33 protein-coding genes, 2 tRNA genes and 2 rRNA genes are annotated in these 44,365 nt (G+C 57.3%); 26 read left to right on the forward strand and 11 right to left on the reverse strand.

The window, feature by feature from the left end; genetic code table 11:
* The 4 genes from Q0C28_RS03980 to Q0C28_RS03995 form a co-directional block, all read left to right on the forward strand.
* Positions 1-386 (forward strand): 23S ribosomal RNA (locus Q0C28_RS03980); the annotation flags it as partial.
* Positions 387-467: 81 nt separating this feature from the next.
* Positions 468-582 (forward strand): 5S ribosomal RNA (gene rrf / locus Q0C28_RS03985).
* Between the two features lie 42 nt (positions 583-624).
* Positions 625-701, forward strand: a tRNA-Met gene (locus tag Q0C28_RS03990).
* Between the two features lie 899 nt (positions 702-1,600).
* Positions 1,601-2,314 carry a trypsin-like serine protease gene (locus tag Q0C28_RS03995; RefSeq protein ID WP_293573360.1) on the forward strand — a complete coding sequence of 238 codons (714 nt, stop codon included), beginning with the start codon at positions 1,601-1,603 and terminating at the stop codon, positions 2,312-2,314.
* A 32-nt stretch (positions 2,315-2,346) separates the two neighbouring features.
* Here the strand turns inward: Q0C28_RS03995 and Q0C28_RS04000 are convergent, their stop codons facing one another.
* The 4 genes from Q0C28_RS04000 to Q0C28_RS04015 form a co-directional block, all read right to left on the reverse strand.
* Complete coding sequence (locus Q0C28_RS04000) at positions 2,347-3,516, reverse strand: HlyD family type I secretion periplasmic adaptor subunit (RefSeq protein ID WP_293573361.1); 1,170 nt, start codon at positions 3,514-3,516, stop codon at positions 2,347-2,349.
* Complete coding sequence (locus tag Q0C28_RS04005) at positions 3,513-5,831, reverse strand: ATP-binding cassette domain-containing protein (protein WP_293573362.1); 2,319 nt, start codon at positions 5,829-5,831, stop codon at positions 3,513-3,515. The genes Q0C28_RS04000 and Q0C28_RS04005 overlap by 4 nt, the downstream gene beginning before the upstream one ends.
* Positions 5,832-5,860: 29 nt before the next feature.
* Positions 5,861-7,165 (reverse strand): TolC family protein, encoded by a 1,305-nt coding sequence (locus tag Q0C28_RS04010; RefSeq protein ID WP_293573390.1) that lies wholly within the window; start codon positions 7,163-7,165, stop codon positions 5,861-5,863.
* An 87-nt stretch (positions 7,166-7,252) separates the two neighbouring features.
* Positions 7,253-10,960, reverse strand: coding sequence for an Ig-like domain-containing protein (locus tag Q0C28_RS04015; protein ID WP_293573363.1), 3,708 nt, complete (start codon positions 10,958-10,960; stop codon positions 7,253-7,255).
* Between the two features lie 691 nt (positions 10,961-11,651).
* On the opposite strand from Q0C28_RS04015, the gene Q0C28_RS04020 reads away from it, so the two are divergent.
* Genes Q0C28_RS04020 through Q0C28_RS04030 form a run of 3 tightly spaced genes read left to right on the forward strand, consistent with a single transcriptional unit; the run spans position 11,652 to position 16,442 of the window.
* Positions 11,652-13,586, forward strand: coding sequence for a PrkA family serine protein kinase (locus Q0C28_RS04020; protein WP_293573364.1), 1,935 nt, complete (start codon positions 11,652-11,654; stop codon positions 13,584-13,586).
* Positions 13,587-13,603: 17 nt separating this feature from the next.
* Positions 13,604-14,941 (forward strand): YeaH/YhbH family protein, encoded by a 1,338-nt coding sequence (locus Q0C28_RS04025; RefSeq protein WP_293573365.1) that lies wholly within the window; start codon positions 13,604-13,606, stop codon positions 14,939-14,941.
* Positions 14,928-16,442: a SpoVR family protein gene (locus Q0C28_RS04030; protein ID WP_293573366.1), complete on the forward strand. Its 1,515-nt coding sequence runs from the start codon at positions 14,928-14,930 to the stop codon at positions 16,440-16,442. The genes Q0C28_RS04025 and Q0C28_RS04030 overlap by 14 nt, the downstream gene beginning before the upstream one ends.
* Positions 16,443-16,483: 41 nt before the next feature.
* On the opposite strand, the gene Q0C28_RS04035 is transcribed toward Q0C28_RS04030, so the two are convergent.
* Positions 16,484-17,146: a GntR family transcriptional regulator gene (locus Q0C28_RS04035; protein ID WP_293573391.1), complete on the reverse strand. Its 663-nt coding sequence runs from the start codon at positions 17,144-17,146 to the stop codon at positions 16,484-16,486.
* A gap of 143 nt (positions 17,147-17,289) precedes the next feature.
* Positions 17,290-18,405, reverse strand: coding sequence for an S-(hydroxymethyl)glutathione dehydrogenase/class III alcohol dehydrogenase (locus Q0C28_RS04040; RefSeq protein ID WP_293573367.1), 1,116 nt, complete (start codon positions 18,403-18,405; stop codon positions 17,290-17,292).
* 347 nt (positions 18,406-18,752) lie between these two features.
* On the opposite strand from Q0C28_RS04040, the gene Q0C28_RS04045 reads away from it, so the two are divergent.
* A complete protein-coding gene (locus tag Q0C28_RS04045; protein WP_293573368.1) occupies positions 18,753-21,284 on the forward strand; it encodes a heavy metal translocating P-type ATPase in 2,532 nt (843 codons plus the stop codon).
* Entirely contained in the window at positions 21,281-21,685 is a 405-nt protein-coding gene (gene cueR, locus Q0C28_RS04050; RefSeq protein ID WP_293573369.1) for a Cu(I)-responsive transcriptional regulator, read from the forward strand. Before Q0C28_RS04045 ends, cueR begins: the two co-directional genes overlap by 4 nt.
* 276 nt (positions 21,686-21,961) lie before the next feature.
* On the opposite strand, the gene Q0C28_RS04055 is transcribed toward cueR, so the two are convergent.
* The 4 genes from Q0C28_RS04055 to pcaC are packed head-to-tail and all read right to left on the reverse strand — an operon-like array spanning position 21,962 to position 24,591.
* A complete protein-coding gene (locus tag Q0C28_RS04055; RefSeq protein ID WP_293573370.1) occupies positions 21,962-22,795 on the reverse strand; it encodes a 3-keto-5-aminohexanoate cleavage protein in 834 nt (277 codons plus the stop codon).
* 8 nt (positions 22,796-22,803) lie between these two features.
* On the reverse strand, positions 22,804-23,457 hold the full coding sequence (gene pcaG, locus Q0C28_RS04060; protein ID WP_293573371.1) for a protocatechuate 3,4-dioxygenase subunit alpha: 654 nt from the start codon (positions 23,455-23,457) through the stop codon (positions 22,804-22,806).
* On the reverse strand, positions 23,457-24,191 hold the full coding sequence (pcaH, locus tag Q0C28_RS04065) for a protocatechuate 3,4-dioxygenase subunit beta (protein ID WP_293573372.1): 735 nt from the start codon (positions 24,189-24,191) through the stop codon (positions 23,457-23,459). The genes pcaG and pcaH overlap by 1 nt, the downstream gene beginning before the upstream one ends.
* The gene (pcaC, locus tag Q0C28_RS04070; protein WP_293573373.1) at positions 24,178-24,591 is read right to left on the reverse strand and encodes a 4-carboxymuconolactone decarboxylase; all 414 of its coding nucleotides are present in this window, start codon (positions 24,589-24,591) and stop codon (positions 24,178-24,180) included. Before pcaC ends, pcaH begins: the two co-directional genes overlap by 14 nt.
* A gap of 86 nt (positions 24,592-24,677) precedes the next feature.
* On the opposite strand from pcaC, the gene pcaQ reads away from it, so the two are divergent.
* The 7 genes from pcaQ (at position 24,678) to Q0C28_RS04105 (ending at position 33,369) form a co-directional block, all read left to right on the forward strand.
* Positions 24,678-25,595 carry a pca operon transcription factor PcaQ gene (pcaQ, locus tag Q0C28_RS04075; RefSeq protein WP_293573374.1) on the forward strand — a complete coding sequence of 306 codons (918 nt, stop codon included), beginning with the start codon at positions 24,678-24,680 and terminating at the stop codon, positions 25,593-25,595.
* A 409-nt stretch (positions 25,596-26,004) separates the two neighbouring features.
* Positions 26,005-27,669 carry a tetratricopeptide repeat protein gene (locus Q0C28_RS04080; RefSeq protein WP_293573375.1) on the forward strand — a complete coding sequence of 555 codons (1,665 nt, stop codon included), beginning with the start codon at positions 26,005-26,007 and terminating at the stop codon, positions 27,667-27,669.
* Between the two features lie 173 nt (positions 27,670-27,842).
* Positions 27,843-28,832, forward strand: a complete 990-nt coding sequence (locus Q0C28_RS04085) for an NADPH:quinone reductase (RefSeq protein ID WP_293573376.1) — start codon at positions 27,843-27,845, stop codon at positions 28,830-28,832.
* Between the two features lie 154 nt (positions 28,833-28,986).
* Positions 28,987-29,061: transfer RNA gene (locus Q0C28_RS04090), tRNA-Gln, on the forward strand.
* A gap of 226 nt (positions 29,062-29,287) precedes the next feature.
* Positions 29,288-30,808: a 2,3-bisphosphoglycerate-independent phosphoglycerate mutase gene (gpmI, locus tag Q0C28_RS04095; RefSeq protein WP_293573377.1), complete on the forward strand. Its 1,521-nt coding sequence runs from the start codon at positions 29,288-29,290 to the stop codon at positions 30,806-30,808.
* A gap of 77 nt (positions 30,809-30,885) precedes the next feature.
* On the forward strand, positions 30,886-32,022 hold the full coding sequence (locus tag Q0C28_RS04100; RefSeq protein WP_293573392.1) for a peptidase M23: 1,137 nt from the start codon (positions 30,886-30,888) through the stop codon (positions 32,020-32,022).
* Between the two features lie 3 nt (positions 32,023-32,025).
* Complete coding sequence (locus Q0C28_RS04105; protein WP_293573378.1) at positions 32,026-33,369, forward strand: S41 family peptidase; 1,344 nt, start codon at positions 32,026-32,028, stop codon at positions 33,367-33,369.
* Between the two features lie 63 nt (positions 33,370-33,432).
* On the opposite strand, the gene Q0C28_RS04110 is transcribed toward Q0C28_RS04105, so the two are convergent.
* Positions 33,433-34,344 (reverse strand): helix-turn-helix domain-containing protein, encoded by a 912-nt coding sequence (locus Q0C28_RS04110; protein WP_293573379.1) that lies wholly within the window; start codon positions 34,342-34,344, stop codon positions 33,433-33,435.
* A 50-nt stretch (positions 34,345-34,394) separates the two neighbouring features.
* Here Q0C28_RS04110 and pobA point away from each other — a divergent pair, with 50 nt between their 5' ends.
* The 10 genes from pobA (at position 34,395) to Q0C28_RS04160 (ending at position 44,025) form a co-directional block, all read left to right on the forward strand.
* The gene (gene pobA, locus Q0C28_RS04115) at positions 34,395-35,576 is read left to right on the forward strand and encodes a 4-hydroxybenzoate 3-monooxygenase (RefSeq protein WP_293573380.1); all 1,182 of its coding nucleotides are present in this window, start codon (positions 34,395-34,397) and stop codon (positions 35,574-35,576) included.
* Between the two features lie 152 nt (positions 35,577-35,728).
* Positions 35,729-36,658 carry an ABC transporter ATP-binding protein gene (locus Q0C28_RS04120; RefSeq protein ID WP_293573381.1) on the forward strand — a complete coding sequence of 310 codons (930 nt, stop codon included), beginning with the start codon at positions 35,729-35,731 and terminating at the stop codon, positions 36,656-36,658.
* Positions 36,655-37,416 (forward strand): ABC transporter permease, encoded by a 762-nt coding sequence (locus Q0C28_RS04125; RefSeq protein WP_293573382.1) that lies wholly within the window; start codon positions 36,655-36,657, stop codon positions 37,414-37,416. Before Q0C28_RS04120 ends, Q0C28_RS04125 begins: the two co-directional genes overlap by 4 nt.
* Before the next feature lie 120 nt (positions 37,417-37,536).
* Positions 37,537-38,334 (forward strand): S49 family peptidase, encoded by a 798-nt coding sequence (locus Q0C28_RS04130; protein ID WP_293573383.1) that lies wholly within the window; start codon positions 37,537-37,539, stop codon positions 38,332-38,334.
* A 174-nt stretch (positions 38,335-38,508) separates the two neighbouring features.
* Positions 38,509-39,453, forward strand: a complete 945-nt coding sequence (locus Q0C28_RS04135; protein WP_293573384.1) for a calcium/sodium antiporter — start codon at positions 38,509-38,511, stop codon at positions 39,451-39,453.
* 35 nt (positions 39,454-39,488) lie between these two features.
* Positions 39,489-40,265, forward strand: coding sequence for an SDR family oxidoreductase (locus Q0C28_RS04140; protein ID WP_293573385.1), 777 nt, complete (start codon positions 39,489-39,491; stop codon positions 40,263-40,265).
* Positions 40,266-40,576: 311 nt separating this feature from the next.
* Positions 40,577-42,466 (forward strand): excinuclease ABC subunit UvrC, encoded by a 1,890-nt coding sequence (gene uvrC, locus Q0C28_RS04145; RefSeq protein WP_293573386.1) that lies wholly within the window; start codon positions 40,577-40,579, stop codon positions 42,464-42,466.
* A gap of 177 nt (positions 42,467-42,643) precedes the next feature.
* Positions 42,644-43,315, forward strand: a complete 672-nt coding sequence (pgsA, locus tag Q0C28_RS04150; protein WP_293573387.1) for a CDP-diacylglycerol--glycerol-3-phosphate 3-phosphatidyltransferase — start codon at positions 42,644-42,646, stop codon at positions 43,313-43,315.
* Positions 43,315-43,560, forward strand: coding sequence for a molybdopterin converting factor subunit 1 (moaD, locus tag Q0C28_RS04155; RefSeq protein WP_293573388.1), 246 nt, complete (start codon positions 43,315-43,317; stop codon positions 43,558-43,560). The genes pgsA and moaD overlap by 1 nt, the downstream gene beginning before the upstream one ends.
* Positions 43,561-43,563: 3 nt before the next feature.
* Positions 43,564-44,025, forward strand: a complete 462-nt coding sequence (locus tag Q0C28_RS04160; RefSeq protein WP_293573389.1) for a molybdenum cofactor biosynthesis protein MoaE — start codon at positions 43,564-43,566, stop codon at positions 44,023-44,025.
* Positions 44,026-44,365: the final 340 nt, after the last annotated feature.

Raw genomic sequence — 44,365 nt, forward strand, 5'->3', positions numbered from 1 at the left:
CGATGTCGGCTCATCTCATCCTGGGGCTGGAGCAGGTCCCAAGGGTACGGCTGTTCGCCGTTTAAAGAGGTACGTGAGCTGGGTTTAGAACGTCGTGAGACAGTTCGGTCCCTATCTGCCGTGGGTGTAGGATACTTGAGAGGAGTTGCCCCTAGTACGAGAGGACCGGGGTGAACGATCCACTGGTGGACCTGTTGTTGCGCCAGCAGCAGTGCAGGGTAGCTATGATCGGAAAGGATAACCGCTGAAGGCATCTAAGCGGGAAGCCCCCCTCAAAACAAGGTATCCCTGAGGGCCGTGGAAGACCACCACGTCAATAGGCCGGAGATGTAAGCGCAGCAATGCGTTCAGTTGACCGGTACTAATCGCCCGATAGGCTTGATCTGTTCCAGTAACAGACAGTGAAAACAAAAACGAACCAAAAGCAAAACTCGACTGAATTGTATCTCTAAGAGGATTTTCCTCGGTTTGGTGGTCATAGCGCAAGTGAAACACCCGGTCCCATCCCGAACCCGGAAGTTAAGCACTGTTGCGCCGATGGTACTGCGTCTTAAGGCGTGGGAGAGTAGGTCACCGCCAAACCTAGTAAAATCCTCAAACGATCAAACAAAACAAAAAAACCACCGCGGGATGGAGCAGCCAGGTAGCTCGTCAGGCTCATAACCTGAAGGTCGTAGGTTCAAATCCTACTCCCGCAACCAAATCACCCTATATCCATCAATGCACTAGCGTTAAAAGGGGCGCCTTTGGCGTTGCCTCCAGCACTGGAAAAACTGCAGAAATAAGTGGGGGCGGCACAACAGGCCAAGTCCTGATGTAGTCGTTCCAACCTTTGCCAGTCCGGTTTACGGCGCTGCAAGGCACTCATTGCCGCGGTAGATAGCTATATTCGCCGTCGCTTGATAAGCGCGGAATGGTCAGACCTGCATAACATCAGCGGCCTTAGTCCGCCGGAAGTGAGCTTAGACCAGTCTACCATCCAACAATACTGTTGACGTGTATTGTCTCGGCCGTTTGTCCTCGCCCTGCCGCAGGTAACGGCATGAGGTGATTTTACGAAAAGCTGGATGCGTTTGCTGGCCATTGTGGTGGGACATGCCAAGACCAGATAAAGAGCTCCATCGAGTCGCTGAGGCCTTTCAGTCGCTGACTTACCTCCAACTATCGGTGTCGGCGGCGGTGCAAATCACTCGATTGGTTAACGAAGCCGCCGGAAACTCACTGTTTCTTGAATCGTGAACCTTTCAAAAACCTAAAACTCTCGTCCAGCGCTCCGGTGTTTATCACAGGGCAGGAGTGAGATTTGAGGCACAATTTCGTCGCGCTGACCGCAGCTGATGATCGGCATCACTATGAACCCTGCGCGCGGATCAGTAAAAGGCGATTACTTTCAGGTGCTTGCTAAAAAGTTAACGGAATGGCGAAGAAACTGTGGGTTTCATCCGGTTTTTTTGCGAAGATATCCCCACAAACCCGGGGGGGTCTGAAATTGTTGGTGTGTCTTAATTTCCGCATGGTTTCGACCATGTTGCGCGATATTTCGTCTCATTCCAGCCCCAGCCTTAAACCAACGTAAAGGCGTGGGAAATTGGAGTGGGCGATGAAACGCTTGTTTGCTGCTATAGCCGCATGCCTCTTGCTGGGCATGCCGGTTCCTTCCGGTGCGCAGGACGCCACCACGGGGGCCAAAATGATCGTTGGATGGGAGGCTGTCGGACGCCTTAACATCTCTGGTCGATATATGTGCACCGGTGCCATGGTGGCGCCAGATCTGGTCGTCACAGCCGCGCATTGCGTCTATGATGCGCGAACGGGACAACGCATAGAGCCGTCCACGATCCGATTTGACGCGGGGCTAAACGGTAACCGTGCCAAGGCTGCGCGCTCCGTGACCAAAGTCGTGGTTCACCCAGAGTATCAGTTTCAGCACCAGGATGACGGCCAGATGGGGCGCGACATAGCCGTCCTACGCTTGGACCGGCCTATTTCCCGCCAGATGATCACGCCCTTTGAACTTGCCGCGCAACCCGCCAGAGGGGCGGCGGTGGATGTGATGTCTTATTCCCTGACGCAGAAAAACCGGCCAAATCTGGAAAAGAACTGCAGGGTTCTGGCCCGTCAGGCGCTCGCAGTTGTCATGACCTGTCAGGTTGATTTCGGCGCTTCAGGTGCGCCGGTTTTCGATGTCACGTCCGGCCAGGCGCCGCGACTGGTATCTGTGATCTCTTCGAAGGCCGCCATGGGCAACACGCCAGTTTCGATCGGAACATCCTTCGATCGGACACTGTTGGCGATGATGCGCTCCGCCAGCTGATATCCGGCAGGCGGAGTGCGGTGCCTGTGCTCTTATGGTTCGCGCAGCGCCTCGCGGGATTTGTAGAGCGGTTTAAGCATGTATTGGAGAATGGTCTTTTCGCCGGTTTGCAACTCAGCAGTGGCACGCATACCTGGCCGGATCTCAATCGCTTGCTGACGTTCCGTGAACTGGGTGCGGTCGACCTTCACAGTCACGCGGTAGTAGGGTTCCGCGCGCGGGTTACGTTCATCCTCGAAAGTATCGGCCGAGACAAAGTCTACGGTGCCGCGCAGCGACCCATAGATGGTGTAGTCATAGGCCGACAGCTTGATCGTCGCTGACTGTCCGGGCTGGACGCTGGCAATGTCTTCTGGTTTCACGCGTGCTTCGACGAACATCTCTTCGCCAAGCGGAATGATCTCGAGGATCTCCTCGCCCGGGCGGATCACCCCGCCAATTGTGGTGATCGACAGGCTGTTCACAATGCCGGCCATAGGGGATGTGATCACCGTCCTATTCAGCTGGTCTTCTGCCAGTCTCAGCTCCTGGCGATGAGAGGTGAGATCGCGCAGGGTTTGAGAATACTCCTCCGCCAGCTCAAGCTCTGACTGAGTGCCAATTTCATTGTATTTGGCCTGGGCATCACTGACGGCTTTTTGCGCGCGGTTCACCTCAATCAATGCCACGATCTCTTTCTTGTAGAGCCGTTTCATGTTGGCATGCTCGTCCTGCAGTTGGGTCAGGATTTCGCGCGCGCTGTCGCGACGGGTGGTGAAATCGGTTTGCCGTGCATTGAGCAGCGCGCGTTCTGATGCGTAGATGCCTTTGGAGCGTTCTGCGAGGTCCGCTGGAACCTGAAAATCAAATGCGCCTTCGAGCTCTGCCTCCAGCCGGAACTGCTTGATTTCGAGTGCATCGATACGATCTTGCAGATCATCGGCCGCGGTTCGGAACTTTGTATCTTGCAGGCGCGCCAGAATTTGACCCGCTGCAACCTCGTCCCCCTGGTTGACATGCAGCTCTGCGAGGATGCCGCCCTCAAGGTTCTGTACGATCTGGGAGCGCGAAGAGGATACGACCTCACCGTCGGCGCGAACGATTTCATCCACCCAGGCAAAACTCGCCCAGAGCAGAAACACGACCAGAGCCGCTGCAACGAGATAGATGATCCGGCTGGCGCCACGCGATCCGGAAGCAATGTCCAAATCGGCTGCGCTCATTTGCCTTCCCCTGCAGCGAGGTGGGCGAGAACCTGATCTCTTGGCCCATCCACGACCATCCGACCGGATTGCAGTATCAGCGTCCGGTTGGTCAGCGACAGGATCGGCATGCGGTGCGTGGCAATAACAGTTGTGCGTCCTTCCAGCCATGTTTCCAGACGGCTGACCAATGTCCGCTCCAATGTCTGGTCGAGCGCTGCTGTGGGTTCATCCAACAGTACGATAGAGGGGTTTTGAAGCCAGAGCCGGGCCCAGCCGATGGACTGTCTTTGCCCGATCGACAGACCGCCACCACCATCCTGGATCTCAAGATCCAGACCTTTGTGGTGATTGCGGACATGCGCGCCGAGACCCGCAAAATCAAGCGCAGTCATCAACCGGTCGTCGTCGCGCTCCAATTGGTTCAAGTTGAGGTTTTCGCGCAGCGTCCCGGCAAAAAGCCTGACGTCCTGGCTTAGATACCCAATGTGGCGGCGCAGATCCCTGGGGTCGATCTGGGTCATATCTGTGCCGTCGATCATCACGCGTCCGCGGTCAGGGGCATAAAGACCTGACATCAGCTTCAACAGTGTCGATTTACCAGAACCATTGACGCCCAGAACGGCCACGCGCTGACCGGGTGTTACCGCAACACCAGGGACGTCCAAAGTCGGCGCGCCGTCTTCGTCGTAGCGGAACATGACCTCACGGAGTTCAAAGCGACCCTGCAGGCTGTCACGCCGCAGGTAGGTCCGTTCGTCCTCTTTTTCTTGGGCCGAATTTGCGATGGCGTCCAATCCCTCCAGCGCGGCTTTGACGTTGCTCCAACGCGCCAGTGTTGCGGCAAATTGGGTTAGAGGTGCCAAAGTGCGGCTGGTCAGGATGCCTGTGGCAATGATCGTGCCGACCGTGAATTCCCCGGCAAAGACCATCAGCGTGCCCACAACGACGGAGCCGATATAGGTGGCTTGCTGGACGCCTTGGGACCAATGGGTGAGCGCGCTTGCCAGACGGCGTTGTTCGGTGGCAGCATGGGTGGAAAGCGTGTTCAGCTCGTCCCACAACCGCAACACGCGGTCCTCGCCCCGCTGGCTCTTGAGGGTATCCAGCTCATTGACCACCTCGTGTAGCAACCGGCCGGCTTTGGCGTTGGCGCCTTGGGTCTGCCGGGTCAGGGTGATCATGCGCTTTTGCATGAAATAGGCGGGCAGCAACATCAGCACGCCGCCCGCGATGATGATCCAGACAATCGGACCAGCGATGGAGGCAACCAACAGCAGGAAAACCGCGATGAACGGGATATCTGCCAAAGTGGAAATGGTGGTGGAGGTAAAGAACTCCCGGACCGAGCCGAAATCCCGCATGGCTGCAAACAGGCCGGATGGGGGGAGGGGCTTCTTGTCTGAGCGCATGCCGATCAGGCGTCGCATCAGGTTGTTTTGGACCGACAGCTCGATCTGCCGTCCGGCTGCATCGGTCAGACGCGCGCGCGCCAGTTTCAGCAAGGCCTCCAGCATGATCGCCAGGAAGGCGCCGACTGCCAGAACCCAAAGCGTTGCATGGGACTGGTGCGGCACAACGCGGTCGTACACCTGCAGCGAAAACAGCGCGACAGAGACGGCCAGAATATTGGCAACCAGAGAGCCCAGCATGATTTCGCCAACTTGGCGCCGGTACTTCGGGAATTCTCCCCAGAACCAATGCTCGCTTTCAAGCTGCGGGGTGTGGCGTGCAGCAATCTGCTTCAGAGAGTTGCGCGCGCCCAGAGTGGTCCCGGTGAAGTAGGGGCCAAACTCGGCAACCGGGACCTCTGCCTGATTGTCGTGGCAGGTTGTGTCATAGATGCTGACCGTATCGCGATGTTGCGACAGCACCAGCACACACTGGCCGTTGTTCATCATCGCAAGCGCGGGCCAACTGTCCGGTGTCAGCGCAACATTGTGATTGATCTGTGCCTGCATCCCAGTGGTCTGGAGCGCGCGGGCCAGTGAGTCGATGGACACATCGCTGGGGTCGTTGCGCCACATGAATTCAGCGATATCGCTCAGTTGAACCGTGGTGCCTTTCAACGATGCAAAGGTTGCGATCAGCGCAGCTCGATGTTGGATGCGCGCGGTGGCGTCTTCTATTAATGCGCTGACTTCGCCGACATTGTCGCTATCGAGCAGATTGCCCAGATCTAAATCAGCCGGTGGCTGCTGCTGCGGTGGCAGGGAGGTATCAACCGCAGCTGGTGCGGATGGCGGGTCGCTTTCCACCGCACGCAGGACAGGCTTGCCTGCCCCGCGCGCCGCCACATCCCCGTCGCGAGGAGCAGGCGGCACACTGCGCAACATGGTCTCATTTGTTGGACGGTCAGAGTCTCTCAAATCCGGTCCCCATCTGCCAAAACACCCATTTCGCGCGCAAGGGCCAGTTGCGTCAGCACAACTTCATATTTCGCGTCGATATGGGCTTGTTCGCGGCGTACCACCTCTTCGTAGATGGAAACCACATCAATAACCGAGCGTTGCCCGGCTTTAAACTGTGCTTGAAACAAGCGGTATGTTTCACGGCTGGTCTGAGCGAGGGCCGCAGCCTCGGCTTCTTGGCGCTTGAAAGACACCAGGCGTTGGATTTGGCGGCTGTAATCTCTGCGCGCGTCTTCCTGAACCTCGCCCACCTGCCGCTTGGCAATTTCCTTGGATGCTTCGATCGCCTGCAGCGCTGCTGGTGTGCCAAGACCAAAGGGCTGCGCCAGATCAAGGGTCAGTCCCGCGCCTGATCCGTCGCTTGTGACGTTCCCAGCCGCCGAGACCTGTGGCAACAGTCCCGCGCGTTCCATCTTGGCCTGCTCGACGCTCCGCGTGGCTTCGGCTTCTGCTTTGAGCACGGTCAGATACTGACTGTCCTCTGCAGGCGCCACCAGGGTCAGGTTCTGCGGCTTTTCGGCGAAGCTTTGCCCGGTCAGAGCCTGCAGCTCCGCATTGGCCGTCGCTGTTGCGTCCTTAGCTGTGGCAATGGCAGAGCGCATGCCGTTGATCTTGCTGCGCACCACATTGAGATCGGAGCGGTCCGAAACGCCACCCTCGACGCGTCCCATGACAATGCGCTCGAACTCATACATCCGCGACAGGGCGCGGGTTCCCACCTGCGCCTTTTCCTCTCCGCGCAAACCGGCAAGATAGAGCCCCAGCGCAGTTTCAACGCGGTTGTTCATATCGATAGAGAGGTTCACTGCGGCGACTTCCACATCGGCGGCCGCAAAAGCACGCTCCGCTTTGCGGCGTCCGTTGTCAAACAGGACCTGTTCGATCAGGATTCCCGCCACCAGATCACCAAGATCCGTTAGGCTGACGGATGGCCCCAAGGTCGGAAGCCAGTTTTTCGCCTTGGCCTCGGCGCGCAGTTTGGCACTGATCAGTTCTGCTTCTGCCGCGCGCGATGAGGCTGTGATCGCGGCAATGGCGATGGTGTCATAGACGCCGCCATCCGGCAGCATCGATTGCCGTTGCATCAGCGTTGAAATGACCGCGGAGGGGTTTTCAGCATCCGGTTGGGCGAAACTGCTGGCGCGACGGTTGACATCACTGTCGTTCCCGCCGCCGGGCTTGGCGAAGGGCAGGGATTGCATACACCCCGACAGGCAGCACAAAAGTGCCACTACGCCCATGGGTCGCGCCAATTGCATTCTGCCCCCTCGCATTATTTGCATCCTTACCCTGTTGCCGGGCATTTCAGCGGCAAAGGACCAGAGCTTGGCCCTCTGCCAGATGGATCAGATGACGCCCTGCACCTGGACGTCTGGGTCAACCAGCAACGTCGTGCCATCATTGCCGATGGTGTAGACATTGTAGTTCTCGTTGCCGACTTGTTGTGTGCCTGCGCTGACGGCTCCGGTTCCGGTGAGATCGATCCGGTCGTCGTCATTGCTGCCGCTATGGATCGTCAGTGTATTGGAATTGCCAGAAAGCGATTTGATATCCGCTTCCGTCAGGGTCAGGTTCACGTCCGTAGCGAACTGCAAATCAATGCTGTCGATATCGAATTGACCGATGGATGCATGGTCCAGCACCCCGGAATTGGTCGCATTGTCTTCGAACACCACAAGCGTGCTGGATGTGTTGCCCAAGGCATCGCTGCGCGACAGCACCAGATGTGTTCCGTCAGGAATTGGAGTGCCAAAGGTGAATTCAGTGCCATCCTGTGGATCAACGGTTCTGGTCGCGGCTGGGGCACCAACCGTTCCGTTCGGGTTCAGCGTGTTGACGGTATAATTGTCTGTGGCGTCCTGTGTTTCCAGTTCCAGGATGCCATCACCGTTGACCTTCAGGGCATAGATAGTGGCTTCATCCACCTCTGTGTCGACCGTGAACTGCTCCGAGATGCTCCGCTCGTTGCCAGCAGCGTCTGTCGCGGTGATGGTTGCCGTGACCTGGCGTTCACCACTTGGGATGGCGCTTTCTGGGACCACGACCGTCCAATTGCCTGCGCCATCGACGGTGGCGGGCACTTCTTGGCCCTCGATGACGACTTTGACGCTGGACCCGACTTCGACGGTACCGCTGAATGTGACGCCTGCCTGTTGCTCTGCTTTGGTGACAATATCGTCTGCCGTTTGGTTCGGCTGCACCGACAAAGGTGTCACCAAAGTGTCGAGCGCAACTGTGTCAGAAACGCTGGCGCTGTTGCCTGCATCATCTGTGATCGATGCAGTAATGGGCAGGGTCTGGGTTCCGGTCGGGATGGTGGCTGCCGGGAATGTTGTGCTCCAGTTGCCATCGTTTGCGGCGACCACTTGGCGTGTTGCTGTACCAAGACCAACCGTAACCGTCAGGCCAGGTGTTGCAGATCCGCTGATCTCGACCCCGTCAGCGCGTTCGACCGCGTTGATCACGTCGTCGATTTCGATCGGATCGGGTGATAGTGCCACAGTGCCTGCAACGGTATCGACCCGAAGGGACGAGGAGGCTGAAGCGGTGTTGCCCGCTGCATCCGTCGAAGACACTGTGACCGAGGTATTGTATTCCCCTGCTGCCAGGGATCCGGCCTCGAACGTCGCGCTCCAATCGCCGTTGGAGGCAACGCTTGCGGTGCGGGTGACGCCAGCCACGGTCACGAGCACGGTCGCACCTGGCTCAGCGGAGCCGGTCAAAGTGACGCCCGCCTGTGCCTCGGCCTGGTTGACGATGTTGTCACCGCCCGCCTGGTTGGCGTCGATGCTGACACTGGTCGAGGTATCCACCCGGATCACACCAGAGGTGGTTTCGGTGTTCCCAGCCGCATCTGTCGCGGTCACGCTCACCGGAGAGTCGTAGGCCACCGCAGATTGGGCGATTTCATTGGCTGCAAACGGCGCGCTCCAGCGGCCCTGTGCATCAGCTGTGACTGTGCGGGTGACCCCCTGGAAGGTCACGGCCACGGTGGCGGCCGCTTCTGCGGTGCCCGTCAGGGTCACCCCTGCCGCTGCCTCGGCCCCATTGACCATATCATCGCCGCCGGCTTGGCCTGCATCCAGGCCCACATTGATGGTGGTGTCGACGCTGATTGTGGTGCTGGTGGTTGCGGTGTTGCCATATGGATCGGTCGCCGCCGCGGTTACAGTGGTATCATAGGTGCCGTCGGCAATATCAGAACCGGCAAATGCCGCAGACCAGTTGCCTTGCGAATCTGCTGTGACCGTCCGACTGGCTGTGCCCAATGTGACGACCACGGTTGCGCCTGCTTCGGCGGTTCCGGTCAGGTTCAATCCGTTGGTCGCTTCTGCGCCGCTGATAAAGTTGTCACCTGCAAGCGGGTTCGAGAGTGTCACGGCCGTTGCAGTATCGACGCGAACGGTGCCGGTTGTTGTCGCGGTGTTGCCGACCACGTCAGTGGCTGTGACAGACACGTTGGCGTCATATTCACCGGCTGGGATCTCGTTGCTGGCGAAATCAGCGCTCCACACGCCCTGAGAGCTGGCGGTCACAGTGCGGCTGGTGCCTTCCAGGGTCACCACCACGGTTGCGCCTGCTTCTGCGGTGCCTGTCAATGTGACACCATTGGCGATTTCCGGTGCCGAGATCACACCATCCCCAGCCTGCACCGCATCCAGCGCTGCCTGAGTTTCGGTGTCGACCGGAATGGTCGTGGAGGTCGAGCTGACATTGCCGCTGGTGTCGGTTGCAACCGCAGAAACTGCTGCATCGTAGGTGCCGGTCGCAATTTCAGAGCTGAGATAGCTCGCGGACCAATTGCCCCCGGCATCTGCGGTGACAGTCCGAGAAACACCCTGCAGGGTGACCACGACAGAGGAGCCCGCCTCTGCGGTACCGGTCAGTGTGACGCCTGCGGCCTGTTCCGCACCGTTGATGACATGGTCGTCGCCAACCTGGGTGTTGATCGTCACGCGGGTTTCGGTGTCGACAGCAACGGTGTGCGACACAGTTGTGGTATTTCCGACTGCGTCGGCGCTGGTGATTTCAATGGTCGATGTGTAAATGCCGGTGGCGATTTCGCCGGTCGCATAATCCACAGACCAGGTGCCATCATCGCCAACAGTTGTTGTGCGGGTGATGCCTTGGAACAAGACGGACACGCTGGCACCAGCCTCGCCGGTGCCCGAGATTGTCACGCCATCTGCCACTTCGATGTAGTTGATATGATCGTCGCCTTCGACCACGTCCACGGCAACTGGCGGGGGAGTCGTGTCGATCAGAACCGACGGACCATCCAGGTTAAATTCGTTTCCGTCCGGATCTTTTACGTAGACAGTTGTCTCGTAAGAACCATCTGGGGGCAGGTTGGTGACGGGGAAGTTGGCGACCCAAATCCCGTCGTCGTTGACGACAACGGTTTCTGTGATGGTTCCAAACGTCACTTCAACAGTTGATCCAGGTGCCCCTGTCCCGCTTACAACCACATCTTCTGTTGTGGAGCCTGCCACTGTGTAGGTCGCGTCCGGATTGTCGACGGTTGGGGTGATGGGGCCACCGCCACCTCCTCCGCCGCCACCACCGCCACCACCAATGATTGCGGCAGCACCCACGACGCCTGCTGCGGCGCCTGCGCCGCCAAGACCACCAACAAGCGGCGCGACCAGAGGCGCCACAACGGGTTCGATGCGGTCCACATCGAGGAACACCATATCGTCATAGGCGCTCCACTTGCCGCCGAGATCCAGGGGCTCGTAGCTGGCATAGAGCATGCCATCAGTACGATCCTCCAGCACCACTTCGATGAAGTTACCCTCTTCACTCAGGAAGAGGTTTTTGCCGCCCGTGGCGCCCGTGTCGTAGAACCCATCCAGGATGATGACCTGACCATCCAGCAGCGTGATATGGAGATCCGACCCGCGGCGCGCGTAGCTTTCTACGTCGGCTGGCGACAGATTAAGGGAAATGTCCTTGGCCTGTGAGACTTCGATGACAGCCTGGCCTTCATCCGCAGAGGTGCCATGCTGTTTCGTGCCCGCCATATCGCGGACGATGTATCCAACCATGCTCATTCTATATACCGCTCGTCAATGGACCGATACGCCCGAAATATGGACGCAAAGGTTGCCTGTTTGTGTGCTCATTGACCGTCTCCGCGGCCATATTGGTGGTATACTGAGGCCATGTATTATGGCTTGTCTAGGCTGGCGTGCGTAAAAACGGCCCGAAAATATCAAGGTGTGGCCAAATTGTAGCCAGTATTGAACCTCGTTTGCGCAGGCTTGATGATTAACCAATCCGCGCGGCCCATCCGCGCAGACCACTGTTTTTGCGCGATTGGCTGTGTTGGGCGCACTTTGGGTGTGGTTTGCCCTGTTTTTCTGGTCTTTTCAGCTTTGGCGGCAGTTCATGTGCGGCCGGAATTGAGTGTAGATTTCACCGGTGCCTCGCCGATGTGTGAACGGATGTTCTATTAAAAGTGTCTGGCAATTAACCAAAAACATACCAGTTTAAGTTAGGAACAAAGGTAGAATTGGTGTAGACTTGGTACGAAGTTCACGACGCCGAATTCCGGGACCAGACCCGTACGCCACCACAGAACGTGGCGCGTTGGCCTTACTTACGCCTGTATCGGCGCCGAGCAGAATTCATACGACTTATACACGCGGACAATCTTTGGCCCTCGCGCTGGGCGTGCTCTGTCTGTGTGAACGATTGAACCCCAGGAGGAATGGCGCGCAGTAACTAGGAGGTTAGAGCCAGATGAAAGACATTGCCGAACTCTTTGCCGAGCAATACGGCGAAACGCGCGAGCAAGAGATGTCATTGCAGGACTATCTGAACGGATGTCGGGATGATCCTGGAATGTATGCAAATGTCGCCGAACGCATGCTGAAGGCGATTGGCAAAGAAGAACTGGTCGATACCTCTAAAGATGCGCGTTTGGGTCCGATTTTCCAAAACCGTACAATCAAACGATACGCTGCGTTCGAAGACTTCTATGGTATGGAAGACACGATTGAGCGGATTGTCGGATATTTCCGTCATGCGGCGCAGGGCCTGGAGGAGCGCAAGCAGATCCTTTACCTGCTCGGTCCGGTCGGGGGCGGAAAATCCTCTCTCGCCGAGCGTTTGAAGCGTTTGGTCGAGGATCAGCCAATTTATGTTCTGAAAGCTGGTGACCAACTGTCGCCGATTTTCGAAAGCCCGTTGGGGCTGTTTGATCCGGTGCGCATGGGCAAAATCCTGGCGGAGGAATATGGCATCGCGCAGCACCGTTTGCCAGGGCTTATGTCGCCTTGGGCGGTGCAGCGACTGGATGAATTTGGCGGCGATATCAACAAGTTCTCAGTTGTGCGCCTGTATCCATCGCGTCTGCGCCGAATCTGTGTGGCCAAGGTGGAGCCAGGCGATGAGAACAACCAGGATATTTCCACATTGGTTGGCAAAGTGGACATCCGCCAGTTGGAGCATTTCAGCCAGGACAACCCCGATGCCTATAGTTTCTCAGGCGGTTTGAATCGGGCAACGCAGGGCATCCTCGAATTTGTGGAGATGTTCAAAGCCCCGATCAAAATGCTGCACCCGTTGCTCACCGCAACGCAGGAAGGCAACTACATGGGGACCGAGAGCTTTGGCGCGATCCCTTACACCGGTCTTATCCTTGCCCATTCCAACGAATCTGAATGGCAGCAATTCAAGAATAACAAAAACAACGAAGCCTTCATTGACCGGGTTTCGATTGTGAAGGTGCCATATTGTCTTCGGGTTACTGAAGAGGCCAAAATCTATGACAAGTTGATTGAACATAGCGAACTTGGCTCGGCCCCATGTGCGCCAGAAACCCTAAAGATCTTGTCGCGCTTCTCGGTTTTGACTCGGTTGAAACCGCATGAAAATTCAAACCTTTACTCCAAGCTGCGTGTGTATGACGGGGAAAGCCTGAAGGATACGGATCCAAAAGCGAAAACCGTGCAGGAGTATCAGGACCGTGCCGGTGTCGATGAGGGTATGAACGGCATTTCGACGAGATTTGCCTTCAAGGTGCTGTCCACAACCTTCAACTTCGACACAGACGAGGTCGCCGCAGATCCGGTTCATTTGATGTATGTGCTGGAGCAGATGATCAAACGGGAACAGTTCCCGGCCGAAACCGAAGCAAAGTACCTCGCTTTCATCAAAACTGAGCTGGCGCCTCGGTATGAGGAGTTTATCGGCAACGAAATACAGAAGGCCTATCTGGAGAGTTACACAGAATACGGCCAGAACGTTTTTGACCGGTATATCTCCTATGCGGACGCCTGGATCGAAGAGCAGGACTACAAAGACCCCGACACTGGTCAGCTCTATGATCGTGATGTGTTGGATGCGGAGTTGTCGAAGATCGAAAAACCCGTCGGCATCGCCAATCCAAAAGACTTCCGCAATGAAGTGGTGAAATTTGCCCTGCGCCATAGGGCGAACACCGGCTCCAATCCGGCCTGGAATTCGTATGAAAAGCTGCGTGATGTGATCGAAAAACACATGTTCAGTCAGGTCGAAGAGTTACTGCCTGTGATTTCCTTTGGCTCCAAAAAGGACAGCAAAACCGAAGGCAAACACCAAGAGTTCGTGGAGCGTATGCGCAGCCATGGCTACACGGATCGGCAGGTTCGCCGTTTGGTGGAATGGTACATGCGGGTGAATAAGGCAGGCTAAGAGGAGGCGGATGCACCATGCATCACTTTATCGATCGGCGTGCCAATCCAAAGGGAAAGAGTTTGGGGAACCGGCAACGGTTCCTTGAACGCGCTCGCGAGAGTATCAAGGAACGCGTCGACAAATCGGTGCGCGACAAATCCATCAAAGATGGAGGAGGCGTGCCCGCAGATGGTGAAAAGGTCACCATCCCATCACGTGGTTTGAAAGAACCCCGGTTTCATCACGCCGCCAAAGGCGGGCGTCGCCGCCATGTCTTGCCCGGCAACAAAGAATTTGTTGTTGGCGACACCATTCAACGTCCGCAAGGTGGGGCTGGTCAGGGCAGCAAACAGGCCTCCGAAGATGGGGACGGGTCGGATGAGTTTTCCTTCACCCTCACACGGGATGAGTATCTCGAAATTCTGTTTGATGGGCTGGAACTGCCAGACCTGGTGCCCAAAGCAACAGTTGAAACCGAAACGGTCGGAACCCGGCGCGCCGGGCTGACCACGGCAGGAACGCCTAACAACCTCAATTTGATCCGAACCATGCGCAACTCTCTGGGGCGGAGGATCGCTTTGCAACGCCCGTCGCTCAACGCGATTGCAAAATTGCGCAAAGAGGTCGAAGAACTGGAGGCACGCGCCCCGCTCACTGAAGAGCAAAAGGCGTTGTTGCAGGACCTGCAAGACAAGCTGATTGCGCTGGAGCGCAAGCGTAAGGTCGTGGGCTATATCGATCCTCTTGATCTGCGATATGACACCAGTGTCCCTGAGAAAATCCGCAATTCTCGCGCGGTTGTGTTTTGCCTCATGGATGTGTCCGGCTCGATGCAGGAGCGTGAAAAGGATCTCGCCAAACGGTTTTTCTTGCTGCTGCATCTGTTCCTGACCCGCAGCTATGAACACACGGAACTGGTGTTCATCCGTCACACTCATCACGCCCAAGAGGTTGATGAGGAGACCTTCTTTTATGCCCGCGAAACCGGCGGCACCATCGTGTCCACCGCGCTCGACAAAATGCGAGAGATCATTTCAGAGCGGTATCCGCCCGACGAATGGAACATCTATGGGGCGCAGGCCTCCGATGGAGAGAACTTCGGCAATGACTCGGCGCGCTGTAAATCGCTGCTGACCGAGGATTTGCTGCCGGTTTGTCAATATTATGCCTATGTCGAAATCGTCGATGAGGGGGCTGATATGCTGTTGGAGAACCCGGAAGCGGGCGAGGACCTCTGGCAGAACTATCGCGAGGTGAAGGCAAAGGCGCGGCATTTCGAAATGCAACGTGTGTCGGACCCCTCGCATATCTATCCGATTTTCCGGGAGTTTTTCCTTCCAAAAGGCAAAGGGGCGCAGAATGCAGGCAGTTAAACCTGGGTCCAAGCCGCTGTTTACGGGACCGGAATGGACGTTTGAACTGTTGGAGACGGCGCGGGATGCGATCGAAGCCATCGCTTTGGAAGATCTCGGTCTGGATGTGTACCCAAACCAGATAGAAATTATCTCGGCCGAACAAATGCTGGATGCCTATTCCTGTGTTGGCTTGCCGCTGATGTACCAACATTGGTCTTTTGGCAAACATTTCGCACGAGATGAGGCGCTGTACCGAACGGGTCGACAAGGTCTGGCCTATGAGATCGTGATCAATTCCAACCCCTGCATCAGCTACAATATGGAAGAAAACACCATGGCGATGCAGACGCTTGTCATGGCGCATGCTGCCTTTGGCCACAATCATTTCTTTAAAAACAACTATTTGTTCCAGCAGTGGACCGATGCGGCTGGCATTCACGACTATCTGGCATTTGCAAAGAACTATATCGCGGCCTGCGAGGAGCGATACGGTTTGTCCGCGGTGGAAGAGGTGTTGGATGCAGCCCACGCTCTGCAGGCGCAGGGGGTCTTCCGGTATGGTCGGCCACCCAAACCCACCATCCAGGAACGCGAGGCCATGCAGCGGGTCCGCGAAGGCCACGAAAGTGCGATGAGCCTGCTGGATCTTTGGACCGATGCCACGTTGGGGCGTGACAAACGGGCAGCATCAGATTTCGACGCAGAAGCCAGCAGTCGGCGCAAACGGATGAATTTGCCGCAAGAGAACCTGCTGTATTTTCTAGAAAAACACAGCCCTGTTCTGGAGCCGTGGCAATGTGAAATCCTTCGGATTGTGCGGATGCTGGCGCAGTATCTCTATCCCCAAAAACAGACGAAAGTGATGAACGAAGGCTGCGCGACCTTTGTGCATTATTACATTATCAACAAGCTGTTTGAGCAGGGGCGCCTGACCGAAGGTGCCTATATGGAGATGATGCACAGCCACACCAATGTGGTTCTGCAGCCCGAGTTTGATGACCCACGGTATTCGGGCATCAACCCTTATGCGCTGGGCTTTGCCATGATGCAGGATATTCGCCGCATTTGCGAAACCCCAACGGAGGAAGATCGCGAATGGTTCCCGGATTTCGCCGGTGATCCGGACTGGCGGCGCGTGATGCGAGAGGCCTGGGCAAACTACCGCGACGAGAGCTTTATCCAGCAGTTTCTGTCGCCGCATTTGATCCGCAAATTCAAACTGTTCACCCTCGCTGATGACAGTGAGCAATCGCATTTGATTGTCAGCCAAATCCACAATCGTAGCGGTTACAAAGCCGTGCGGCGAGATCTGGCGAAGTCTTATGATCTTGCTTATTTAGAGCCTGATATCCAGGTCACGGACGCAGATCTGAAAGGGGACCGGAAGCTGAAGTTGACCCATCATGTGCGGGACGGCATTCATCTCGCAGAAGAAGACAGCGAAGAAGTCCTGCGGCATCTGCGTCGGCTGTGGGGGTACGATGTGAACATGGACGCGGTCGAAAACAGAACGATCTGATCCCCGTCGTTTAGGGTCAAACGTGGTTCAAAGCTGAGGGGCTAAAGATCGGCACTCAGCTGGTCGGCTAGCGCCGCCTTGGCCCCTAGAATGTGGGTGGCTGTCAATTCCGCTGCGAGATCAGCGTTTTGCTCTTTGCAGGCCTTCAGGATCGCACGGTGTTCAGCGTTGGTTTTTGATAGGCCGTCGCTCATCAGAAGCTGCGCTCGCAGATAGCGATCAATCCGGTCGATTAGACCGTCAACGATTTCCATGTGATAGGGCAGTCCGCTGGTGCTGTAGAGCGTGGTGTGAAACTGCCGATTGAGCGCTCCCCACTTCATGGGATCCGTGCAGCGCGCAAACGCTTCCAGATCGGACCGGGCTGTGTGTAGCGTTTCTGCGGTCATATTCGGGACGGCAGCGCGGATGATGTCTGCCTCGAGTTTGGCTCTGAGGTCAAAAATCTCTGCAGCGTCATGCATCGACAAGGTTGCAACAACGGCACCTTTGTAGCGCTGCGTGGTCACGAGCCCTTGCTGTTCCAATCGGGCAATGGCTTCGCGCACCGGAAACCGGGACGTTTTGAACGCTTTGGCGATTTCATCCTGGCGTAGTGGCGTGCGGTCTTTCAGGTCACCAGTGATGATGGCCTTGCGCAGGGCCCGAAATATGATCGTGGCCGCCGTTTCAGTTTGCGAGATATCCACGGCCTGAAAGTCCAAAATCCGATCCTCTGGTGGGGTGACGATGGCCACCACTATGCCGTTCGTGTTGCATCTGTTCCAGTCTGGAAACCACCGTTCAGCCCAACAAAAAACGCAGGCTCAGGAGCCTGCGTTTTGAGATATCGCCGTGGGGGCTGTGATCAGAATTCGACGACAGCGCGGATCGATTTGCCCTCGTGCATCAGATCAAAACCCTTGTTGATGTCATCGAGCGGCAGTTTGTGGGTGATCATCGGATCGATTTCGATTTTTCCATCCATGTACCAATCGACGATCTTGGGCACATCGGTCCGCCCGGAAGCACCACCAAATGCTGTGCCGCGCCAGCTGCGCCCGGTGACCAGCTGGAAGGGACGGGTGGAGATTTCCGCACCGGCTGGTGCCACGCCGATGATGATGGATTCGCCCCAACCTTTGTGTGCGGCCTCGAGTGCGGTGCGCATGACGTTGACGTTGCCTGTCGCATCAAAGGTGTAATCGGCGCCGCCGCCGGTCAGTTCCACCAGATGAGCAACCAGATCGCCGTCCACATCGGCCGGGTTTACAAAATCTGTCATGCCAAAATGTTTGGCCATGTCAACTTTGCCAGGGTTCAGGTCGACGCCAACAATCTGATCGGCACCTGCAAGGCGCAGACCCTGGATCACATTGAGACCAATACCACCGAGGCCAAACACGATGGCGCGCGATCCAATCTCAACCTTAGCGGTGTTGATCACCGCGCCAATGCCGGTGGTGACGCCACAGCCGATGTAGCAGATTTTATCAAATGGCGCGTCTTTGCGAACCTTTGCCAGGGCAATTTCGGGCACCACGGTGTGGTTCGCAAAGGTCGAGCAGCCCATGTAGTGGTGGATTGGCGTGCCATCCAGCATGGAAAACCGTGTCGAACCGTCGGGCAAAAGGCCTTGCCCCTGCGTGGAGCGGATGGCCTGGCAGAGGTTTGTTTTTGGATTCAGGCAGTATTCGCATTCGCGGCATTCGGGCGTGTAAAGCGGGATGACATGATCGCCCACTTCAAGCGTGGTGACACCTTCGCCGACTTCGACGACCACGCCTGCGCCTTCGTGCCCCAGGATAGCTGGGAAAATCCCTTCTGGGTCGTCGCCGGAACGGGTGAATTCATCAGTGTGGCACAGACCAGTTGCTTTGATTTCAACCAGAACTTCCCCTTTCTTGGGGCCTTCCAGATTGACCTCCATCACCTCAAGCGGTTTCCCTGGGGCGACAGCCACCGCGGCGCGGGTACGGATCATGGTGAAATTCCTTTTTTCTTAGGTGTCAGACGGGTGGTCTGGTTTGCCGTATACTGGCAGAGGAAACAGGTGCCCGTAAACTGACAGCGACGTATTCTTGAGAGATTATCTGCGGATAGCGTTCTCATCCTCGAAAGAATGCGACAGCGAAGTGACGGTTACCGTCATTTTTTGTCCGCCTTTCCAATCGTCTCGCCATCCGCTCCGGGCTGCTGCCTGAAACCAGCCTCGTTTGTATTCGGTGCTTTTGAGGCCAGAAGAAGGATTGCCTATTGACCTTCCTCTGACTGGAACCTCCATATCAATGGTGTGGCCAATCAGGCCAACGGAATTGTGTTGAGGACCGCATGGCGGAAAATGCGATGGCCCAATGGACCTTGGATGTCACTGGATTGAACTGCGCGGGATGCGCCGGGCGCGCGGAACGGGCGCTGTCTGCGGTTGAGGGCGTATCATCGGCCGCCGTCAATCTGGCAACCGCACGGGCTCATATCCAGGGCGGCGGTGCTCTGCGCGCCGAAGATCTGCGGCTCGCGCTGGCCGATGCGGGATACCCGGCTGCAGAAGCGACTGTGGTGCTGGCGCTTCAAGGCTTGACCTGTGCCAGTTGCGTTGCACGGGCGGAGCGCGCGCTGAACGCAGTCGAGGGGGTGGTGGAAGCGAAGGTCAATCTGGCCAATGAAACCGCACGGATCACCTATCTGACGGGTATCACGCATTCAGAAGAGCTGCGCACCGCCGTCGGAGCCGCAGGTTATGAGGCAGAACCATCAGCGGGGGAATGGGCCGCCGGCGATGAGCTTGCCGATCAGCAGGCTCAACAGAAACAGGCCGTGACCGCCAAACTGCGGATGCAGTTTATCGTCGCTGCTGTTCTGACATTGCCGGTGTTTGCAATCGAAATGGGCGGTCACATGCTGCCAGTGGTGCATCATTGGGTTATGGCCACGCTTGGCAGCACCGGCAGCCATTTGATCCAGTTTTGCCTGACCGCTCTGGTGCTCTGTGGGCCGGGACGCGACTTTTATGCAAAAGGTCTGTCCTCTCTGCTGCGCGGCGCGCCTGATATGAATGCGTTGGTTGCGATTGGTACAGCCGCCGCTTTTGGATTTTCTCTGATTGCAACCTTCGCGCCCAGCATGCTGCCGCCCGGAACCGCCAATGTCTACTACGAGGCTGCAGCGGTGATTGTGACGTTGGTCTTGTTGGGTCGCTGGCTCGAGGCGCGCGCCAAGGGGCGCACTGGCGAAGCGATCCGAGCATTGGTCGATTTGCAGGTCAAAAGCGCACTTCTGGTGACCGACGAGGAAGTGGTAGAACGGCCAGTTGCAGATCTGCGGGTGGGAGACCGGCTACGGGCACGTCCCGGAGAACGTATCGCTGTTGATGGGGTCGTCGTGTCCGGCCAGTCCTTCGTGGATGAGAGTATGTTGACGGGTGAGCCAGTGCCCGTTGAAAAGGCCATCGGCGCAGTGGTGAACGCAGGAACCATCAACGGTAATGCGGTATTGGACTACCGAGCGACTGAAATTGGGTCCGACACTGTATTGGCGCAAATCGTGAAAATGGTCGAAGACGCCCAGGGGGCGAAACTGCCGGTACAGGCATTGGTCGATCGCGTCACCATGTGGTTTGTCCCAGCGGTCATTGCAATCGCCGCCGCGACAGTGGCTGCCTGGTTGTTGTTTGGCCCGGCGCCCGCTTTGCCCTTGGCTCTGGTGGCGGGTGTGTCGGTGCTGATTATCGCTTGCCCCTGCGCCATGGGGCTCGCCACGCCGACATCGATTATGGTTGGCCTTGGGCGTGCGGCGCAGATGGGGGTTCTGTTCCGCAAGGGGGATGCTCTGCAGCGGCTGCGGTCTGTTTCGGTTGTGGCTTTCGACAAAACCGGAACCCTTACAGAGGGGCGCCCGACGCTGACGCAGATGCGCTGTGTGGATGGGGTCGAGCAGGCCGATCTGCTTCGCCTCGTCGCTGCAGCAGAACAGCAGTCTGAACATCCGATTGCCAGAGCGATTGTAGATGCCGCAGGTGACACCATCCCCACAGCTGCGGAGGTGACGGCAATCCCGGGTTTCGGGGTGCGTGCGGAGGTCGAGGGCAAATCACTCCTCATTGGGGCCGAGCGGTTGATGAATGCTGAGAACATTGATGTCTCAGTCTTTTCACAGGAGGCAGAAGATCTGTCCCGAAACGGTGCGACCACCTTGTTTGTGGCGGTCGACAACGCCCTCGCCTGCCTCATCGCGGTGACAGACCCGATCAAGCGCAACAGCGCGGAGGCCATCGCTGAACTGCGCGCCAGAGGCGTCGAAGTTGCTATGCTAACGGGGGACCGATCCACCACCGCCCACGCGATCGCAACAGAGCTGGGGATTAACGAGGTCATGGCTGATTGCCTGCCCGCCGATAAGGTTGCAGCTGTTCGCAGTCTGCAGGCGAAATTTGGCGCGGTCGCCTTCGTTGGTGATGGCATCAATGATGCACCGGCCCTTGCGGTTGCGGATATCGGGCTGGGGATTGGTACGGGCACCGATGTCGCCATAGAGACGGCAGATGTTGTTTTGATCTCCGGCGATCTGTTTGGTGTGGTCAATGCGGTGTCCATTGGTCGGGCAACGCTGCGCAACATCTGGCAAAACCTTGGCTGGGCCTTTGGATATAATATCCTGCTACTGCCCGTTGCTGCGGGTGTCCTGGTGCCATTCGGAGGGCCATTGCTGTCACCCGGTTTGGCGGCGGGGGCCATGGCGCTCTCCAGCGTGTTTGTGGTGACCAATGCACTGCGGCTGCGCCGATTGCGCCCGGTGCGACCACTGCTCGCGCCCGGTTTGGTTGCGCAGAGCCCAGAGTCCAGTTCTCAGGAGGCACAGGCATGAACATCGGAGACGTTGCAACGCGCTCGGGGTTGCCCGCAAAAACGATCCGCTACTACGAAGACATCGGCCTGATCAAACCGCGCCGCAGTGACAACGGGTACCGCTGTTTTGTCGAGAGTGACCTCCACAAGCTCGCGTTTCTGGGGCGCGCGCGGGCGCTGGGCTTTACCATCGAAGATTGCCGCACGTTGATGGCGCTCTATGAGGATGAAAGCCGTGCGAGTTCTGACGTGAAGGCGCTGGCAGAAGAGCACTTGGCAAAGATCACGGGCAAAATCGCGGATCTGCAGGCGATGCACGATACACTGTCCGAGTTGGTGACCTGTTGTGCTGGTGATGAACGACCCGATTGCCCCATCCTCCAGGATCTGTCCCGCCAAATCAGCCGCACGCCAGATTGATCGCGGCAATGAGCGGCCTCTTTCTATCTGAATAGTTACCTTGGCCGGATATCTTGGGTGGCGCACGCGCTCCGCATTCACGTTTGGATATTGGATCTCGGGAGGAGGGAGGGAGTCCAATCACCCAAACTACAGCAGCCAAGGGAGGAGCGGCTTAAGCTGCGAATGCGTCGCGCGCCCCAAACAGTTGGGGAGGGTCGTTTTGCTTTGCAATGGCTGGGGGCAGGATGTCGCAGGGGGTGCGTAAGCGTCAGGGTTCAGGCCATTGTTCTAGGCCTAAGTGTGCGGTCGCAGGCCAAGCATTGCGCGCGCTTCTGAAGGGGTTGCAACCGGCCGCTCGTATTTCTCACACAGGTCGACGGTGCGGGCCACGAGCGCGGCGTTCGAAGGCGCAAGTGTTGCCCGATCCATCCGCAAATTGTCTTCGAGACCGGTGCGGGTATGGCCGCCCGCCGCGATGGCCCATTCATTGACCAGGATCTGACCCGCTCCAATGCCTGCGGCGCACCATAAGCTATTGGGTGCCAGGCGGCGCATCGTTTTGACGTAGTAATCAAAGACATCTTTGTCGACGGGCATCGCATTTTTCACCCCCATCACAAACTGGATGTACGGGGGCGTGCGTAGGCGCCCGTCGGATGCCATCAACACTGCCTGATGGATATGGGACAGATCGAACGCTTCGATCTCAGGCTTGATCTCATGGCGGATCATTTCAGCAGCCAGCCAATCCACAAGATCTGGCGGGTTTTCGTAGACGCGCGTCGGAAAGTTGTTCGATCCAACCGAGAGCGACGCCATGTCGGGGCGGAGCGCCAGCATTCCCCCGCGCTCGCGTCCAGCTCCGGACCGACCGCCTGTGGACAGTTGGATGATCATGCCTGGGCAGTGCTTTCTTAGACCTTCCATCAGGCGCGCGAACAGTTCGGGATCTGAGGTTGGGCTTTGATCCTCTTGTCTCACATGGCAATGCGCGATGCTTGCCCCTGCCTCAAACGCCGCCTGCGTGCTCTCGATTTGTTCCGCAACGGTGATGGGCACTGCCGGATTATGCTCCTTTCTGGGAACAGATCCGGTAATCGCGACGCAAATGATACAGGGCTGGGTCATCTTGGGTCTCACACATCGAAGAAAACGGTTTCTGCCGCACCTTGGAGATGAATATCAAATCGGTAGCGGCGAGGATCGGATACGGTTCCTGCGCCGCCGCGGTACCGGGCGAGCAGGGTGTTGCGCTGATCAAGATCTGGGATCCGCAATAGGGTCTGGTCTGCGGTGTTGGCTTGAGTTTCATCATCAAAGTAGAGCCTGGTGTGCAGTCCAAGATTGATCCCGCGCGCGACGATCCACAGATTGATATGTGGCGCGATTGGCGTGCCTATTGGGTCAGGGCAGGGGCCGGGTTTGATGGTCTTGACCTGCCAGGAGCCGGTTTCAAAATCCGTGACCACCCGACCCCACCCATAGCGTTGTTTGGTCGTTGTCTGTGGCGTGGTGTGATAGATCCCCTCTGGATCGGCGTGCCAGACCTCAATCAGGGCATCGCGCACGGGGTCTCCCGCGCCATCGAAAATGGTGCCATCGATCTGTATCCGGGTGCCTTCAGCAGTCGCGGGAACGATCTTTTCGCCCAATGTGGACTGGTCGAAACCGCACCCCGCGGCATGAGGGGCGAGCCCGATATGCACATAGGGCCCAGCGGTCTGTGATGGCGTTTCTGGCAGCTTCGGCGCAGGTCCGGCATTGGGGTCAGCAAATGGTGATTTCTGCATTAATTGCCCTCCAGCCGGTTTTCAAAAACGGTGGAGCATGCACCGCGCAAAACGATATCAAATTTGTATGCGACCATGTCGAAAGGGACCGTCTCAGTCAGATCCAGTTTTGCGATCAACCTATCGACGGCCTTTGGGTCCGCGATCGTATTGACGATGGGGCAATGTGCAATCAGCGGGTCCCCTTCGAAGTAGAGCTGCGTGATGAGCCGCTGCGCATAGGCATGGCCAAAGATGGAAAAATGAACATGCGCAGGGCGCCAGTCGTTGCCGCCATTGGGCCAGGGGTAGGCGCCGGGTTTGAGGGTGCGGAACTGGTAGCGGCCCTGTTGATCCGTCAGCGCGCGCCCACACCCGCCGAACTGCGGATCCAGCGCGCCAAGATAACTGTCGTTTTTATGCCGATACCGCCCTGACGCGTTGGCTTGCCAGATCTCGACCAGCGTGTTCGGCACCGGACGGGCCTGTTCGTCCAGCACACGCCCGTGAATCAGGATCCGTTCGCCAATTGGACTAATATCTGGCGCTGCGAAGTTTGCCAGCAGATCGCTATCGAGTGATGAGACATCGGCATGGCCAAAGACCGGACCAGTCAATTCTCCGGTGCTGTGGTCCAGTGCGATCGGTTGTCTGCGCGGTGAGCGCAACAGGGAACTGCGATAGGCAGGGGTATATGCGGGGGGATGCCAGTCTCGATCCCGTGGGGCAAAACCTATGGTGTCAGAGCGTGTCATTGTGCCCATCCAAAGCTCTGTTATCTGCTGTCATCTCTGCAAGGGTCTGTTTTGCAAGGGCGATGGCACGGTTGGCGCGTGGGGCGCCAGCATAGACCGCAACATGCTGAAACACTTCGGCGATATCCGCCTGTGATGCGCCCGTATTGGCAGTTGCGCGAATATGCATCGGGATTTCATCCAAATTGCCAAGCGCAGCCAGGATGGCCAGTGTGATCATGGAACGCTCACGTCGGCTGATGGTGTTCGAGGCCCAAACACCGCCCCAGATGGTTTCAGTGATCAGCGCCTGAAATGGGGCGTCAAATTCGGTTTCAGCATGAAGCGCGCGGTCTACATGGGCGTCGCCAAGCACTTCACGGCGAATTGTCAGCCCATCCTTAACTGGCGTATTGCGCATCGCGTTCTCCCTTTAGTATGTCATATCTCATACCGTAAATGATCTGTATAATGTCGGATTTCGAATGAATTCATGTTGGAATTGATATGCGCATACCGGCCCAGTTGAAGCTCCGCCATTTGGAAGTGTTTGTTGAGGTGGCGCGAAAGCAGAGTGTAACGCAGGCAGCAGAGCGGCTGGGCCTGACACAACCGGCTGTGACACGTACCCTGCGTGAACTGGAGGCCATCTGCGAGAAGCCGCTGGTGGAAAAACATGGCCGTGGGATCCGCTTGTCAGCCTACGGAGAGATGTTTCGCGAATATGCCGGACGCAGCCTTGCTTTGACCCGCGATGGTGTCGAACGGCTGCGAGAGCTGGACGCCGCAGAGGGGCCTAAGGTAGCCATTGGGGCCTTGCCGACGGTTTCGGCGACAATTGTGCCCAAAGCACTTGGGAAGATCTGGGAACAGGGCGGTCGCAATCGGTTTTCGGTTGTCAGCGGGGACAATCAATATCTGCTTGATTTGCTGCGCCGTGGGTTCCTTGACGTTGTGGTGGGCCGTTTGCCTGCGCCTGAGAATATGGTTGGATTGACGTTTGATCCGTTGTTCCATGAACGTGTCGCGGTTGTGGTTGCGCGCGGCCATCCGTTCAGTCGCCTAGCGGAAAAAGACCTGCTCGCATCATTGTTCTCTGACTATCCTGTGTTGATCCCGGCAGAGGCATCCATCATTCGCTCCTCTGTTGAACGGATGTGCATGGAGCACGGTTTGCAGTTGCCGCAAACTGCGATTGAAACCGTGTCATCAACATTTGGACGCAGCTTTGCGCTGAACCATCAGGCGGTTTGGATCATCAGCTATGGTGTGGTGGAGGCGGATTTGACGGCTGGCCGTTTGGTGGCGCTGCCGATTGATACCTCGTCCACCGAGGGCCCGGTGGGTCTGTGTCAGCGCCGGGATCACCAGTTGAGCCCGGGTGCTGCAAGATTTTGCGCCACGCTACGTGAATATTGCGTCTAACGCAGAGACATCAGTGTTATTGTCTGCGGCCCTGCGAGGGTCGTGCGCGTCCGCATGTTTCTTGCGCGATGCGTTGTTTTTCGTGGTACGGAGCGTTGCGTTGCGTGGTTTGCCGATCCAACCTGCACTTCCATCCCATTTTTGAGATGAATTGAGAAAACAACTTATGCGGTAGTTGTTTGAGTGTTTTGAAGTGCGTACATGCGATAACTGTTCGATATTCGCGCATTTTTGAGGCGGTATTCTCGTAGGGTCCTGATTATGCGCCAAGTTTTCTGTGCCGTTTAGGTTGTATATTTCCCCGTGACTTTCATGATAATTTGTGTGATAATTAACGTGTGGGTAATCAATCCAGTCGGCTGAGGAGTATCACAATCCGATTGCATTGCGTAAGTAATGGGTTTGGGACATGTCAGATCAGTTAAAAATTCGCCAATTTGGTGCTTTTGGGGTGTTTTTGCCAACCGGAGAGGCTCTCTCTCTTGGCGCAAAGCATCAGGCATTGCTTGCCTTGTTATCCACGGCAGAAGGGGGCGTGCGGACGCGTGCCTTTTTGGAGCGAACACTATGGAGTCTTGCCCAGCCGGAGCAGGCAAAGGCCAGTTTACGCACCGCACTTTCCACCCTGCGCCGCCATCTCGGCGCCGATATGTCCACCATTCTGTCCGCCAACCGCGAAAGGGTTGTGTTGGATCTGGAGCGCGTTGACCTCGACGCTGATCCCAACATGGGTGATTTCATGGAGGGCTTCGATCTGCCCCATGAATCGACATTTGCCGTCTGGTTGGAACAGCAGCGCAATGAATTGAACCGGGCCGAGGCCCGCAACCGGGCCGCAACAGGGATGTTGCGCGACTACAGTCGCGCTGTTTTGGACAGCCTTTTGCCGCCGATCACGGTGCTGCCCTTTGTCCATCGTGCACCTGGAGATGCCAAATCCCCGCTAGGCGCGCTGTTGTCTGAAGAGCTGGTCCGGCATCTGTCGCGCAGCCATGCGTTTTGCGTCACCTCCTATCTGGCGTCCCGGCAGTTTGACCCATTGCAAGTCAGGCCCTGTGATATCTATGACGTCGCGGGTTCCAACTACCTGGTGTCTGGCACAGTGAATGTCACCGGCCAAATCTACCGGTTGCAGGTGGATCTACACGACACGATCCGTGAAAAGGTGATCTGGTCTCGTGAATACCGCGAAGAACTGTCGTTTCTTACAGCCGGGAACAGCCGCGCCCTGCGGGATGTGACCGCCCAGATCGGCTGGACTGTGGTTGGTGAATCGGTGCGACTGGTTGGGTTCCGGCCCCTTATCAAACACGACAGTCATACTCTCTTGATGGCTGCGATAGCATTGATGCAGGATATGCAGCTGCCGCAGTTCAATCAGGCGCAGGAAATCCTGACCGTTCTGCTTGAGCGGGAATCACAGCATCCGGTTGCCTTGACGTGGATGGCGATGTGGCACGTCATGCGGGTGCAGAAGGGTTTTTCCAAGGATCGCCAGTTGGATGCACATTTGGCAACGCAGCTGGTTTCTTCGGCGCTGAGCCAAGATCCATCCTTCTCCTTGGCGTTGACCGTAAGAGGGCTGATCGCGAGCCATCTGATGTTCCGCTTCGATCTGGCGCAAAGCTCCTATGATCTGGCGTTGAAAGACAACCCGAATGAGGCCTTGGCACTGCTGCTGAAGGGGGCGACGCTGGGCTACCAGAATATGCCTGAAGAAGCGGTGCAGCTGACGGATGCAGCCAGGCGACTGTCCCCCCTTGGGCCTCAGCAGTATTACTTCGACTCGATGTCGGCAGCTGCTAACCTTAGTGCCAAGGACTATGACAAGGCGCTGTCGCTTGCGGATCGATCCCTACAAGCAAATCCGACGTTCCCCTCGACATTGTCGACCAAGGCCATTGCATTGCAGCAATTGGGGAAAACAGACGAGGCTCGGGACGTTGTCCGTTCGCTGCTGACGGTTCAGCCGGATTTCTCAATTTCCAACTACGAAGCCAATAATGCGGCGTCGAGCGCGCCATTTGGTAAGGACTGGAGCCGTGCGCTGCGATCCGCTGGTGTACCCGCCTGAGGCACTTTCTGGATTGGCTATTGCGGGGGTGAGCGGTCGCAATCCTTCGTGATGCGTGGATTTTTGTCCGGTAGGGGCCGGTAGGGGTTGCACCTCTGCTGGCCTTTGCTTTTCTTGTTTGAATGGGCCGGACCATGATGTTCGGCGCAACTTCACAAGAAGAGGGCATGGCCATGAAAGCAGCATTTTATCGCAGGTTTGGCGCCGCCGATGCCGTGATGGAGGTCGGAGATCTGGACGATCAGCCGCCCGCGGCAGGGGAGGTAACCGTGGCGCTGGCTTATTCAGGCGTCAATCCCTCCGATGTGAAGGCCCGCGCCGGTGCAAGAGCGGGTGTGACGGATCTGCCTTTCCCGACAATTGTGCCACATTCGGATGGATCCGGTGTCATCGTTGCGGTTGGGCCCGGGGTTGATTCGGCTCGTATCGGCCAGTCTGTTTGGATTTGGAACGGGCAGTGGAAACGCGCGTTTGGCACCGCAGCCGATCAGATCACCCTCCCGGCGCAGCAAGCCGTGCCAATGGTGGCCGAGGCGACGCTGGAACAAGGCGCCGTGCTTGGCATTCCGGGGCTCACCGCAGCGCATACGGTGTTTCAAGGCGGGGATGTCGCTGGCAAGACCGTTCTTGTGCAGGGCGGGGCCGGAATGGTCGGCCGTTTGGCGGTGCAAATGGCAAAATGGGGTGGCGCTCGCGTGATTGCGACCTGCTCCGCGTCAGATGTGTCATATGTGACCGATGCGGGCGCGGATGTCGTGCTGGAATATGCGCAGGCGGATCTGTCGGATGCGATCCTGGCCGCAAACGACGGCAAAGCGGTTGAGCATATTGTCGAGGTTGAGTTTGGGGCCAACTGCCAGATCGATGCTGATGTGATCGCCGAAAATGGCCGAATTGTCGCTTACGGGTCGGCCAAGGCTATGACGCCGACGCTCCCCTTCTACCCGTTGATGTTCAAAAACGTCTCGCTGGAGATGGCGCTGGTTTATCTGCTGCCGCAGCGGATCCGCGATGAGGCTATACATCGGCTCAATGGCGCGCTGCAGGATCATGCATTGCATATACCCGTTGCCGAAACCTTTGACCTCACACAGATCGCTGCTGCCCATGAGGCCGTGGAAACAGGCCAGCGCCGCGGCGCGATTCTGGTGAAAACGCAATAGGCCGAGGCGCGGGCTGGCCGCCTGTTCACACTCGGTTCATCCCGCGCAAGCACCGGAAATCAAAGGAATCAAAGAGCTGCATAGAAAACTGCACTTTTTTCCAAAAACACTCTTGCACCCCTTTGGAACACCCATTAGACACCCGGTCACCGATTGGGGTGTAGCCAAGTGGTAAGGCAGCGGTTTTTGGTACCGTGTATCGTAGGTTCGAATCCTACCACCCCAGCCATTTTACACAAAATTCAAAATCATATTTTGGGCGAAGCAACTCGTTGTTGAACCGCGTTCTTGTCATTGGTCTGATGTAAACGCCGTCAGGCTCCAAGGTTGTTTCGTAAGCCAACAAAAACTGCGTCTGGCCCAACCGGTGCGCAGCGGGCGGTTTCCCAATGGCGAGCAAAGCTGTAGAAGGCGGTAACCACTCATACTGTCACCGCAAAGCGGAGCTCGATCCCATGGCGAACTCAAAACCTGTTGTTCTTTGTATTCTGGATGGATGGGGCAGCAGCGATGGGGAGACCGCCAACGCCCCATATCTCGCAGATACGCCAACGTTTAACTCCATCATGGCCAAAGGCCCACAGGCCCGTTTGATCACCCATGGTCCTGATGTTGGCTTGCCCAGCGGGCAGATGGGGAATTCCGAGGTGGGCCACACCAACATCGGGGCAGGCCGTGTCGTGGCGATGGATCTTGGTCAGATTGACCTCGCCATTGAGGATGGGTCGTTCTACGACAATGCGGCTCTGCAGGATTTGATCGTCAATCTGCAGCGCACCGGAGGGGCTGCACATGTCATGGGACTTGTGTCCGACGGCGGCGTGCACGGGCATATCACCCATATTCTGGCCGCGGTGAAAGCACTGCGGGACGCGAACGTTCCCGTCTGGCTGCACGTTATGACCGATGGGCGCGATGTGGCGCCCAAGTCTGCGCTCGGCTACTTGGAACACTTTCAAACGAGCATGGCGGATGGCGCCCAGATTGCAACAGTCACAGGCCGCTATTTCGCGATGGATCGCGACAATCGCTGGGATCGTGTCAGCCAAGCCTATCATGCCATGATCGACGGGGTGGGCCAGTTCACCGCCCCCACTGCGCGTTCTGCTATTGAAGCCAGCTATGATCGCGACGAGTTGGATGAATTCATCAAGGCAACGGTGATCGACGGCTACTCTGGGGTTCAGGATGGTGACGCCGTATTCTGCATGAATTTTCGTGCCGATCGCGCGCGAGAGATTTTGCGGGCCATCGGGGAACCCGGTTTTGATGCTTTCGAAACCGGCAAACGCCCCGAACTCGCTGCGCTGCTGGGAATGGTCGAATACTCTGCCGATCACAACGCCTATATGACGACGGCCTACCCCAAACGCGAGATCGTCAACACTCTGGGTGCCTGGGTCGCGCAGAAGGGCAAGCGGCAGTTTCGCCTCGCCGAGACCGAAAAATATCCACATGTCACGTTCTTCTTGAACGGTGGCAAAGAGCAGCCGGAAGAGGGCGAAGATCGCTATATGCCGCAGTCTCCGAAGGTGGCGACCTATGATTTGCAGCCAGAAATGTCCGCGCCCGAAGTGACGGAGAAATTTGTCGAGGCCATTGGTGCCGGATATGACCTGATCGTCACCAATTATGCCAACCCCGACATGGTCGGGCACACTGGTGATCTGGGGGCCGCGATCAAAGCCTGCGAAGCGGTGGATCAGGGGTTGGAGAAAGTGGTGGCGGCCCTGGCCGCGGTTGGCGGCACCATGCTCGTCACCGCAGATCATGGCAATTGCGAGGTCATGGTCGATCCTGAAACTGGCGGTGCGCATACGGCGCATACAACAAATTTGGTGCCCGTTGCACTGGTTGGTGGGCCGGATGGTGCCACGCTGCGGGATGGTCGTTTGGCTGATTTGGCCCCGACGCTCTTGGAGCTTATGGGGCTTGAAAAACCTGATGAAATGACCGGGGAGAGCCTGCTGGGATGACCGTTTGGGCTGAATTCACCCAACCTGTGCTTCGCGGTCGCGCAGGGCAGATCATACCGCAGGCAGGGCAATGGCTGATGACATGGGTTGGTCCTGCTGCTCTCGCCTTGTCGGTCACCGCGACTGATCAGGTCGCAGCTGATCCTGCCGCGGACGCGCGTAATGCGGCGTCGCAGCTGGAACAGGCGGCTTTTGCGTTGCAGGCCGCCGACAGCGCCCGCGACCGGGTGTCTGCGTTGACCGAAACAGTCCGTGCCTATGAGGCTGGTTTGGCTGCCATGCGGGATGGCTTGCGCCGTGTGGCACAACGCGAAGGTCAACTGGCGGTTCAATTGAAAGCGCGCGAAGATGACGTGGCCGAGCTGCTTGGCGTTTTGCAGACCATCGAAACCTCGCCGCCGCCGGTTTTGATGCTGCACCCTTCCGGGCCCTTGGGGGCTGCGCGATCTGCGATGACTCTGGCGGAGGTCACGCCTGCTCTGCAATCCCGGGCCACTGCGCTCAAACGTGATTTGCAGGAGGTCCAAACCCTGCGGCTGTTGCAACAAAAAGCAGCTGATACCTTGCAGCAAGGATTGAATGGCGTGCAGGAGGCGCGGTCTCAGTTGTCTGCTGCGATTGCTGATAGAACCGATTTGCCACGCCGTTTCACACAGGATCCGGTGCGCACGGCGATTTTGATTTCCTCGACTGAAACGCTCAGCGGTTTTGCCAGTGGTCTGGCGGAAATCGCCGAGGGGGAGATCATCGAAACCGATGTCGACGTTAGCGATCTGCGCGGTGATATCCAGCTTCCCGTAGAGGGTCTTTTGTTGCGCGGCTATGGGGAAAAGGATGCCGCAGGCATTGCGCGCCCTGGTTGGCTTGTGGCAACGCGCCCGCGCGCATTGGTTGTTGCGCCGACGGCTGCGACAATTCGCTACCAGGGGCCGCTGCTTGATCTTGGCAATGTCGTGATCCTGGAGCCGCAGCCGGAGACATTGTTCGTCCTGTCCGGCCTGGCAGAGGTTTACGGAACCGCGGGCGAAGTCATTCCAGCCGGTAGCCCCGTCGGCTTGATGGGAGGCGATCGGCAAGAAATCGGCGCAATTCTGTCACTAAGCGGTGAAGGGGCTGGAACTGACCGCACAGAAACGCTCTATATAGAAGTGAGAATGGACAACAGTCCGGTGGACCCCGAAACCTGGTTCCGCAGTGACAAGGATGGAAACTAGTTCATGAGAAAATTTGCGATGGCTGCAGTGGGCGGCACGCTGGCAGGGATCCTTGCCACAACCTATGTAGCTGAGCCTCTGCTGGCGCAGGAAGGAAACCGGGAGGCCAGCGTTTATGAGCAGCTGGACCTGTTTGGTGATATTTTTGAGCGTATCCGCGTGCAATATGTCGAAGAAGTCGATGAAACAGAGCTGATCGAGGCAGCCATCGGCGGCATGTTGTCCTCTCTGGATCCGCATTCCAGCTACCTGTCCCCAGATGATGCGGCCAATATGCGGGTTCAAACTCGCGGCGAGTTTGGTGGCCTCGGGATTGAGGTCACTCAGGAAGAGGGCTTTGTGAAGGTCGTCTCTCCCATCGATGGCACCCCGGCGGATGAGGCAGGCATGGAAGCCGGCGATTTCATCACCCATGTGGACGGAGAAAGCGTTCTGGGGCTGGCCCTGGATGAAGCCGTCGATCTGATGCGCGGACCCGTTGGCTCCGAAATCGTGATCACTGTTGTGCGGGAAGGCGAAGCCGAACCATTTGATGTTTCGATCATTCGCGACACCATCAAGCTTACGGCCGTGCGGGCGCGTACCGAGGATGAAACGGTTGTCCTGCGGTTGACCACATTCAACGATCAAACCACACCAAATCTGGAATCCGGGTTGGCCGAACAGCTCGAAGAGGCCGGTGGCATTGAAAACGTCAACGGGATTGTTCTTGATCTGCGCAATAACCCGGGTGGTCTGCTGACCCAGGCCATCAAAGTGGCGGATGCGTTCCTCGATAGCGGTGAAATCGTCTCGACACGTGGTCGTAACCCAGAAGACGGGGAGCGTTTCAACGCGACGCCGGGTGATCTGGTTGGCGGCAAGCCCATTGTTGTTCTGATCAACGGCGGTTCTGCCTCGGCATCCGAAATTGTGGCCGGCGCGCTGCAGGATCATCGCCGGGCGATTGTTGTTGGCACCAAATCCTTTGGCAAAGGGTCCGTTCAGACGGTTATGCCGCTGAAAGGTGAGGGGGCGATGCGCCTGACCACTGCGCGCTACTACACACCATCTGGCCGCTCGATTCAGGCGTTGGGTGTGTCACCCGACATCGTCGTCGAACAGCCTCGCCGGTCGCCCAATGCTGAGGCCGAGGAAGACGAGGCCGCCGCAGCACGCCGCACCCGTTCCGAGGCAGACCTGCGCGGTAGCCTGAACAATGACAGCTTGTCTGAGGATGAGATCCGCCAAATCGAAGAGGATCGCGCCAAGGCCGAAGCCGCAGCAGAGCGGCGCGAGCAGGACTACCAGCTGGCCTATGCCATCGACATCCTGAAGGGGCTGTCCAAACTGGAAGCTGCAGACTGATCCAAAGCGATTAGCGCTGACCATAAAGCCACCTCTCTCGAGGCGGCTTTTTTCTTGTGCGGCTCACAGTGGATCTGGTGGGAGCCCTGCGCCATGTGCCTGGCGAAAGCGCCGCGGCGGTTGACCTGTTTCGCGGGCAAAGACGCGACTGAAATGGGCCGGATCGGTGAATCCCAGTTCATAGGCGATTTCCGCTGCGCTGAGCGTGCTATAAATCAGGAGCCTGCGCGCCTCCTGCACCATCCGTTCCGTGATGAGCTGAGAGGCTGATTGGCCTGTGGTTCGGCGGCATATCCGGTTGAGATGTGTCGGTGATATAGCCAAGTCCGATGCGTAGTCGCTGACCTTTTTTCTGCGCCGGAACCCCTCTTCAACGGCCGTTTGAAAGCGTCGCAACAGCTGATGTTCTGGCGCGGCAGAGGCTACTGTTGATGCATCGCTTAGCAGCTGTACCAACGCGCCCGCCGTTGCAGTCACCAAGCCTCGTAGGATCTGCGCCCGGGCAGGTCCGGGATGGGCGTACTCTCCGGCCAGCAGGTGCAAAAGCTGCCGCACGCGGCTGTCCGCTGCGGTGACTGCCGGTTGCTGCAGGGCGCGATCAATGGCGCTATCACCGTCCAAACAGTGGGTCAAAAGATCGGCGGTAATCGAAACGACCCATCCGTTGGTGCCAATGTCGAACTGAAAACCATGCACAACGCCGCAGGGCAGATTGATCACGCAGGGTGCCGTGAACTCATGCTCTGTTCCGTCAATATTTGCGACGCCCTGGCCATGCTCGACCAGCAGGATTTGATGCAGTCGCGCATGGCGGTGTGGCGCCAAAGACCACTGATATAGTGTCGATCTCGCCTCAATAGTCTCTAAATGCAGGAGATCAGCCAGATCTTTTGTTTCGCCAAACAAGCTGAAGGTCGCGATATGCGGCAGAGTATTCATGTCGTAAAGGTACAAGTTTTCGGATGATCGGTCCATTCGCAAACCTGCGTGTCCAAGGCAAACTGAGGGAGGGATAGGAGGGCGCGATGAAGACCGATAGCACTCAGGTTGTCATCATCGGCGGTGGGCCATCAGGTCTGTTGCTGTCACAACTGCTGCACCGGGCGGGGGTGGAGACACTTGTTCTGGAGCGCCAAAGTCGTGCGCATGTTTTGGGCCGTATTCGCGCGGGCGTTCTTGAAACCGGTCTTGTCGGCCTGTTGCGTAAAGCTGGGGTAAGTGCCCGTATGGATCAGCAAGGTGCCGTGCATCATGGCTTTCATATTGCGCATCAAGGCCGGTTGGATCGCATCGACCTTGACGCGCGCACGGATGGGCAATCGGTCATGGTCTATGGTCAGACGGAGGTGACCCGCGATCTTTATGACGCGCGTGATCGCATGGGCGGCGTTGTGCTACATGGCGTAGAAGATGTCAGGCTGTGCAATCTGACCAACGGGCAGCCCCATGTCCTGTTCCGCCACGCAGGAGCTGCGCATCGCGTTGATGCGACTTTTATCGTGGGGGCCGATGGGTTCCATGGTGTCAGCCGCAAATCGATCCCAGAGGGCGTGCTGCGTGAATATGAAAAACTATACCCATTTGGCTGGCTTGGGGTGTTGTCCGAAACCAGGCCCGTGCAGTCCGAACTGATCTATGCTCGACATGACCGTGGTTTTGCCCTCTGTTCCATGCGCAATCCGAAGCTCAGCCGCTATTACATTCAGGTGCCTCTCAGTGAACGTGCCGACGCTTGGTCTGATGCTGCATTCTGGGAAGAGCTGAGGCGCCGCTTGCCGGAGGGTGTCGCAGATCAGATCGAAACGGGTCCTTCAATCGAAAAGTCAATCGCTCCACTGCGCAGTTTCGTGGCTGAGCCGATGCGATATGGGGCCTTGTTTCTGGCAGGTGACGCCGCCCATATCGTGCCCCCAACCGGGGCGAAGGGCCTGAACCTGGCGGCGTCTGATATTCACTATCTGCATCAGGGGCTGATCGATTATTTCCTGCAAAACGACAGCACCGGATTGGACGGCTATTCTGAACGCGCCCTGGCCAGGGTCTGGAAGGCCGAGCGTTTCAGTTGGTGGATGACGTGCCTGTTGCATCAGTTCCCGGATATGTCGCCTGCGGATCTTCGGCTGCAGCAAGCTGAACTGGACTATCTGTTCTCCTCCGATGCCGCGCAGACCGTTTTGGCAGAAAACTACGTGGGCTTGCCGTACTGAAGGTCATCCACATCAATCTGCATCTTTGCACAGCCCGTTGCGCTTTGTGACACAGGAACTGCGCGTCGCTTGTGGCATTCGGCTCTGGCGGTCGGCAGATGGTGGCGGTAACGTTACGCCGAAGTGACATGACCACGGAAAGGAGGCGCGCCATGGCAGCCATCCTGTCAATCAAAGACTTGCAGAAAACATATGATGGCGGGTTTCAAGCGCTCAAAGGCGTGACGCTCGACATTGAAGAGGGAGAAATCCTGGCCTTGCTCGGCCCCAATGGTGCTGGGAAGACAACCCTGATTTCAACGGTTTGTGGGATCACCACGCCAAGCGCGGGCAGCGTTTCGGTCGGCGGCCATGACATCATCGATGATTTCCGCGCTGCGCGACGGCTGATCGGACTTGTGCCGCAGGAAATCAACCTAGAGCCTTTTGAAACGGTCTGGAATTCGGTGACCTTTTCACGCGGTCTGTTTGGCAAGCCGCGAAATGACGCCTTGATCGAGACGATCCTGCGCAAGCTGTCGTTGTGGGACAAACGGAAAAGCCAGATCAAGGAATTGTCTGGCGGGATGAAGCGCCGGGTGCTGATCGCCAAAGCGCTCAGCCATGATCCGCGGGTGCTGTTTCTCGATGAGCCGACCGCTGGCGTTGACGTGGAGCTGCGCAAGGACATGTGGGATGTCGTGGCCGATCTGAAGCGTGATGGCGTGACGATTATCTTGACCACCCATTACATCGAAGAGGCCGAGGCCATCGCCGATCGTGTGGGTGTGATCACCAACGGCGAAATCCTGTTGGTGCAGGAAAAAAATCAGCTGATGCGCCAGTTGGGGCAAAAGCAGCTGGAGGTGCAATTGACCGATCCCCTGCAAGAGGTGCCCGAAGTGTTGCAGCGCCATGGTGTCGAGCTGAGCAAGGACGGCCGCGCGTTGATCTATTCCTATGACACCAACGCAGAACGCACAGGGATCACGGCTTTGCTGAATGATGTCGCCGCTGCCGGGTTGACCCTGGCAGATGTGCAAACCCGCGAGTCCAGTCTGGAAGACATCTTTGTCGGATTGGTATCAGGAGAAGCCGCATGAATTGGACTGCTATCGCTGCGATTTACCGTTTTGAAATGGCGCGCTTCTTCCGCACTCTGCTGCAGAGTTTTCTGTCGCCGGTATTGTCGACCTCTTTGTATTTTGTGGTTTTCGGCGCAGCCATCGGCAGCCGAATTGATGAGGTCGAAGGCGTGTCCTACGGCGCGTTTATCGTCCCCGGCCTGATTATGCTGAGCGTGATGACACAGGCCACGTCCAATGCGTCCTTTGGGATTTATTTCCCAAAATTCATTGGCACGATCTATGAGCTGTTTTCCGCGCCGGTGAATTTCCTCGAGATCGTATTGGGCTATGTGGGCGCCGCTGCCACCAAAGCCTTGTTCATCGGGGTTGTCATCCTGGCCACGGCTGCCGTGTTTGTGGATATACAGATCGCCCACCCTGTTGCGATGGTTGTGTTCCTCCTCCTCACCTGTGTGAGCTTTGCTTTGCTCGGCTTTATCATTGGGGTTTGGGCCAAGAATTTCGAACAATTGCAATTGGTTCCGCTCTTGATCGTCACGCCTTTGGTGTTCTTGGGCGGATCTTTCTATTCGATCTCGATGCTGCCCTCGATCTGGCAGAAGATCACGTTGTTCAATCCGGTCGTGTATCTGATCTCGGGCTTTCGTTGGTCCTTCTTTGGCACCGCGGATGTGCCTGTTGGCCTCAGCTTGCTTGCCATCGGCGGATTTACTCTTTTTTGTCTTGGGGTGATCTGGTGGATTTTCAAAACTGGTTGGCGGATCCGCTCCTGATCAGACCAGCGCGTTGAGCGTTGCAAAATTGCCCGCTTCGGCGGGCTTTTTTGCGGCTTCTTTTCTCTCTGGTTGGGCGCATCCCTTGTTTCGGGGCGGTGGGCATTCTACATCGGCGCCATGAAGCTGAACTTGCCTTTTTTGAACAAACCGCCCCTGGTCGCCGTGGTCCGCCTGCAAGGGGCCATAGGGATGGCAGGTCGCGGCGCCCTGAATGATGTGGCGCTTGCGCCCGTCCTGGAACGTGCATTTCGGAAGGGGAAGCCCGCAGCAGTCGCTCTGGAAATCAATTCACCTGGTGGTTCTCCGGTGCAAAGCGCGCTGATCGGTGCCCGCATCCGCCGCCTGTCGGAAGAATTGGATGTCCCGACCTATGCCTTTGTGGAGGACGTTGCAGCCTCTGGTGGGTATTGGTTGGCTGCGGCCGCGGATGAAATCTATGCGGACGAAAGTTCAGTTGTTGGGTCGATCGGCGTGATCTCCGCCGGATTTGGTGCTGACAAATTCATTGCCCGACAAGGTATCGAGCGCCGCGTCTACACCGCGGGCAAAAGCAAATCGATGCTGGATCCATTCCGGGCTGAACAACCCGAAGATATTGCCCGGCTCAAACAGCTGCTGGGCGACATCCATGAGAACTTCATCACCCATGTGAAGGACCGGCGGGGCGAAAAACTCGACCAGGATGTGGATCTGTTCACCGGTGAAATCTGGTTGGGGCGGCGCGCTGTGGCGCTTGGGCTGATTGATGGGATCGCCCATTTGCGGCCAAAGCTGCAGGATCGGTTCGGCGAGAAAGTGCGCCTGCGCCGCTATGGCATGAAGAAACCGCTGTTGGGACGCCTCGGCGTGCACTTGGCGCAGGATGCGCTTGCGAGCATCGAGGAACGCGCTGAGTTTGCGCGGTTTGGCCTCTGACGTGATATTCAAGATTGTCTCTCTGTTTCTGGTGGTGATGATGGTTCTGGCGATGTTCGGAAAACTGCGCGTGCCCGGCCAGAAGCATCTGGCATCTCGACGTTGCGACAGCTGCGGTCGTTTCAAAATCGGTAAGGGCCCCTGCGCCTGCAAAAGCAAGGGAGGCCCTCGGCGATGATGCCATGGCTGTTTTCTGCACTCGGACTGGTGATTTTGCTCCTGGCCGGTGACGCGCTTGTGCGTGGTGCTGTGAATCTCAGCTTGCGCCTTGGTGTGCCCGCTTTGATCGTCAGTTTGACCATCGTGGCCTTTGGCACCTCGGCGCCGGAACTCTTGATTGCCATCAGCGCGGTGGAAGACAACGCAGATGGGATCGCGCTTGGCAATGTGGTTGGTTCGAACACGGCAAACATTCTTATGGTCCTTGGGATCCCGGCGCTGATGCGGGCCCTACACACCAGCGAATGCGACACCCGCAAGAACTATATTTTCATGCTCCTGGCCTCCGGGTTGTTTGTCGGTCTGGCGTTCTTTGGTGTCTTCACGGCCTGGTCTGGCGCACTCTTGCTTGCGGCTTTGGCCGCGATCCTCACAGTTGCATTCCGAGAGGCACAGGCGCATCGCCGCAATGGCAAAGGCAGCGATCTAGAAGAGATCGACGAAGCTGACCCCGATATGCCGTATTGGCGCATCGCCATCTATCTCGTGCTTGGTCTGGTCGGGCTGCCTCTGGGCGCTGACCTCCTAGTCGACAACGCATCGATTATTGCCCGCATGTACGGGATCACCGAAACGGTCATCGGTCTGACCCTCGTCGCTATCGGCACCTCGCTGCCAGAACTTGCCACCACAGTCATGGCCGCGTTGCGCCGTCAGGCGGATGTCGCCCTGGGCAATGTGATCGGGTCGAACATGTTCAACCTGCTGGCCATCATGGGGATTGCAACCTTTGTCGGGCCGGTCTCCGTCGATCCCAGCTTCTTGCGGACCGATTTGTGGGTGATGCTTGGGGCATCTTTGTTACTGGTGCCGTTTGTATTCTTCAAAATGGACATTACGCGGACCTGGGGCGTGATTTTGTCGACCGTTTATGTGGTCTACCTGGTGCAGCTGTTCTAACTCATAGCTCTCAGAGCATATGAGGAGACTTTCGAATGCGGGCATTGGTGACAGGCGCAGGCAAGCGCCTTGGCCGGGCGATGGCGCTGCAACTGGCTGAGCGGGGGTATGACGTCGCTGTACATTACGCCAGTTCCGCGACAGAGGCTGAGGAGGTTGTGGCCGAAATCAAGGGCCTTGGCCGCCGCGCGGTCGCGCTGCAAGCTGATCTGTTGGACGACAAGGCAACGCAGCAGCTGTTGCCTGCCGCCGTGGCCGCACTGGGCGGGCCGGTCACCTGCTTGGTGAACAATGCATCCATTTTTGAATTCGACAGTCTGGAGAGCGCTGACCGTCGCAGTTGGGACCGCCATTTCGACAGCAACCTCCGCGCGCCGTTTGTCCTGATGCAGCAATTTGCAGCGCAGGATCTGCCGGTGCAGACGGATCGTGCGGGGCGCACGCGCGCCGCCGGATTGGTCGTGAACATGATCGATCAGCGTGTGCGGAAGCTCACCCCTGAATTCATGACCTATACCCTGGCGAAATCTGCGCTCTGGACGCTGACACAGACAGGGGCTCAGGCGCTCGCACCCCGTATCCGCGTCAATGCAATTGGCCCGGGCCCCACCTTGCAAGGGCCTCGCCAAACCACTGCGCAATTTGAGGCACAATGCCAAAACACCTTGTTGCAACGTGGTGCTGACCCGGCTGATATCACAGCGGCCTTGGCCTATCTGCTGGCTGCGCCTGCGGTGACCGGTCAGCTGATTTGCATCGACAGCGGCCAACATCTGGGCTGGGAAACGCCTGATGTTGTGGGGATGGAATAGCAGATCAAACGGTTTGGTTCCAAAGTGGTAACCGCAAGTTGTGCACCGCAGACAAAACCATCGCAAATTTGTTACAAAAATCCATTTGGAATCAAAAACTTGTCCGGTGGAAAATATCTTTCCTTTGTTTTCAGCATCTTGCATATGTGCCTAATTTTTAGGCAAACGCTCGAAATCGGCGCAAAATAAGGAAAAATGGCTGATAGCCATAAGATATCATCAGACTTATCCACAAAGCTCTTGGATTTGTTGTGTGTTGAACATCCTGCGTTTCCGTTGCAGACGCGGGAGGGGAATCATAAATCTGAACCATGACTGACCAACTGCCAGAATCCGCATCCGAAACGCCGTCTCAGCCGGCCAAAACCGGCTACGGTGTGATCCAGGACTATCTGAAAACACTGGACAGCTCTCCGGGCGTCTACCGGATGCTCGATCACGAGAGTCGCGTGCTCTATGTTGGTAAGGCGCGCAATCTAAAAGCGCGGGTGTCCAACTATGCGCGGCCCGGCCATAGCCCGCGGATCGAGCGTATGATCGCGGCAACCTCTTCGATGATGTTTCTGACCACCCGGACGGAAACCGAAGCGCTGTTGCTGGAACAGAACCTGATCAAGCAGTTGAAGCCGAAGTACAACGTGCTGCTGCGGGACGACAAAAGCTTCCCCAATATTTTGGTGTCAAAGGATCACCCGTTTCCACAGATCAAAAAACACCGCGGAGCCCGGCGCGAAAAAGGCAGCTACTTTGGTCCCTTTGCCAGTGCAGGCGCTGTGAACCGCACGCTCAACCAGCTTCAAAAGGCGTTCTTGCTGCGCAATTGCAGCAACGCGATGTTCGACAGCCGCACGCGCCCTTGTCTGCAGTATCAGATCAAACGTTGCACCGCGCCCTGCACGGGGGAGATTTCCGCCGAAGACTACGCCGCCTCCGTGCGCGATGCGGAACGGTTTCTCTCTGGCCGTTCCACCAAGATTCAAGAAGAACTCGCCGAGCAGATGTCTGCCGCCTCAGAAGCGATGGAGTTTGAGCGCGCCGCTGCTTTGCGCGACCGGATCAAAGCTCTGACTCAGGTGCAAACGTCCCAGGGCATCAACCCGCGCGGCGTTGCCGAAGCGGATGTGATCGGGCTGCATATCGATAGCGGACAGGCCTGCGTGCAGGTGTTTTTCATCCGCGCAAATCAGAACTGGGGGAACCAGGATTTCTATCCCCGGCTCAGCGGTGATGTGGCACCTGCCGAGGTCATGGAGGCCTTCCTGGGCCAGTTCTATGACAACAAGGAACCGCCGCGCCAATTGATCCTGTCGGATGGCATCGAAAACACGGACCTGATGGAACAGGCACTAAGCGACAAGGCTGGCCGCAAGGTTGATATTTTGGTGCCGCAACGGGGTGAAAAGTCCGAACTGGTTGCCGGAGCGGTGCGCAACGCCCGCGAAGCTCTGGCCCGGCGTATGGCTGAAAGCGCGACCCAGGCCAAACTCTTGCGCGGTTTGGCAGAGGCGTTTGACCTCGATGGGCCGCCGCAGCGCATCGAGGTCTACGACAACTCGCATATCCAGGGCAGCCATGCGGTTGGTGGCATGATTGTCTCCGGACCCGAGGGCCTGATGAAAAATGCCTATCGGAAGTTCAACATCAAGGGTGATGAACTGACCCCCGGTGATGACTTTGGCATGATGAAAGAGGTATTGAATCGCCGTTTTGCCCGCCTGCTGAAGGAAGACCCCGACCGCGATAAAGGGCTGTGGCCGGATCTTCTGTTGATCGATGGTGGGGCCGGGCAGGTCTCTGCAGTGGCAGAGATCATGGCAGAGCATGGCGTCGAAGACATCCCGATGGTTGGCGTGGCCAAAGGCGTAGATCGTGATCACGGGAAGGAAGAATTCCACCGGCTGGGTGCGCGACCCTTTGCGCTGCAACGTAACGATCCGGTGCTTTATTTTGTGCAGCGCCTGCGCGACGAAGCGCACCGTTTCGCGATTGGCACCCATCGGGCCAAACGGGCCAAAGCGATGGGGGCCAATCCGCTGGATGATGTGCCTGGTGTTGGCGCCTCCCGCAAACGGGCGCTGTTGGCTCATTTCGGCAGTGCCAAGGCCGTGAGCCGGGCCAATCTCGCGGATCTTACGGCGGTAGAGGGCGTATCGGCCGCTTTGGCACAACGGATCTATGATCACTTTCATGCCCAGGGGTAGGGCGAAAGCTATATTCCAGATGGCTCCGGCGTCACATGGTCTTTGGCAGCGGATTGTCGGGGCGACAACCCAGCCAAGAGGAACGCGGCGCGCCTGCCTTGGGGACGCGCCAACACCTCGCAGAGATTTTGATTTGTTGCGCTTTTAACTGGGAACGCTGCGGGCTAGTGTGCAGCCATGAAATGGACTGTCCCAAATATTCTGACCGTGCTCCGTCTGCTCGCAGCGCCTGGTCTTGCTATAATGTTTCTCTATTTTTCGCGGCCCTATGCGGATTGGTTTGCCCTGATCCTATTTGTCAGCGCGGCAATCACCGACTGGTTTGATGGGTATTTGGCCCGCGCCTGGAAACAGGAAACCAAACTGGGCGCAATGCTGGATCCGATCGCGGACAAGGCGATGGTTGTGATCGCTTTGATGATCCTCGTGGGCTTTTCTGCAGAGCATTGGACGCCTTGGCTGGTGCTGCCTGCAACCATCATTCTGTTCCGCGAAGTGTTTGTATCCGGCCTGAGAGAATATCTGGGGGACACCGCGGGCACACTGAAGGTCACGAACCTGGCCAAATGGAAAACCACAGCACAGATGGTGGCTATTGCGACGCTGTTTTCGCAGGGGATCTTTGAACACTATCTGGTGATGTCGTCCTTTGGGATGGATCAGGACCTGGTTGATCAGATTATGCTGGGGCAGGTCAGTGATGAACTGGGGCTGCGCTGGAAGTTTGAGGGTATGATCTGGACCGGTCGCATTGGTTTGGTTCTGTTGACCGTCGCGGCGGCGCTAACGCTGATCACCGGCGCGGATTACCTGCGCAAAGCACTGCCCCACCTGAAGGAGACGCGCTGATGGACATTTTGTATTTCGCTTGGGTCCGCGAACGTATCGGCGTACCGCGGGAACAAATCGAAACGTCCGCTGCGACGGTGGCTGATTTGGTCAAGGAGTTGGCGGCCCGCGAAGACCGCTATGCTGCAGCGTTTGCCGATCTGTCTGCTTTGCGCGTTGCGATTGATCAGGAGCTGACAGATTTTGATGCTTCATTGCAAGGCGCGCGAGAAGTTGCCTTTTTCCCGCCGATGACCGGAGGGTGATCAATGCGGATCGCGGTTCAGGAGGCAACATTCGATATCGGCGAAGAAAGCAATCGTTTCGCGGCTGGCTTGGCCGCGCGTGGTGCCAACGCTGGTGCGATTGTCACCTTTACGGGCGTCGTGCGCGGGTCTGACACAGGTGACATGACCGCCATGGAGATCGAGCATTATCCCGGCATGACCGAACGGGCGATCCGAGAGATTGCCGATCAGGCCAAAGCGCGCTGGTCTTTGGCGGATGTGTTGGTGATCCACCGTCACGGCCGCCTGGAACCGGGTGAGCAGATTATGATGGTTGCGACTGCATCGCGCCATCGCGTCCATGCGTTCGAAGCAGCGGAGTTTCTGATGGACTATCTGAAATCCCGCGCACCGTTCTGGAAAAAAGAGTTCTGCCGTGATGGCTCTGGCGCTTGGGTCGAAGCCAAAGACAGCGACGAAGAGGCGCTTGATCGCTGGACGTGACTAGAAACGTGCGGGACAGGTGAGCTGGCTCGCGATATGTGCTGCGGCCACGTCGCTAAAACGGATCTCTAGCCTTCGCCCTAGCCTTCACCGATGCTATGCACTGCTCAGCCGTGAAGCTGTGCTCGCAACTCTTCCGCCTCGCGCCGCGCTTCGCGTAGCCCGTCCATCGTTGCCTGCAATTCGGCTTCGGCTTGCACATGTAAGTGCCGGATGTAATCTCCCCAAAAGGGGCGTTTGAAATTTCCCCAGTTGGTAGCGTCCTGGGCGATTTTTGAACCTTAAATATTCAAAAATCGAACGGGGCGCGGGCCGTTAAGCTCGAAGCTCAAGAAGAAGG

Origin of the sequence: Phaeobacter sp. (assembly GCF_022825805.1) — a bacterium.
Classification (GTDB): domain Bacteria; phylum Pseudomonadota; class Alphaproteobacteria; order Rhodobacterales; family Rhodobacteraceae; genus Phaeobacter.

Excerpts from the sequence above, each read along its gene's own strand:
- pcaC (WP_293573373.1), bottom strand. The coding sequence starts at position 24,591 with ATGCGCAATACGCCAGTTAAGGATGGGCTGACAATTCGCCGTGAAGTG.
- Q0C28_RS04010 (WP_293573390.1), bottom strand. The coding sequence starts at position 7,165 with ATGCAATTGGCGCGACCCATGGGCGTAGTGGCACTTTTGTGCTGCCTG.
- Q0C28_RS04135 (WP_293573384.1), top strand. The coding sequence starts at position 38,509 with ATGATGCCATGGCTGTTTTCTGCACTCGGACTGGTGATTTTGCTCCTG.
- Q0C28_RS04015 (WP_293573363.1), bottom strand. The coding sequence starts at position 10,960 with ATGAGCATGGTTGGATACATCGTCCGCGATATGGCGGGCACGAAACAG.
- pcaQ (WP_293573374.1), top strand. The coding sequence starts at position 24,678 with ATGCGCATACCGGCCCAGTTGAAGCTCCGCCATTTGGAAGTGTTTGTT.
- Q0C28_RS04100 (WP_293573392.1), top strand. The coding sequence starts at position 30,886 with ATGACATGGGTTGGTCCTGCTGCTCTCGCCTTGTCGGTCACCGCGACT.
- Q0C28_RS04140 (WP_293573385.1), top strand. The coding sequence starts at position 39,489 with ATGCGGGCATTGGTGACAGGCGCAGGCAAGCGCCTTGGCCGGGCGATG.
- pgsA (WP_293573387.1), top strand. The coding sequence starts at position 42,644 with ATGAAATGGACTGTCCCAAATATTCTGACCGTGCTCCGTCTGCTCGCA.
- Q0C28_RS04120 (WP_293573381.1), top strand. The coding sequence starts at position 35,729 with ATGGCAGCCATCCTGTCAATCAAAGACTTGCAGAAAACATATGATGGC.
- Q0C28_RS04040 (WP_293573367.1), bottom strand. The coding sequence starts at position 18,405 with ATGATCCGTACCCGCGCCGCGGTGGCTGTCGCCCCAGGGAAACCGCTT.
- Q0C28_RS04000 (WP_293573361.1), bottom strand. The coding sequence starts at position 3,516 with ATGAGCGCAGCCGATTTGGACATTGCTTCCGGATCGCGTGGCGCCAGC.
- Q0C28_RS04125 (WP_293573382.1), top strand. The coding sequence starts at position 36,655 with ATGAATTGGACTGCTATCGCTGCGATTTACCGTTTTGAAATGGCGCGC.
- Q0C28_RS04020 (WP_293573364.1), top strand. The coding sequence starts at position 11,652 with ATGAAAGACATTGCCGAACTCTTTGCCGAGCAATACGGCGAAACGCGC.
- pcaH (WP_293573372.1), bottom strand. The coding sequence starts at position 24,191 with ATGACACGCTCTGACACCATAGGTTTTGCCCCACGGGATCGAGACTGG.
- Q0C28_RS04160 (WP_293573389.1), top strand. The coding sequence starts at position 43,564 with ATGCGGATCGCGGTTCAGGAGGCAACATTCGATATCGGCGAAGAAAGC.
- Q0C28_RS04110 (WP_293573379.1), bottom strand. The coding sequence starts at position 34,344 with ATGGACCGATCATCCGAAAACTTGTACCTTTACGACATGAATACTCTG.
- Q0C28_RS04045 (WP_293573368.1), top strand. The coding sequence starts at position 18,753 with ATGGCGGAAAATGCGATGGCCCAATGGACCTTGGATGTCACTGGATTG.
- pcaG (WP_293573371.1), bottom strand. The coding sequence starts at position 23,457 with ATGCAGAAATCACCATTTGCTGACCCCAATGCCGGACCTGCGCCGAAG.
- Q0C28_RS03995 (WP_293573360.1), top strand. The coding sequence starts at position 1,601 with ATGAAACGCTTGTTTGCTGCTATAGCCGCATGCCTCTTGCTGGGCATG.
- pobA (WP_293573380.1), top strand. The coding sequence starts at position 34,395 with ATGAAGACCGATAGCACTCAGGTTGTCATCATCGGCGGTGGGCCATCA.
- Q0C28_RS04080 (WP_293573375.1), top strand. The coding sequence starts at position 26,005 with ATGTCAGATCAGTTAAAAATTCGCCAATTTGGTGCTTTTGGGGTGTTT.
- Q0C28_RS04025 (WP_293573365.1), top strand. The coding sequence starts at position 13,604 with ATGCATCACTTTATCGATCGGCGTGCCAATCCAAAGGGAAAGAGTTTG.
- uvrC (WP_293573386.1), top strand. The coding sequence starts at position 40,577 with ATGACTGACCAACTGCCAGAATCCGCATCCGAAACGCCGTCTCAGCCG.
- gpmI (WP_293573377.1), top strand. The coding sequence starts at position 29,288 with ATGGCGAACTCAAAACCTGTTGTTCTTTGTATTCTGGATGGATGGGGC.
- Q0C28_RS04105 (WP_293573378.1), top strand. The coding sequence starts at position 32,026 with ATGAGAAAATTTGCGATGGCTGCAGTGGGCGGCACGCTGGCAGGGATC.
- Q0C28_RS04055 (WP_293573370.1), bottom strand. The coding sequence starts at position 22,795 with ATGACCCAGCCCTGTATCATTTGCGTCGCGATTACCGGATCTGTTCCC.
- Q0C28_RS04085 (WP_293573376.1), top strand. The coding sequence starts at position 27,843 with ATGAAAGCAGCATTTTATCGCAGGTTTGGCGCCGCCGATGCCGTGATG.
- Q0C28_RS04130 (WP_293573383.1), top strand. The coding sequence starts at position 37,537 with ATGAAGCTGAACTTGCCTTTTTTGAACAAACCGCCCCTGGTCGCCGTG.
- Q0C28_RS04030 (WP_293573366.1), top strand. The coding sequence starts at position 14,928 with ATGCAGGCAGTTAAACCTGGGTCCAAGCCGCTGTTTACGGGACCGGAA.
- Q0C28_RS04005 (WP_293573362.1), bottom strand. The coding sequence starts at position 5,831 with ATGTTGCGCAGTGTGCCGCCTGCTCCTCGCGACGGGGATGTGGCGGCG.
- moaD (WP_293573388.1), top strand. The coding sequence starts at position 43,315 with ATGGACATTTTGTATTTCGCTTGGGTCCGCGAACGTATCGGCGTACCG.
- cueR (WP_293573369.1), top strand. The coding sequence starts at position 21,281 with ATGAACATCGGAGACGTTGCAACGCGCTCGGGGTTGCCCGCAAAAACG.